Annotated in this window: 49 protein-coding genes and 1 tRNA gene; 20 read left to right on the top strand and 30 right to left on the bottom strand. The window is 31.2% G+C overall.

Features of this window, described 5'->3' with window-relative positions; genetic code table 11:
- Nucleotides 1–241 precede the first annotated feature (241 nt).
- Nucleotides 242–859 (top strand): flavin reductase family protein, encoded by a 618-nt coding sequence (locus Ctaglu_RS18720; RefSeq protein ID WP_125004539.1) that lies wholly within the window; start codon nt 242–244, stop codon nt 857–859.
- A 73-nt stretch (nt 860–932) separates the two neighbouring features.
- On the opposite strand, the gene Ctaglu_RS18715 is transcribed toward Ctaglu_RS18720, so the two are convergent.
- Together Ctaglu_RS18715 and Ctaglu_RS18710 are read right to left on the bottom strand one after the other, a co-directional pair.
- On the bottom strand, nt 933–1,877 hold the full coding sequence (locus Ctaglu_RS18715) for an SPFH domain-containing protein (protein WP_125004536.1): 945 nt from the start codon (nt 1,875–1,877) through the stop codon (nt 933–935).
- A 30-nt stretch (nt 1,878–1,907) separates the two neighbouring features.
- On the bottom strand, nt 1,908–2,336 hold the full coding sequence (locus Ctaglu_RS18710; protein WP_125004534.1) for an NfeD family protein: 429 nt from the start codon (nt 2,334–2,336) through the stop codon (nt 1,908–1,910).
- A 503-nt stretch (nt 2,337–2,839) separates the two neighbouring features.
- Here Ctaglu_RS18710 and Ctaglu_RS18705 point away from each other — a divergent pair.
- Complete coding sequence (locus Ctaglu_RS18705; RefSeq protein ID WP_125004532.1) at nt 2,840–4,750, top strand: NAD(+) synthase; 1,911 nt, start codon at nt 2,840–2,842, stop codon at nt 4,748–4,750.
- A 98-nt stretch (nt 4,751–4,848) separates the two neighbouring features.
- On the opposite strand, the gene Ctaglu_RS18700 is transcribed toward Ctaglu_RS18705, so the two are convergent.
- A complete protein-coding gene (locus tag Ctaglu_RS18700; protein WP_125004530.1) occupies nt 4,849–5,271 on the bottom strand; it encodes a YaaR family protein in 423 nt (140 codons plus the stop codon).
- A 346-nt stretch (nt 5,272–5,617) separates the two neighbouring features.
- Here Ctaglu_RS18700 and Ctaglu_RS18695 point away from each other — a divergent pair, with 346 nt between their 5' ends.
- From Ctaglu_RS18695 to Ctaglu_RS18685, 3 genes are all read left to right on the top strand, one after another.
- Complete coding sequence (locus Ctaglu_RS18695) at nt 5,618–6,154, top strand: chromate transporter (RefSeq protein ID WP_125004528.1); 537 nt, start codon at nt 5,618–5,620, stop codon at nt 6,152–6,154.
- Nucleotides 6,155–6,691, top strand: coding sequence for a chromate transporter (locus Ctaglu_RS18690; RefSeq protein WP_125004526.1), 537 nt, complete (start codon nt 6,155–6,157; stop codon nt 6,689–6,691). It begins immediately after the preceding gene.
- A 111-nt stretch (nt 6,692–6,802) separates the two neighbouring features.
- Nucleotides 6,803–9,466, top strand: a complete 2,664-nt coding sequence (locus Ctaglu_RS18685; protein WP_125004524.1) for a cation-translocating P-type ATPase — start codon at nt 6,803–6,805, stop codon at nt 9,464–9,466.
- 88 nt (nt 9,467–9,554) lie between these two features.
- Here Ctaglu_RS18685 and Ctaglu_RS18680 read toward each other — a convergent pair whose 3' ends face one another.
- From Ctaglu_RS18680 to Ctaglu_RS18670, 3 genes are all read right to left on the bottom strand, one after another.
- Nucleotides 9,555–10,394: a CvfB family protein gene (locus Ctaglu_RS18680; RefSeq protein WP_125004521.1), complete on the bottom strand. Its 840-nt coding sequence runs from the start codon at nt 10,392–10,394 to the stop codon at nt 9,555–9,557.
- Nucleotides 10,395–10,416: 22 nt separating this feature from the next.
- Nucleotides 10,417–10,914 carry a free L-methionine (R)-S-oxide reductase MsrC gene (gene msrC, locus Ctaglu_RS18675; protein WP_125004519.1) on the bottom strand — a complete coding sequence of 166 codons (498 nt, stop codon included), beginning with the start codon at nt 10,912–10,914 and terminating at the stop codon, nt 10,417–10,419.
- A gap of 146 nt (nt 10,915–11,060) precedes the next feature.
- On the bottom strand, nt 11,061–11,567 hold the full coding sequence (locus Ctaglu_RS18670; RefSeq protein WP_125004517.1) for a gamma carbonic anhydrase family protein: 507 nt from the start codon (nt 11,565–11,567) through the stop codon (nt 11,061–11,063).
- A 353-nt stretch (nt 11,568–11,920) separates the two neighbouring features.
- On the opposite strand from Ctaglu_RS18670, the gene Ctaglu_RS18665 reads away from it, so the two are divergent.
- Nucleotides 11,921–14,947 (top strand): vitamin B12-dependent ribonucleotide reductase, encoded by a 3,027-nt coding sequence (locus tag Ctaglu_RS18665; RefSeq protein WP_125004515.1) that lies wholly within the window; start codon nt 11,921–11,923, stop codon nt 14,945–14,947.
- A 291-nt stretch (nt 14,948–15,238) separates the two neighbouring features.
- Here the strand turns inward: Ctaglu_RS18665 and Ctaglu_RS18660 are convergent, their stop codons facing one another.
- Complete coding sequence (locus Ctaglu_RS18660) at nt 15,239–17,095, bottom strand: hypothetical protein (RefSeq protein WP_125004513.1); 1,857 nt, start codon at nt 17,093–17,095, stop codon at nt 15,239–15,241.
- Nucleotides 17,096–17,564: 469 nt separating this feature from the next.
- Entirely contained in the window at nt 17,565–17,936 is a 372-nt protein-coding gene (locus Ctaglu_RS18655) for a hypothetical protein (RefSeq protein WP_125004511.1), read from the bottom strand.
- 348 nt (nt 17,937–18,284) lie between these two features.
- Between Ctaglu_RS18655 and Ctaglu_RS18650 the strand changes: the two genes are divergently transcribed.
- The 5 genes from Ctaglu_RS18650 (at nt 18,285) to Ctaglu_RS18630 (ending at nt 21,604) form a co-directional block, all read left to right on the top strand.
- A complete protein-coding gene (locus Ctaglu_RS18650) occupies nt 18,285–19,139 on the top strand; it encodes a Rossmann-like and DUF2520 domain-containing protein (RefSeq protein ID WP_125004509.1) in 855 nt (284 codons plus the stop codon).
- Nucleotides 19,140–19,967, top strand: a complete 828-nt coding sequence (gene panB, locus Ctaglu_RS18645) for a 3-methyl-2-oxobutanoate hydroxymethyltransferase (protein WP_125004507.1) — start codon at nt 19,140–19,142, stop codon at nt 19,965–19,967. It abuts the gene before it with no gap.
- An 83-nt stretch (nt 19,968–20,050) separates the two neighbouring features.
- Entirely contained in the window at nt 20,051–20,899 is an 849-nt protein-coding gene (panC, locus tag Ctaglu_RS18640) for a pantoate--beta-alanine ligase (protein WP_125004505.1), read from the top strand.
- A gap of 19 nt (nt 20,900–20,918) precedes the next feature.
- Nucleotides 20,919–21,302: an aspartate 1-decarboxylase gene (panD, locus tag Ctaglu_RS18635; RefSeq protein ID WP_125004503.1), complete on the top strand. Its 384-nt coding sequence runs from the start codon at nt 20,919–20,921 to the stop codon at nt 21,300–21,302.
- 80 nt (nt 21,303–21,382) lie between these two features.
- Nucleotides 21,383–21,604, top strand: a complete 222-nt coding sequence (locus Ctaglu_RS18630) for a DUF378 domain-containing protein (protein ID WP_125004501.1) — start codon at nt 21,383–21,385, stop codon at nt 21,602–21,604.
- A gap of 82 nt (nt 21,605–21,686) precedes the next feature.
- On the opposite strand, the gene Ctaglu_RS18625 is transcribed toward Ctaglu_RS18630, so the two are convergent.
- The gene (locus Ctaglu_RS18625; RefSeq protein ID WP_125004499.1) at nt 21,687–22,127 is read right to left on the bottom strand and encodes a hypothetical protein; all 441 of its coding nucleotides are present in this window, start codon (nt 22,125–22,127) and stop codon (nt 21,687–21,689) included.
- A 59-nt stretch (nt 22,128–22,186) separates the two neighbouring features.
- Here Ctaglu_RS18625 and Ctaglu_RS18620 point away from each other — a divergent pair, with 59 nt between their 5' ends.
- Complete coding sequence (locus Ctaglu_RS18620) at nt 22,187–22,495, top strand: hypothetical protein (RefSeq protein ID WP_125004497.1); 309 nt, start codon at nt 22,187–22,189, stop codon at nt 22,493–22,495.
- A 138-nt stretch (nt 22,496–22,633) separates the two neighbouring features.
- Nucleotides 22,634–24,082 (top strand): NADP-dependent glyceraldehyde-3-phosphate dehydrogenase, encoded by a 1,449-nt coding sequence (locus tag Ctaglu_RS18615; RefSeq protein ID WP_125004495.1) that lies wholly within the window; start codon nt 22,634–22,636, stop codon nt 24,080–24,082.
- Nucleotides 24,083–24,122: 40 nt separating this feature from the next.
- Here Ctaglu_RS18615 and Ctaglu_RS18610 read toward each other — a convergent pair whose 3' ends face one another.
- Complete coding sequence (locus tag Ctaglu_RS18610) at nt 24,123–24,851, bottom strand: lysophospholipid acyltransferase family protein (RefSeq protein ID WP_125004493.1); 729 nt, start codon at nt 24,849–24,851, stop codon at nt 24,123–24,125.
- 224 nt (nt 24,852–25,075) lie between these two features.
- Between Ctaglu_RS18610 and Ctaglu_RS18605 the strand changes: the two genes are divergently transcribed.
- Complete coding sequence (locus Ctaglu_RS18605) at nt 25,076–25,948, top strand: ComEC/Rec2 family competence protein (protein ID WP_125004491.1); 873 nt, start codon at nt 25,076–25,078, stop codon at nt 25,946–25,948.
- Nucleotides 25,949–26,087: 139 nt separating this feature from the next.
- On the opposite strand, the gene Ctaglu_RS18600 is transcribed toward Ctaglu_RS18605, so the two are convergent.
- From Ctaglu_RS18600 to Ctaglu_RS18575, 6 genes are all read right to left on the bottom strand, one after another.
- Nucleotides 26,088–26,164: transfer RNA gene (locus Ctaglu_RS18600), tRNA-Ile, on the bottom strand.
- 952 nt (nt 26,165–27,116) lie between these two features.
- Nucleotides 27,117–27,899 carry a serine hydrolase gene (locus Ctaglu_RS18595; RefSeq protein WP_125004489.1) on the bottom strand — a complete coding sequence of 261 codons (783 nt, stop codon included), beginning with the start codon at nt 27,897–27,899 and terminating at the stop codon, nt 27,117–27,119.
- A gap of 538 nt (nt 27,900–28,437) precedes the next feature.
- The gene (locus tag Ctaglu_RS18590) at nt 28,438–29,265 is read right to left on the bottom strand and encodes an undecaprenyl-diphosphate phosphatase (RefSeq protein ID WP_125004487.1); all 828 of its coding nucleotides are present in this window, start codon (nt 29,263–29,265) and stop codon (nt 28,438–28,440) included.
- Between the two features lie 100 nt (nt 29,266–29,365).
- On the bottom strand, nt 29,366–30,478 hold the full coding sequence (locus tag Ctaglu_RS18585) for a hypothetical protein (protein ID WP_125004485.1): 1,113 nt from the start codon (nt 30,476–30,478) through the stop codon (nt 29,366–29,368).
- Nucleotides 30,479–30,641: 163 nt separating this feature from the next.
- Complete coding sequence (pckA, locus tag Ctaglu_RS18580; RefSeq protein ID WP_125004483.1) at nt 30,642–32,219, bottom strand: phosphoenolpyruvate carboxykinase (ATP); 1,578 nt, start codon at nt 32,217–32,219, stop codon at nt 30,642–30,644.
- Nucleotides 32,220–32,700: 481 nt separating this feature from the next.
- Nucleotides 32,701–34,404 carry a tetratricopeptide repeat protein gene (locus Ctaglu_RS18575; protein ID WP_125004481.1) on the bottom strand — a complete coding sequence of 568 codons (1,704 nt, stop codon included), beginning with the start codon at nt 34,402–34,404 and terminating at the stop codon, nt 32,701–32,703.
- Between the two features lie 248 nt (nt 34,405–34,652).
- On the opposite strand from Ctaglu_RS18575, the gene Ctaglu_RS18570 reads away from it, so the two are divergent.
- From Ctaglu_RS18570 to Ctaglu_RS18560, 3 genes are all read left to right on the top strand, one after another.
- Nucleotides 34,653–35,834 (top strand): CapA family protein, encoded by a 1,182-nt coding sequence (locus Ctaglu_RS18570; RefSeq protein ID WP_185732802.1) that lies wholly within the window; start codon nt 34,653–34,655, stop codon nt 35,832–35,834.
- 67 nt (nt 35,835–35,901) lie between these two features.
- Nucleotides 35,902–37,260 carry a Mur ligase family protein gene (locus tag Ctaglu_RS18565; RefSeq protein ID WP_125004477.1) on the top strand — a complete coding sequence of 453 codons (1,359 nt, stop codon included), beginning with the start codon at nt 35,902–35,904 and terminating at the stop codon, nt 37,258–37,260.
- 47 nt (nt 37,261–37,307) lie between these two features.
- A complete protein-coding gene (locus Ctaglu_RS18560) occupies nt 37,308–38,036 on the top strand; it encodes a type 1 glutamine amidotransferase (protein ID WP_125004475.1) in 729 nt (242 codons plus the stop codon).
- Between the two features lie 69 nt (nt 38,037–38,105).
- On the opposite strand, the gene Ctaglu_RS18555 is transcribed toward Ctaglu_RS18560, so the two are convergent.
- The 4 genes from Ctaglu_RS18555 to Ctaglu_RS18540 form a co-directional block, all read right to left on the bottom strand.
- Nucleotides 38,106–39,383, bottom strand: coding sequence for a helix-turn-helix domain-containing protein (locus Ctaglu_RS18555; RefSeq protein ID WP_125004473.1), 1,278 nt, complete (start codon nt 39,381–39,383; stop codon nt 38,106–38,108).
- A 67-nt stretch (nt 39,384–39,450) separates the two neighbouring features.
- Nucleotides 39,451–40,749, bottom strand: a complete 1,299-nt coding sequence (locus tag Ctaglu_RS18550; RefSeq protein ID WP_125004471.1) for a helix-turn-helix domain-containing protein — start codon at nt 40,747–40,749, stop codon at nt 39,451–39,453.
- Between the two features lie 196 nt (nt 40,750–40,945).
- Entirely contained in the window at nt 40,946–41,122 is a 177-nt protein-coding gene (locus Ctaglu_RS18545) for a YtxH domain-containing protein (protein ID WP_125004469.1), read from the bottom strand.
- A gap of 18 nt (nt 41,123–41,140) precedes the next feature.
- Complete coding sequence (locus tag Ctaglu_RS18540) at nt 41,141–42,103, bottom strand: ribonuclease H1 domain-containing protein (RefSeq protein WP_125004467.1); 963 nt, start codon at nt 42,101–42,103, stop codon at nt 41,141–41,143.
- 358 nt (nt 42,104–42,461) lie between these two features.
- On the opposite strand from Ctaglu_RS18540, the gene Ctaglu_RS18535 reads away from it, so the two are divergent.
- Nucleotides 42,462–44,222, top strand: coding sequence for an ATP-dependent metallopeptidase FtsH/Yme1/Tma family protein (locus Ctaglu_RS18535; protein ID WP_125004465.1), 1,761 nt, complete (start codon nt 42,462–42,464; stop codon nt 44,220–44,222).
- A gap of 80 nt (nt 44,223–44,302) precedes the next feature.
- Here the strand turns inward: Ctaglu_RS18535 and Ctaglu_RS18530 are convergent, their stop codons facing one another.
- From Ctaglu_RS18530 to Ctaglu_RS18505, 6 genes are all read right to left on the bottom strand, one after another.
- Complete coding sequence (locus Ctaglu_RS18530) at nt 44,303–45,307, bottom strand: rhomboid family intramembrane serine protease (protein ID WP_125004463.1); 1,005 nt, start codon at nt 45,305–45,307, stop codon at nt 44,303–44,305.
- A 50-nt stretch (nt 45,308–45,357) separates the two neighbouring features.
- Nucleotides 45,358–46,416: an HD-GYP domain-containing protein gene (locus Ctaglu_RS18525; protein WP_125004461.1), complete on the bottom strand. Its 1,059-nt coding sequence runs from the start codon at nt 46,414–46,416 to the stop codon at nt 45,358–45,360.
- A gap of 16 nt (nt 46,417–46,432) precedes the next feature.
- The gene (locus Ctaglu_RS18520; RefSeq protein ID WP_125004459.1) at nt 46,433–46,831 is read right to left on the bottom strand and encodes a DUF6762 family protein; all 399 of its coding nucleotides are present in this window, start codon (nt 46,829–46,831) and stop codon (nt 46,433–46,435) included.
- Nucleotides 46,832–46,846: 15 nt separating this feature from the next.
- Entirely contained in the window at nt 46,847–47,272 is a 426-nt protein-coding gene (locus Ctaglu_RS18515) for a Fur family transcriptional regulator (RefSeq protein ID WP_125004457.1), read from the bottom strand.
- A 191-nt stretch (nt 47,273–47,463) separates the two neighbouring features.
- Nucleotides 47,464–48,924: an aminoacyl-histidine dipeptidase gene (locus Ctaglu_RS18510; RefSeq protein WP_125004455.1), complete on the bottom strand. Its 1,461-nt coding sequence runs from the start codon at nt 48,922–48,924 to the stop codon at nt 47,464–47,466.
- Between the two features lie 17 nt (nt 48,925–48,941).
- Nucleotides 48,942–49,490 carry a manganese efflux pump MntP gene (locus Ctaglu_RS18505; RefSeq protein WP_125004453.1) on the bottom strand — a complete coding sequence of 183 codons (549 nt, stop codon included), beginning with the start codon at nt 49,488–49,490 and terminating at the stop codon, nt 48,942–48,944.
- 261 nt (nt 49,491–49,751) lie between these two features.
- On the opposite strand from Ctaglu_RS18505, the gene Ctaglu_RS18500 reads away from it, so the two are divergent.
- Together Ctaglu_RS18500 and Ctaglu_RS18495 are read left to right on the top strand one after the other, a co-directional pair.
- Nucleotides 49,752–50,687: a magnesium transporter CorA family protein gene (locus Ctaglu_RS18500; RefSeq protein ID WP_125004451.1), complete on the top strand. Its 936-nt coding sequence runs from the start codon at nt 49,752–49,754 to the stop codon at nt 50,685–50,687.
- Nucleotides 50,688–50,817: 130 nt separating this feature from the next.
- Nucleotides 50,818–51,192 (top strand): hypothetical protein, encoded by a 375-nt coding sequence (locus tag Ctaglu_RS18495; protein WP_125004449.1) that lies wholly within the window; start codon nt 50,818–50,820, stop codon nt 51,190–51,192.
- Nucleotides 51,193–51,275: 83 nt separating this feature from the next.
- Here the strand turns inward: Ctaglu_RS18495 and Ctaglu_RS18490 are convergent, their stop codons facing one another.
- The 4 genes from Ctaglu_RS18490 to Ctaglu_RS18475 form a co-directional block, all read right to left on the bottom strand.
- Entirely contained in the window at nt 51,276–51,689 is a 414-nt protein-coding gene (locus tag Ctaglu_RS18490; RefSeq protein WP_125004447.1) for a hypothetical protein, read from the bottom strand.
- 55 nt (nt 51,690–51,744) lie between these two features.
- Nucleotides 51,745–52,329 (bottom strand): hypothetical protein, encoded by a 585-nt coding sequence (locus Ctaglu_RS18485; RefSeq protein WP_125004445.1) that lies wholly within the window; start codon nt 52,327–52,329, stop codon nt 51,745–51,747.
- A gap of 16 nt (nt 52,330–52,345) precedes the next feature.
- Complete coding sequence (locus Ctaglu_RS18480; RefSeq protein ID WP_125004443.1) at nt 52,346–53,176, bottom strand: SLAP domain-containing protein; 831 nt, start codon at nt 53,174–53,176, stop codon at nt 52,346–52,348.
- Nucleotides 53,177–53,534: 358 nt separating this feature from the next.
- Nucleotides 53,535–57,134, bottom strand: coding sequence for a 5'-nucleotidase C-terminal domain-containing protein (locus Ctaglu_RS18475; RefSeq protein WP_125004441.1), 3,600 nt, complete (start codon nt 57,132–57,134; stop codon nt 53,535–53,537).
- Nucleotides 57,135–57,671 lie beyond the last annotated feature (537 nt).

Raw genomic sequence — 57,671 nt, 5'->3', positions numbered from 1 at the left:
CAATATAATGTTTTATTCTTTCATATGAAAATCTATCTTTTGTTGAAAAGTATACTCCCTATAATTCTATTATCATATATATACATTATAGACCCTTACGAATTCAAATTAGTTACATATAAATTACATTTTTTTCTAATTTTATAAATTGTTGTCTCATTTGAATTTGCAACTTTATAAATCTTTTCAGGTATTGTATAATGTATATGTTATAGAAAAAAAGGAATGGGAGTGAAAATATATGACAAAAACTATTTTTAAAGGCAGTGCAATGCTAAATCCTGTTCCCGTAGTATTAATTACCTCAAAAAATAAAGAGGGAAAAATTAATGTTTTTACAGTAGCTTGGATAGGCACAGCTTGTACTAAACCCCCAATGATAACTGTAGCCATAAGGCCTGAAAGGCTTTCCTATGAATATATAAAAGAAAGTGGTGACTTTGTAATAAATTTACCTAATTCTAGAATGGTTAGACAAGTGGATTATTGTGGTGTGCGCTCAGGAAGACAAATAGATAAAATTCACGAAATGAACTTTACTACTGAAGACAGCAAGGATATAGTGGCTCCTTTAATTTCTGAATGCCCCATATCTCTAGAATGCGTTGTTAAAAGCATTACCCCTTTAGGTACCCACGATTTGTTTTTAGCTGAAGTTGTTAATACTCATGTAGATAACCGCTTAATAGATTTAAACGGGAAAATTCATTTTGAAAATGCAGACCTTATTACTTATTCTCACGGTGAATATTTTAGTGTTAATTCTAACCCTCTAGGCAAATTTGGTTATTCAGTTCAGAAAAAAAGCAGCAAGGCACCTGTAAAAAATAACAAGTCAAAGCAAAAAAAGAAAGCCTGATTTCCAGACTTTCTTTTTTTTGCATTAGGCATATTTAAATAACAAGTCAGCTTGTTATTTATTTTCATGTGCACTATTTATTCATTTTTAACATTTCACCTATAGCTGCTATACTACCTAAACTTGACAATGTCTCATTTGGAAGTATAAGCTTATTAGCTGGATTCTTAGCCATTTCTTTAAGAGCTTCTATTTGTTTTAAAGCTATTACTGTTTCATTTGTACCTGACTCTATAATAGCTGTGTTTATTCTTCTTATTGCATCTGCCTCTGCTATTGCAATAGCCTGTATAGCTTTAGCCTTACCTTCTGCTTCAAGAAGTTGAGATTCTTTCATTCCTTCTGCACGTCTAATATTTGCTTCTTTTTCAGCTTCAGCATTTAATATTTGAGCTTGTTTAAATCCTTCTGCTTTTTCAATTTGACTTTGTTTTTCACCCTCTGCTGTAAGAATAAACGCTCTCTTATCTCTCTCTGCTCTCATTTGTTTTTCCATTGCCTGTTGAATTTCAGATGGTGGAATTATATTTTTGATTTCTACAGATAATATTTTTATTCCATAAGCATCTGTAATTTCATCAATTATTTCAAGAAGTCTTAAATTTATTCTATCTCTTCCTGATAATACTTCATCCAATGTCATATCTCCCACAATATTTCTCATATTAGTTATAGTGGAATACACAATACCTGATTTATAATCTTCAATATTGTACACTGCATCTCTTGAACTAATAACCTTATAAAATATAACATTATCAATTGATATATTTACATTATCTTTAGTTATAACATTTTGTGGTTGTATATCTAATATTTGTTGCTTGGTAGAAATTCTTCTGCGAACAAAATCTGCGAAAACAATTGTTAAATGCCAGCCTGGCTCTAGTATCCTATGGAACTGACCAAATCTTTCTACCAAACACACAGATCCAGTATTAACAATTTTAATGGATGATATAATCATGATAACTAATATTAACAATATAAACAAACCTACAAACGATCCTACTCCCATAATAAATGCCTCCTTAAATTTTAATAAAACTTATACCTTAGCTATTAATAACTTATTTCCTTCAATACCAATAATTTGAACAGAGTCACCGCTTTTTAATGGCTTTCCTACATTTTTTACAGTCCAATAAATTCCTTGAAACTTAATATTTGCTTTTATGTCAATATCTTTTGTTATTACAAATTCACTTCCAATATATCCTTCTTCCATAGTCAATGTTTTGGTTACAGTTTTCTTTATAGTTCTCTTAACTATAGGATATCCAACAGATGTACATACTGCACTAACCCCTATGAAAACAATAGCTTGAATAATTACCGGTGCATTAAATGCTATAGAAATTATAGCTGCAATTGCGCCTATAGCAAACCATATAAACATAAAACTACTTGTTATAATATCAATAGCTATTGCCCCTAATGCTACAACTACCCAAAATATCATTGGCTTCCATTCCATGTTGTCCCCCCCCTTTCGAATATCAATTAGCGTTATAACCTTTTAAAGCATTATGATATTACTAATCCTTATTTAAGTATATCTCTTTTTTGTGTTTTATAACACCATTTTGTTGTAATAATATTACAACAAAAATTTGATGTGTTGTTAATATATCATTATATAGTATTTTTTATACATAATAAAGTTTTGTTTTAGCACATTATATGTTATTCAATACTCTATTATGCCCTTGCATAGTTCTATCTTATGTTTGCTTTCATTATCTCATTAATTCACCTTTTTAAAATATAAAATAGTTTGGGGACGGTTAACAACTATTTGAACTATAAATGCCTAAATAGTGGGGGACAGTTAACAATTATTTAAACTAAGGTAAAATAATTGTTAACCGTCCCTACTAATGAATCTAAGATAATGATATAATTTTATTGAACACTGGTTATATAAAGTCAATTTTACAAATACTATATTTAAGAATTAAAGAAAGGTCGTGAATTAGTTTGGATACTTCTTTTATTAGAGTTTCTGCCGCTTGCCCAGTGGTAAATGTGGCAGATATAAAATTCAATTTAAATAACATAGAAAGCTGCATTGAAGAGGCTTTAAAAGAAAAATCAAAATTTATAGTTTTCCCAGAACTTTGCATAACAGCTTATACCTGTGCGGATTTATTTTTACAACAGGAATTACTTGAAAAATCTGAAAGTGCAATTGAATCCCTATGTGAATTTTCTAAAAACAAGGATATACTCATTGCTGTAGGAGCTCCACTACATTTTAATAATTGCCTATATAATTGTGCTTATATAATATTTAAGGGTAACATTTTAGGAATAGTACCAAAAAGCTATATTCCAAATTACTCTGAGTTTTATGAAAAAAGATGGTTTACTGAGGGGCTTGGCATACTAGGCAAAACTGTAAATCTTCCTTTTGCAAAGTCCATCCCTTTTGGAACCAATTTATTGTTCACCTGCAATAATATTAAAATTGGTTTTGAAATTTGTGAGGATCTTTGGGTAACCATCCCCCCTAGCAGCTATTTGGCCCTTCAGGGTGCAAATATAATTGCTAATTTATCTGCATCTAATGAACTCGTTAGCAAAGCTGATTACAGAAAATCCTTAGTTTCATCTCAGAGCGCAAGATGTATGTGTTCTTATTTATATGCATCCTCTGGTGTTTTTGAATCTTCCACAGATTTACTTTTCAGTGGTCATCTTTTAATTAGCGAAAATGGTTTATTATTAAAAGAAAACAATAGATTTCAAAGAGAAAATGAAATTATCACCTCCATTATTGATATAGATAAGTTAAATAGTGAAAGGTTAAAAAATATCAGTTTTAGAAATAGTCCTTCCATATGTCCTTTTGAGGTATGCGAAATTCCTTTTGAATTTTCAAATTTAGAACTTGGAGTTTTTGATAGATATATTGATAAGCATCCTTTTGTTCCTTCTAATGAATATAAGCGTGCGCTACGTTGCAAGGAAATATTTAATATTCAGTCCTCGGCTCTTGCTAAAAGATTCTCTTATACGGGGCTTAATAAAGCTATAGTTGGGATTTCTGGCGGACTTGATTCAACCCTTGCACTGCTCGTTATAGTTAAAACCTTTGATATGTTAAATTTGCCAAGAAAAAATATTATTACTATTACTATGCCTGGTTTTGGAACTACAGATAGAACCTATATGAATGCCGTAAACCTATGTAAACATTTAGGTACAGACTTTAGAGAAATTAATATAGTAGACGCCTGTCTGCAACATTTCAAAGACATAAACCATCCAATAGAAAAACATGATGTAACTTATGAAAATGTTCAGGCAAGAGAAAGAACTCAAATTCTTATGGATGTTGCTAATAAAGAAGGTGGACTATTAATAGGAACAGGAGATTTATCTGAACTGGCTTTAGGTTGGTGCACATATAATGGAGACCATATGTCCATGTATTCTGTAAACTGCTCAATTCCTAAGACTTTGGTGAAATATTTAGTTAAGTATGTATCAGATAAAGAAGCTTCAAAGGAAGCCTCCGAAATACTTTTAGATATCTTGGACACTCCTATAAGTCCAGAACTTCTGCCTAAAGATGTGAATGGTAAAATCGCTCAAAAAACTGAAGACATAGTAGGCCCTTACGAATTACATGACTTTTTCCTTTACTATTTCATGAAGCAAGGCGCCACCAAAAGTAAAATATTATTTTTAGCTAAAGAGGCTTTTAAAGCCGATTATGCCGAAGATGAAATTATTAAATGGTTAGATAAATTTATAAAAAGATTCTTTACTCAACAATTTAAACGTTCAGCCCTGCCAGATGGTCCAAAAGTAGGAACTATAAGTTTATCTCCAAGAGGAGATCTTAGAATGCCATCTGATGCTAGTTTTAATTCTTTCCTTTAAATCGTAATTTGCTATGCTACAATATTAAACCTGAATAAAGTACATGTATTATTTTGTGTAAAGTTAACTTCAAACTTTACGCAATATATGTACTTTTTTCATTTATAAACATCCACAATAAGTCCCGCAATTTCATCAATAGTGTTTGCTATGTCAAGATTTTCTTTTTCGCCACTCAATAACATTTGTGTAAGCTCCTCTAGTTTCAAGTCCACAGTCTCCACCGTTATAAAATATTGTGTTTGCCAAAAACTAATATCCTTCTTAACCTCATACATATGTTTTAAAACAGAATCTAAATATTCTCTAATTAAATTTTTATATGCTTTCACATCTGCAAAGCATTTTGTAATGCTCAATCTATTTCCTTTCTTTTTTATATCATCCATCATTTCCTTAAGTTGTTGTTCTGATTTTTGCTGCCTAGCAAAACTAAAATTTTGTGAAAAATCTTTTTTACTAGATACAGTTTTCTTATCTGATGTAACCGCTGCATTCCTTCTAGCTCTTGATATTTCCATGTTTTTCCACCTCCTGTTTTCAAAATTAATTATTAGAATGTTTTCATATCCTTATATACATTATATCGAATTTTCCGCAAAAAAATATACACAATAGAAAATTAATTCTTGTCACAATAGAAAATTAATTCTTGTCACAATAAAAAAATTAATTTACCCATATATTTAAGAATAATTTCAGCCAAAATCAAATATAAAATCTTTTACTTATAAATTTGCCAATTTTTTTTATATTAGTATAATAATATGGTAAATAATATACATTATAGATATAGGTTTTTGATTTACACTAGAACCAATATTTCTATCCATATAACTAAAAATTAAAATTCTTAGGGGTGGACAAATGAAAAAATTACTAAACATGTTTTGGACTTTCTTTAAAATAGGAGCTTTTACCTTTGGCGGAGGGTATGCCATGATACCTCTCATAGAAATTGAAGTTGTTAATAAAAAAAAGTGGCTTTCTAAAGAAGATTTTTTAGATGTAATTGTTATTTCTCAAACTTTTCCTGGAGCCTTAGCTGTTAATAGTAGCGTATTTATAGGCTATAGAACTTGCGGACTACTTGGAGCTATTATTGGGCTTCTAGGAGTTGTTTTACCCTCATTTTTTATAATATTGTTGGTTGCAGTTTTTTTTATGAAATTCAGGGATTACTATTATGTGGATTTGGTTTTCAAAGGTATTTCTGCTGCGGTACCAATGCTCATACTCATAGCCGTAGTAAGTTTATCCAAATCTTTAAAGAAAAACTATGCAAATCTTATTATAATTTTAATTTCCATGGGGAGTATATTATTCTTTAATGTACACCCTGTTATAGTTATACTTTTATCTGGTTTATACGGGGTAATATTTCTTGGAAAGAAGGTGAAGTAAATGTCAATTTTAATAAAAATTTATCTATCCTTCTTAAAAATAGGTGCCTTTAGCTTTGGTGGAGGATATGCTATGATTCCCCTTATCAAAAGGGAAATTGTAAATAACAATAATTGGATTACCTCCAAAGAGCTTATTGATATTATAGGTATATCCCAGATGACTCCAGGACCTATAGCCATTAATTCAGCAACTTTTGTAGGTTTTAAAGTTGCTGGTATATTAGGCAGTATTTCGGCAACTTTAGGCGTAATTTCCTTTTCATTTATCTTAGTTTCTATAGCTAATCACTATATTGTTAAATTCAAAGAATCCTACATAATGAAGGCAGCTCTCGCAGGTATGAGGCCTGCGCTAATTGGCCTTATAGTCTCTGTATTCTTATCCATGGGAAGTGACTCTTATAAAGACATTAAAAGTGTAGTAATTGGAATCATAATTTTAGGACTGCTGATTACAAATAAAATTCATCCAATTTTAATAATAATGATTTCAGGGCTATTGGGTATTCTTTTTTATGGTCTAATACCTATTTAATTGCTTCTCTTTATTTGCAACATATTTGTATTTTATATTTTGGCATAATATTTTTCTTCTTTTAAATAAATTAAGCTATAATAACAAATACTATAAGTTGAGGTGATGTTAATGTTTTTCAACAAAACTATTGAGCAAGTTTTAGAAGAATTTGGTTCTAATCCAATAACAGGACTTTCTCAAAATCAAAGCGAGGTAAAAAGAGAAAAATTTGGACTAAACCAATTAACAACTAAAAAACCAAAAACTCTAATAGCCATGTTTTTTGCCCAGCTAAATGATATTTTAATTTATATTTTAATTGCGGCTGCAGTGATTTCTGCCCTCCTTGGTGAAACCAGTGACGCAATAATAATTGCTATTGTAATTATTATTAATGCTACAGTTGGAATTATTCAAGAATCTAAAGCAGAAAAAGCACTTGATGCACTAAAAAAATTATCCACGCCTAAAGCTATAGTTAAAAGAGATGGGCAGTTAAACGAAATTCCATCAGAGGAAGTTGTACCTGGAGATATTATTATTATTGATGCAGGAAGATATGTACCCTGTGATTTGAGACTTATTGAAGCTGCAAATTTAAAAATAGAAGAATCCACACTTACGGGAGAATCTGTGCCTGTGGATAAAGACGCTTCTCTAGTTCTGCCGGGCGAGGATATACCCCTAGGTGATCAAAAAAACATGCTCTTCATGTCAACCCTTGCAACCTATGGTAGAGGTGTGGGCATAGCTGTATCTACTGGAATGGATACTCAAATAGGTAAAATTGCTAAAATGCTAGATGAAAAAGTAGACGATGAGACCCCACTTCAAAAGAAACTAGCGCAACTTGGCAAGTACCTGGGAATAGGTGCCCTATTCATATGTGCTCTTATGTTTATAGTGGGTGTTCTTCAAAAGAGAGATCTTTTTGAAATGCTGCTTGTTTCCATAAGTTTAGCTGTTGCAGCTATTCCTGAAGGTCTTCCTGCTATAGTAACTATAGTTCTTGCTATGGGAGTTCAAAAGATGATAAAGGAAAATGCTATTGTAAGAAAATTACCTGCTGTTGAAACTTTAGGTTCAGTAAATATTATTTGTTCAGATAAGACGGGCACTTTAACTCAAAATAAAATGACAGTAACAAAATTCTATGCTGATGGTAAGTTAGGAGCTATAGACAGTCTGAACATTAATCATACTGAGCATAAGCTCTTACTAGAAAATCTTATTTTATGCAATGATGCCACTTACTCGGAAAATTCAAAAACTGGCGACCCCACAGAGATTGCTCTATTACAAGCTGGGGTAGACTATAGCATATTTAAAGACGATTTAGAGAAAACTCATAAAAGAATTGATGAGATTCCTTTTGATTCAGATAGAAAATTGATGACTACTGTAAATAAATATGATAATGACTATTATGTAATGACAAAAGGTGCTATTGATAATCTATTAAATCTATGCACAAAGGCATATATTAAAGGCAATATAATAGAAATTACGCCAAATATAAAAAAAGACATATTAGCTGCCTCAAATAATATGTCTGACAATGCACTAAGAGTTCTAGGTGCCGCTTATAAAATTCTTCCTAGCTCTCATGTAGAGATTGATTCACTAGAGCGTGATTTAATACTCATTGGCCTAGTAGGTATGATAGATCCTCCTAGGCTAGAGGTTAAGGATTCTATTTCCCTATGCATGAAGTCTGGAATAAAAACTGTAATGATAACTGGTGACCACCAAAACACAGCTTTTGCTATAGCTAAAGATTTAAATATTACCAATGATTCTTCTGAGGTTATATCTGGCACCGAGCTTGATAAAATGTCTGATGTCGAACTAAATAATAGAATTGAGAGTATAAGGGTATTCGCAAGAGTGTCACCTGAACATAAAGTGAAGATTGTACGCGCTCTTAAATCAAAAGGAAACATTGTATCAATGACTGGCGACGGAGTAAATGATGCACCCTCTCTTAAAATGGCAGACATAGGAGTAGCCATGGGTATAACAGGTACTGATGTTGCTAAAGGTGCTGCTGATATGATACTTATAGATGATAATTTTTCAACTATTGTTGCTGCTATAAAAGAAGGACGAAACATCTTCACAAATATTAAGAAAACTATAATATTTCTTCTATCCTGTAATATAGGAGAAATTATAGCACTATTTCTTGCCATACTTTTAGGCTGGGCTACGCCCCTTCGCCCTATCCATATATTATGGGTTAACCTAATCACCGATACACTACCAGCATTGGCTTTAGGTGTAGATCCTGGTGACCCTGATGTAATGAAATATAAACCTAGAAACCCAAAAGATAGTTTATTTAAAGGTGAATCTTTAAATTTACTTCTTAACGGACTTCTAATAGGTATCTTAACCCTAGCTGCATTTGTAATAGGTGCAAAATATTATAGTGGAGACACTAACTTATTCCCACTATTCCCGGGAAATCTTTCAGAAGATGCACTAAAACATGCACAAACCATGGCCTTTGTAGTACTTAGTGTCTCTCAATTAGTACACTCTTTAAATATGAGAAATGAGAAGAAATCCATATTCCAAATAGGTTTATTTTCAAACAAATATTTAATTGGAGCTATAGTTTTTGGTATACTACTACAAGATTTTATAATAACTGTGCCATTTCTAGCAAATGTTTTTAGTGTTCATTCCTTAAGTTTAATGGATTGGAGTTTTGTTACTATTCTATCCCTTATGCCACTACTCCTTAATGAAATAGTAAAAATATTCAAGCGCAGTTCTTCCATAATATAAGAAAGTAGATAACAAATAAAAAAGTAAGAGCCTGATGATTAACTCATAAGGCTCTTACTTTTTTTTGTTAAATACGGAGGTTAAGAATTTATTTTAATCTAGTACCCTCTTCATTTTGAAGGATTAGGTCACTTTTCATAAGGCCACCTAATGCTCTTTTAAATGCATTTTTGCTAGTTTTAAAAACTTTTTTTATATCATCTGGAGAACTTTTATCATTGTATGGCATAGATCCATCGGAATTTTTAAGATATTCTAATATTTGCTCTTCAACTACATCTCTTTCCTCTAGTCTTGGTTTTCTTACTGTTAAATCCATTTTACCATCTTCATAATATTTTTTAACTCTTGCTTTTAATCTATCTCCAGGAGTTATATTCATATAATTCTCATTTCTTAGAATAACCCCTCTATAAATATCATCAATAGCTACCATTACAGTACCATTAGTCTGGATTCCGTATACTGTGCCTTCCACTTCATCATCAATATTATATGAATCTGTATCGTATAAATATTTATCCACAAAAGTAGTGGCTGCAATTCTTCCAGTCTTATCTAGATATATATAAAAAAGATATTTTCTGCCTGTTTCTAAACTGTAATTTTCCTCCTTAAAAGGAACCAATACATCTCTTTCTAGACCAATTTCTACAAAACTACCTATTGTAGTCATATCAACAACCTTAAGATAAGCTAAATCCCCCACCTTTGCAAGTGGTTTTTTTAAAGTTGAAATTAACCTATCACTTGAATCTCTGTACACAAAGGCTTCAACTTCATCATCAATATTAAGTGCCCTACCTAAAGTACTTTTCATTGGAAGTAGTACGTCATCACTAGTATTTCCTGTGCCAGCGTCTAAATAGTACCCAAATTCTGCTCGCCTTACTACTTTTAAATTATTTAAATCTCCTATGTTTATCATTTATTATCTCCTACCTTTTATTTTAAACTTTTGGCCAATCTATGTATTTGTTAAGTTTACAAACAAATTCAACTAAATATTTTTCTTCAAGCTCTGTAAACCTTCCTACTTCTGGACTATCTATATCCAAAACTCCATAAACTACATCGTCTTTTATTATAGGTATAACAATTTCTGAATTCGTTGCAGAGTCACAAGCAATATGTCCTGGAAATTCATTCACATTTTCTATACGCTGAAGTTTTTTTGTGGCAACTGCTGTTCCACATACGCCCTTACCTATTTGTATTCTGTTACAAGCGGGCATTCCTTGAAACATTCCCAGCACCAATGTATTTTCGCGTACAATGTAAAACCCTGCCCAATTTAATCTATTCATAACTGCTTTAATAATTGCAGCAGCATTTGATAAATTTGCTAGGTCATTTTTTTCTGAACTGAGCTGTCCTTCTAAAAGAATAAGCATATACTTATATTTCTGCTCATTTGTCATCTTTTCTATTCCATTTAATTTTATCATTTTTCCCACTCCTTAAAAAAACAATAATTCCCTACCTTCTATTGTAGTTAAAAAACGTCGAAAATAAAAGCTATTTTTAAAAATAAAAGACAGTTAACAACTCAATTGTTCAAATAGTTGTTAACCGTCCCCATTTACCTAGACTTTTATTTTATAATATATTTCATAGAAAGCTCTGCATAATTCTCCGCAGATTTTTTTAAGGCTTCTTTTTCTTCTATAGTCAGTTCTCGAATAACCCTTGCCGGCACTCCCATGCAAAGAACGCCGGTCGGTATTTTCTTCCCCTGCGTAACCAAGCTACCAGCACCAATTATAGTATACTCTCCTATTTCAGCTCCATTTAGTATAGTGCTTCCCATACCAATTAAAGTATTACTTGAAATTTTACAACCATGTATTATAGAATTATGTCCTATAGTTACATAATCCCCAATATATACTGGAAAATCCTCATCATTGTGCACAGTGCAATTGTCTTGAACATTTGTATAAGCACCTATAGATATATAATTCATATCCCCTCTTAATACAGCTCCAAACCAAATATTACTGTACTCTCCTATAGATACATTTCCTATAACGTCTGCACTAATAGCAATAAAAGATTGTTTGTGTACCTTAGGTATTTGTCCATCAAATTGATGTATCATAAGTTGCTAATCACCTCTTCCAAAAAATAAATACTAATCTATTATACAATATAATAATATTTATTACACTGCAATATTATATAAATTGTCCTATTATTCACAATATTATTACATAATAATCTGTATTGATTTTTATATAATTTCATTATATAATACCATATATAGTTATGAATTCCTTTGTGATTACTACATATAGTGTGTTATACTATTTTAGCATATGAGATTAAACTAAATAATTGTGAAAATTTTTAGTGTAGTAACATCAACACGCATAAATATAATTTTAGAATTAATTTATATATTAAGAAAATAATAGGAGGTGAATATACTAGCTTTTTTAGGCTAGTATACTTATGGCGGAGATAAAAAGTTTAATTAAAAGATTTTATACAAGTGCATTAGAAAAAGATAAAAATATTACTGTTTTTGATTTGTTTAATTGGAAAAAGGTAGATGTTTTTCTAAAGGACCATAAAACAAACAAAGTACTTTTAGATATGAAGGATTTAGAATTTCCGGAGCATTACTCTCAAAATTCTTGCGATATTATAGCTTCAAAATATTTCAGAAAATCCGGTGTTCCTACTAAGCAAGGCTACGAGAATAGTATGAAAATGGTAGCTCATAGGCTTGTTAATTTTTGGTGTGAATCCTTAACTGACGAAACAATTATTAAAACTGATGAGGAAAAAAGCATTGTTTATGATGAATTAGTATATGCATTTTTAAATCAAATGTTTGCTCCAAATTCTCCTCAATGGTTTAATACTGGGCTTAACCTCTCTTATGGTATAAAAGGTGGAACCCTAGATAATTTTTATTATGATGAAAGTAAAAAAATGATTGTTAAAAGCGAGGATGCTTATACAAGAACTCAGGCTTCTGCTTGTTTCATTCTCTCAATTGAAGATAAATTACTTGGCAAACACTCAATATCTGAGCAGTATGTAACAGAAACTAAATTATTCAAAGGCGGTTCAGGTACCGGAACAAACTTCTCTAGCATAAGAGGTCGTGGCGAAAGGTTATCTAGTGGTGGAGTTTCTTCAGGTCTAATGAGTTTTTTAAAAGGCCTTGATAGAAATGCAGGAGCAATAAAATCTGGCGGAACTACAAGACGTGCTGCTAAAATGCTATGTCTTGATATTGACCATCCGGAAATAATGGAATTTATGACTTGGAAAGCTAAAGAAGAAGATAAGGTACGCGCTCTTACTAAAATGGGTTATGATGGCAGCTTTGAAGGAGAAGCTTACGAGACCGTATCTGGCCAAAACGGAAACAATTCCATAAGATTTTCAGATGAATTCATGATGAAGGTGGATGACCTTTCAAAAAATCCTAAGCAGACTATTACTCTTAAAGGAAGAGCTGACAACTCAGTTAATAAAGATATCCCTGTTAAGAAGCTATGGGATACCTTTAATAAAGCTGCTTTTCTATGCGCAGATCCAGCTCCCCAGTTTGATGATACCTTTAATGCATGGCACACTTGCCCAGCTGGAGAAGATGGCGCAGTTAATGCAAAGCACAATAGAATTAATTCAACTAATCCTTGTGGAGAATATGCATTTTTAGATGATACTTCCTGTAATTTAGCCTCTATTAATATTTATAAATTCTATGACAGTAAAACTAAAAAATTAGATATAGATGGATATGTTCATTTAATAGGACTTACTCAATTAATCCTTGAAGCTTCCATACATTGGGGCCAATTTCCTACAGAAGATATAGCAAGAAAAACCCACTTATTTAGAAGCACAGGACTTGGAATTGCAAACCTCTCTTCACTACTTATGGTAATGGGGTACGCCTATGACTCAGAAGATGCTAGAAATTTAGCTTCCTCGCTAACTGGAATAATGACAGCTCAGTCTTATTATGTTTCATCACTTATGGCAAAAGAGTTAGCTCCTTTTGAAAAATATGAAATTAACAAAACATATATGCAACTAGTTATAAGAAATCATGCTAGAGCAGCTGGAGCTCTAAATACTGAATTTGAAAATTTAAACTATGAGCCTGTAAAAGTTAATCACAATCTTTTAAAGAGCAACTCTCTAGGTTATATAAGTGAAACCTTAAAAAATTGCTTCACAAAAGCATTAAATAGTGGTGAAAAATACGGTTTTAGAAATGCCCAGGTTACAGTTATAGCTCCTACTGGTACTATTTCCTTTGCTATGGATTGTGGCGCAACCTCTATAGAACCATATTTCAGCCATTTTATTTATAAAAAATTATCTGGTGGCGGTTATATGACCATGGTTAACCCAGTAATTAAAGCTTCCTTAACTAACCTGGGATATTCTCAAATCCAAACAAATGATATTTTAGATTATATTCTAAGAAAAGAAAAAGTTGATGAAAATGGATTCCAATACGAAAAAATTATTGATGGAAAAATAGAGGGCGCTCCACATTTAAAGTCTGAACATTTGGCTATATTCGACACAGCAAACAAATGCGGTAGTGGAAAAAGATACATTCCATTTATGGGACATGTTCTCATGATGGCAGCAATAACTCCGATGATATCAGGTTCTATATCAAAAACTGTAAATTTACCTAAAAATGCCACTATAGAAGATTTTAAAGAAGTAATACTTAATTCTTGGAAATTAGGTGTAAAAGGCATAGCCTTATATAGAGATGGTTCAAAGGCAAGTCAACCTTTAAACACCACCTTATCTCAAGATAAAGAACTATCCCTTGAAGATTTATCCTATGCGGATCTTTTAAAGAAAGCAAAGACGCAAGAGGAAATTTCCAATCATTCTACAAGAGAAAAACCAATTGGAATCCGTTATGGCACTACTCATCCTGCTCAAATTGATGATGTAAAAGTCTATACTACTGTAAATAGACGTTCAAATGGAGAGATTTCTGAAATATATATAACAACAGATAGAGAAGGTACTATTATTACTGGATTACTCAATTCTCTTTCAAAATCAATTTCAGTAATGCTTCAGTATCACGTACCTGCAGAAGATATATCTAAAATGCTTCGGGGACAAAAATTCGAACCTTATGGTTTTGTGCAAAAACATCCTTATATTAAATCTGTTTCTTCTATATCTGATTTAATTAGCAAGATAATCGATATAGAACTAGGAGACTATACAAGATGTCAAATTAAACCTGAAAATTACGGAAATACTGATATACCTAAAAACCCACTTATGCCAGATGAAAATGAAATTTCAGCTAGCATAGTAGAAAATGAAAATGTATCTACCTTCAAAAACATTGAAAAGCCTAAAGGAGAAAGATTATACTCTGAAACATGCTCTCATTGTTCAAGTACTAAACTTGTTAAAAGCGGTACTTGCAAGGTTTGTCTCGACTGCGGAACAACTACGGGATGTAGTTAACCACTGGGGACAGTTAAGAACTAATAGTTATATATCTACTCTAATAGTAGAAATACAACTTTGAACTTTGCTGATACAACTATGAGGTTTACTACAAAATGAATATTTATTCATAAGTAATCAATAAAACCTACTAAACTGATTTTTATCAATTTAGTAGGTTTTATTAAATTCTTTGGCCTTTCTGTATGAACAGAAAAATAGAACCGCCATCTAAATGACGATTCTCTCTTTGCTTATCTTTTTGAACTTCCATATTCACCCAGGGGTCTGACCCCTTTAATGTAATGCTTATTGTAGTTGTAAGCTAGGTGGATTGGTTTGCCCTTCTGCGCCATATGGTACTGCCTTTGATTTCTCACTTTCGCGTTTAGCCTTGGTTGTTACTGATATATATATACTTCCGCCTTCTGGTTTTGGAAGTGTAATACTTAATGTTGCTGTTGCTGTAGGTATTGCATCTTTTGCTAGTTTTGCACCTTTTGCTAGTTTGTCTGCTTTTGCTATTGCCGTTCCTATTGGTACTGCGCCTTTTTTACTTTCTTCGTATATTGTAACTACATCTCCTAATTTTAAATCTTTAACTGTTATTGTATCTAGTTCTAATGCATTATTGACAACTGTCACTATTGATGATGGCATATCCGTAACCTTTTCTGCTCCATAGTCTTTTGGTCCTATTTTATAACTTTCAAGCTTAGTTTTTTTTGTTACTGTTACATATATTTTTCTATTTGTATTTGCCTTGTTTCCCTCGTCCTCGTAAAGTTGTGGAATGCTTATTGTTGCTGTTGCTGTTTTTGTTGCTTTATCTACTTTTGCTGTTGCTGTTCCAATTGGTGCTTTAAGAAATGCCCCTTCAAAAATAGTTGTCGCTTCTGCAAGGTTACTTAGTACTGGTGATGCTTTTTCTACTGCCACTGTTGCTGCTGTGTCTAAATCTGCTACTGTTTTTGTTGGGGTATTTGATAAATTTTCGTAATAAGGAGATAATGCTACTTGTGCTGCTACGGTTGCTAAATTTGATTCTTTAATTGCTAGATCTGCTGCTATATTTGCTGCTTCGGATGTATCTCTTGCTACTTGTACTTTGTATGTTCCTGGTGTTGCTGCATCCCATGCTGCTTGTATTGCTGCATCCAATGCTGCTTGTGCTGCTACTTTTGCTGCTTGTGCTGCTACTTGTGCTGCGTCTGCTTTTACTTTTGCTGATGCTTTTGTTGCTTTATTTACTGCTATGTCTGCTTGTTTTACTAATTCGCCATTGGGATTATTGTTAGCTACATTTATAGCCTCTTGAAATTTCTTCCTTGCTTCCAGCTGGTATTCATTTTTTCCTTCCACTTCACACCTCTCTGCATAGTCGCATTTTGCCTGTGCTTCTTTTATCGCATTCGTAAGTTGCTCTCTTATTGTAACTAGAAATATATATGTTTGCGTTTTTGTTGTTGTTTGTGTTGCTACTTGTTCTCCACTTATTGATTCTGAGTATACTTTAACTATATCTCCTACTTCTAAACCCGCAACTGTTACCGTATCTGGCATTCCTGCATTATTTTCAACAGTAACATTTCCTATTGGATCAGTTCGCTGTTCTGGGTCATATGTTACCTTTTGTGCAATACTTTCAAGCAGCCCCTTTCTTTTTACTGTTACGTATATACATCCTCCAAGTGGCTTCTCAAATAAACCTCCCATTACCGGAAATTCTGTACTTACTATTGCTGATGCTGTTGGTATTGCACTTTTAGCGCCTTTTGTTGCTTTGTCTGCCTTTGCTATAGCATTTCCTATTTCTGTTACTATTATTTCTGTTACTGTTACTGTTCCATTCACATCTATTGAAGTTAACGGTGGTGTTGATAACTTAACTTGTTCTTGCATTTCTTTTGGTGTTTGAATGGTTTTAACTATTTTTCCATCTTTTGTTATTGATGATGATGATTGTACTATTGAATATACTTTAACTATATCTCCTACCACTAAACCTGTAACTGTTAATGTATCTGGCATTCCCGCATTGTTTTTAGCAGTTATTATGGTTCCTGTAACTTGACCCACAGTTTCTGCAAAAACTGTTCCTGTTGATGGTAAAATCATTGTTATAAATACTACTACACTTAGTGCTTTTGATAATATCTTCTTCATTAATTTTATCTCCCCTTACTTTTTTATTATTTAGTCATATAAAAATAAATAACAAGTTAAAGATGCTGGTATATTTTATGTCAAACAAAAAGCAATTTTCGTAGCTAGTATCACTATCCACGGGCTCTACTGACTCAAAATAGACTAGAATACTAACTTGTTATTTATTTTCACATTCCTTTACTACGATTGTTCTTTGTTTTAAAAAGATTTTAACTTGATTTATGAAAAAAATCATATGGATAGGAAAATCATATGTATATATATTATCGGGTAATTATACTTACACTTTATACTTATTAATTAAATAGTAAATTTAATATTTTTTCACAATAAAATTTTTAGAGTTGCTTTACGAATAATTGCCGCTATTCATACAATTATTCTTAGCACAGGTGTAATATATTCTAATGTACCTAAAACGAAAAAAGGAATATAAATTTCATATAGAAATTTATATTCCTTTTTTTTATTTTTTATTGTTTTTAACTCTATTTGGCTTAGCCTTAGGCCTCATTACTATGTCGTCTTTCTTATCTTTTTTTGAATTAGTATTTGTATAATTTGTTTTAGAAACACTTCTCTTTTTAATAAATCCCGACAAATCCATAAACCACAAAAATAAAATAACAAATATTCCTGGTATTATATTGTTAGCTACATATTTTGGCATATTGGGCCACATTATCGTAGGAAGCACAAATGATGCCATAGCTATTCCAAGTACTACCCACTTGTTAATCTTTATCTTATATAGTACATAAGTTTTTAAAACATTATATAACACAAGCGAAAGAAGTGAAACTGCCACAATGCTAAGTATTGTTATAAACATATTCATTTTATCCCTCTTTTCTATAGTTCACATTAAAATAAACCTATACTATACATTATCAAACATTTTTTAATATATATCAATAGCTTATGCATTAATTAATTTATATATTTATATTTGTATTAAGAAAAATATTATGCTAAAATATTTGTGGGTAGTATCGAACACGAACTGCACCTAATTGTTTAACATATTATTAATAGTGGTTTAATCCATTTTAATGGCTTAATCCATTAAAATTGCTTAATTTGTTTTTTTCTGCTCATATCTTTATGAATGAGACAGCTATACAGGAGTCTTCCACCCTCAGATGCTTGAGGTGCTTTTACTTTGTATTACATTGGAGGCGATATTATGGTTATCGGCTTTATTGGATGTGGAAAGGTAGGTTTTTCCCTTGGAAAGTATTTTTCATTAAAAGGAATAACGTTATCTGGCTACTATAGTAAATTTTATAAAGATGCTAAAGAAGCATCTAAGTTTACTAACTCAAAAGCTTATGAAAACATTAATGATTTGGCACGGGATAGTTCAATAATTTTTATTACTACTCCTGATGATTCCATTCATGAAGTTTTGCAGAGATTATCAAATTTTGACTTAACTAATAAAATAATATGTCATACTAGTGGTTCCTTAACCTCTAGCATTTTTTTAGATATAAACAATTCAGATGCATTCGCATATTCAATTCACCCTATTTTCCCATTTTCTGATAAATATAACTCCTATAAAACCTTACAAAATGCTAGTTTTTCTATTGAAGGACCCGAAGAGCATATACCTGTGCTTAAAGATTTTATTGGGTCTTTAGGTAACAAATCCTTTACTATTAACAAAGAGGATAAGGCACTTTATCACCTAGCTAGCGTCACAGTATCAAATTTAGTACTATCTTTAATTAATACTGGGTGCAGTTACCTAAGTCAATGTGGGATTAGTGAAAATGATGCGCTACAAGCATTACTACCCTTGATCCAAAATAATATTGATAATATAAAAACCAAAGGCTTTATAAGTTCTTTAACTGGTCCTATTGAAAGAAATGATTTGAATACAGTAAAACAACATATAGGGGCCGTGCCTACAGTAGATGTGAAAACATATAAAAATTTATCATTAAAGCTACTATCTTTATCACAGGAGAAGCATAGTAATAAAGACTATAGCAAACTTAAAGAATTTTTAAAAATGCAGGAGGATAACTAAGTGAAAAATTCTATTTCAACCTTTATATCCGCAAAACACAACCGTGAAAAATTAACAATGCTCACAGCTTATGATTACTCCATGGCAAAACTAATTGATGAATGTGGTGTTAATGGGATTTTAGTTGGAGATTCTTTGGGCATGGTCTGTCTTGGCTACAAGGACACCTTAAGCGTCACTATGGAAGACATGTTACATCATACTAAGGCTGTCTCTCGCGGTACCAAAAATGCTCTTGTAGTTTCTGATATGCCTTTTATGTCCTATCAAACTTCACTATATGATGCAGTTAAAAATGCAGGAAGATTTGTACAAGAAGCTGGAGCAGAGGCAATAAAACTGGAGGGCGGTGCTGTAGTTTGCCCACAAATTCAAGCTATAGTGAATGCTCAGATCCCTGTAATGGGTCATATAGGGCTAACTCCTCAATCTGTTAATATGTTTGGAGGCTTTAAAGTCCAAGGTAAAAATATTGTTGATGCAAAAAAACTTATTGAAGATGCAAAAAAAATAGAGGCATCAGGCGCATTTGCTATTGTACTTGAATGTATCCCCTCTAAACTTGCAGATATTATATCAAAGGAAATATCTATACCAACTATTGGCATAGGTGCTGGTGGTGGCTGTGACGGACAAATTTTAGTATATCAAGATATGCTTAATATGTTCTCAGATTTTAAACCCAAATTTGTGAAAACCTTTGCAAATATTGGAGACCTTATGCGCGATGGTTTTAAATCATATATTAAAGAGGTTTCCGAAGGAACTTTCCCAAACGATGAACACTGTTTTAAAATAGATGATGAAATTTTAAGCAAATTATACTAATCTTAATTTATTTTTATTTAGGAAGGAAGTGAAGCGGACATTAATAGTGCGTGTAAAATTACACCTTATTTTGTCCACCAAAAATGAAGACTGTAAAAACTATTTTGGAAGTTAGAAATCAAGTACAAGCTTGGAAAAAAGAAGGCTACAGCATTGCCTTAGTTCCTACTATGGGATATTTACATGAAGGTCATGCAAGTCTTATAAAACGTGCTGCAAGTGAAAATGAAAAAGTTGTAGTAAGCATATTTGTGAACCCTATTCAGTTTGGTCCAGGGGAAGATCTAGATTCTTATCCAAGGGATTTAGATAGAGATACAATTTTATGTGAAAATGCTGGAGCCAATTTAATTTTCACTCCAGAAGTTTCAGAAATGTATTATGTAGATGCTCTAACAACTGTCTCAGTAAATGGCCTTACAAATGGCTTATGTGGTGCTAAAAGGCCTGGCCATTTTGACGGCGTATGCACTGTAGTTTCAAAGCTATTTAATATAGTTTTACCTGATAAAGCTTATTTTGGAGAAAAGGATGCGCAGCAATTAGCTGTAATTAAACGAATGGCTCACGATTTAAATTTCCCTATAGAAATTATTGGCTGCCCTATTGTACGTGAAGAAGACGGTCTTGCAAAAAGTTCACGTAATAATTATTTATCCTCAAAAGAAAGACAGGCAGCTTTAATTTTACATAAAAGCTTAACTAAAGGTAAAGAGTTGTTATCTGCTGGTGAAAAATCTGCTAAACTTTTAAAACAAATCATAAAAAATGAACTTGAAAGCGAAGTTTTGGCTAAAATAGATTATATCGAAGTTGTAGATGCGCTGTCCCTCACTACTATAGATATCGTTGACAAACCTATTCTTGTCGCCATAGCAGTATATATTGGCAAAACAAGACTAATAGATAATTTTATATGGGAATCAAAATAAAAAAAGGGAGGGTCAACAATTGATAATAACTATGTTAAAATCTAAAATACACAGAGCCACTATTACAGAAGCTAAATTAAATTATGTGGGAAGTATAACTATAGATAAAACCCTAATGGACAATGCAAATATCCTAGAATATGAAAAAGTTCAAATAGTTGATATCGACAATGGAGAAAGATTTGAGACTTATGCCATCGCTGGAGAGCCTGGTAGTGGAGTTATTTGTATAAATGGTGCCGCTGCAAGATGTGTTCAGCCTGGAGATAAAATAATAATTATGACTTATTGCCTAATTAATGAAGAAAAAGCTAGGAAATTCAAACCTCTAGTAGTATTTATTGAAGGCACCAATGTGATAAAAGAAGTCACTCACTATGAAATACATGGCGAAATAAAATAATTTTTTTATAATGAAGTAATAATTTTTAAAAAATTGCAAACACTAGTACTGAAAACTATATTAAAAAGGAGATGTATACGTTGAAAGCATTAGATACTACTGCACTCGTATTAGTTATTATAGGAGCTGTAAATTGGGGACTAATTGGATTTTTCCGATTTGACCTAGTATCAAGCTTATTTGGTACTGGTACTGCATTCACTAGAATTATATTTGCTCTAGTAGGTATAGCTGGTCTTTATTCCCTATCCTTATTAGGAAGAGGCAGAGATACAGACAGAGACAGAACTGAAGTTAAATAAATGTCCTAAACATAATAAAAAAGAAGTTGAAGTTTAAAATTCAGCTTCTTTTTTATTAAAATAAATTTTACTTTAAAAACTTTCAAATAAACCTTAACTGAACTAAAGCAGTTTTATCCCTAACTCTTATTACAATTAAGCTATAGGAATCTTTTTTGTCTATCTCTTGTATAATTGTTAAAAATTTTTCATCTATCATCATTAATCTAATGCCTGTTTTACTTTGAAGTTCATAACCCTTTGAACCTTTTACTATAAATAGATTATCCCAAGGCTTAGGAATATAATCACTAAAATTTATCTCGAAAATTAACCCTTCTTTCTGAAGTAACCTTATTAGACTATTATATTCATCATGTAATACATCATTTGTACACTTTAATTTCTGCATTACAGAATTATTATGCGCCAGCAAATTATTTTGCTGCACTATTTCTAATTCGTATTGGGTCTTTTTAAGCTCTAGCTTTCTCGTCTTGTTTTTAATTGTTTCTAAATAATAATTATTGTCATTGTTATCCATTAACTTTACCTTGCCTTTCCTAGTATTCTTTAGGTAGAATATAATTGAGGTGATTATGTATGAATAAATTTATAGATTGGATTGTTTCCAATCTAAAATATATAGGTGAAAAAAATAAATTATTTCTAATACAATTTTATAATAAAATAAACTTTTTAATCAATAAAAATCTTACTCTAAACAAAATGTATCAACCAATTATTAAAGAACAAATGGATACAAACAAAAATTTACAGAAAACTTTAAAAATTCTAGAAAACAAAAATAATCAAGTTCAAAATAATATATTAAAACTAGAAAATCAAAATTCATTACTAGAATCTAAAATATCTATAATCCAAAATTTAATAACCAAGCGTCATGACTAATCATCACTTTGGTGCTGTAATCATCACTCTGACGCTGAGATAATCACATACATTGCCAATCAATAATATACTTATCTTTGGTAAATACTATAATGAGACGCAACCAAACCTAACAATTTTAAAGTGAGGTGTTTCATATTGTTCAATAGTATTGTCAAAGATAAAAATTATAAAAATTTATTTAATGGTGATTGGGTTACATCTAATAATACCATAGATATTATCTCTCCTGTAGATAACAGTTTAGTAGGTACAATACCTGCTATGAGCAAAGACGAAGCTAATATAGTTATTCAAAATTCAAAAGCTTCTCAAAAAAATTGGGCTAATATGGCCATTAGCTCCCGTGCGGAAGTTTTGCACAAAGCGGCTGCCTTACTGGATGAAAATGTTGATTACTTGTCCCAGCTCATGCAAGTGGAAATTGCTAAAGATAAGCACTCCTGCATTGCTGAGATAAAAAGAACTGCGGATTTTATTAGATTTACTGCTGATGCTGGCAAACACTTAGAAGGTGAAACTATAGGTGCAGATAATTTTCCTGGTTTTAAGAAAAACAAAATATCCTTTGTCACCAAAGTACCAGTAGGCGTTGTCCTTGCTATTTCGCCTTTTAACTATCCCATTAATCTTTCTGCATCTAAAATTGCGCCAGCCCTTATTGGTGGGAATAGCGTAATTTTAAAGCCTTCCACTCAAGGAGCTATTAGTGCACTCCATTTGGTTGCAATTTTTCATGAAGCCGGAGTTCCCCATGGAGTAATAAACACAATAACAGGTAGAGGCTGCGAAATAGGTGATTATTTAGTAACCCACAACGATATTGATTTTATCAACTTTACTGGAAGTACGCAGGTAGGAAAACATATAGCTGTAATTGCTGGTATGGTGCCTATGATTATGGAGCTTGGTGGCAAAGATGCAGCTATAGTACTTTGCGATGCCGATATCGAAAGTGCTGGCAGAGATATCGTTACTGGGGCCTTTAGCTATTCTGGTCAAAGATGCACCGCAGTTAAAAGGGTTTTAGTTATAAATGATGTTGCAGATAGCCTTATTTACGAATTAATGAAAAATATTAAATTGCTGAAAATTGGGAATCCAGAAGATGATTGTGATATAACTCCACTCATAGATAATAAAGCTGCAGACTACGTTCAAGAACTCATAGATGATGCCCTAGGTCATGGAGCTACGCTATTATGTGGAAATAAACGAAATGCTAATTTATTTTACCCAACCTTATTTGATAATGTAACTACAGATATGAGGCTGGCTTGGGAAGAACCCTTTGGCCCATTGCTACCAGTGATTAGAGTTAAAAATATTAAGGAAGCTATAGATATAGCTAACAGATCTGTTTATGGTCTTCAAACTTCTGTTTATACTAAAAATATAGATGATGCCTTTAATATTGCCAATAAACTCGAGGTAGGTACCGTTCAAATTAATAATAAACCTGAAAGAGGGCCTGACCATTTTCCTTTCTCAGGAACAAAATCCTCTGGTATGGGCACTCAAGGCATAAGATATAGCATTGAAGCTATGACTAGATTAAAATCTACAGTTTTACTCATAAATCCATAGCGAAATTTAAAGAAGCAGCTTTTATAAACTGCTTCTTTCTTTATTTTATTTTATTTTCCATATTTATATTTGTTTGAATTATATTTTTTACAACTTCTGATATCTCAGCTTTTTCTTCCTTTGACATTTTATCCATATATATAGGTTTATCAAATATAAGCTTAGCATTTGCCTTTTTAACTTTTCCATTATTACCTTCCATAGCTTTATGAGTATCATAAAAGGTTATAGGAACAATGGGAACCCCAGCTTTTATTGCCAGTCTCATACTACCTTTTTTAAATTCCCCTATATTATTACTTCTACTTCTAGTACCTTCTGGAAAAATAATCATAGAATATCCATTCTTTAGATTTTCAACACCTTCTGAAATTGATTTTAAAGCCTCTCTTGGATTTTCTCTATCCATAAATACAGAATGGATTTGCCTCATCCAATAACTCATTACTGGTATTTTTTCCATCTCTTTTTTAGCAACTGCACCAGTAAGGCTATTCATATTAGCTAATATCACTGGTATATCAAGATTACTTTGGTGATTTCCCACAAAAACACAAGGCTCCTTTGGTATGTTTTCTTTCCCTATAACGGTTAAATTTAAACCTGCAATCCTAATTACAAAATTAGACCAATCCCTAACTACCTTAGCTAAATAAGCATCCACCTCTTCTGTGGTTTTATGCTTTTTTATACTATTAAGTTGTATTTTCTTAAAAGCTTTCCCAATCAAATCAATAATAAAACATAAATAAAAATATACCGTTCTCATATCTCTCTGTTCCTTTCATTTTAAGATTAAATCATCATCTGAAATGTCGTTAAACTATAACTATAATTATACTATTTAATAGGCCTTATTTCAAATTTTTCCACTAGAGCATAAGTAAATTGCAATTTGGAGCATCTTTTTTCTTAGATTTTGATATTTTTTTATTTAAATGGATAAAATTATTTATGTAATGTACTTGAAATATAATATAGGAGATTAATCATATGCCAAAGAAACCCTGGTTAAAATACGCCTTAGTTTGCACTATACTAGTTTTTGTAAGTATAGCTGTGGCTGTAGTTTATAAATATAATTTAAAAACTAACATAAACCTTAAAAACAATATGGTCACTCATTTTATTGATGTAGGACAGGGTGATTGTATCCTTATTCAAGTAAATAATAAAAATTTATTAATTGATAGTGGTACCAGCGATTCGAGGAGAAAAGTAATTAGGTATCTAAAAAAAAATAAAATTACTAAACTAGACTATGTAATTGCAACTCATCCCCATGAAGATCATATAGGGGGTATGGCTAGTGTAATTAAAACTTTTAATGTGGATGAATTTTATGCCCCTAAAGTTGCATCTGACACACAAGCATTTATTGATATGATTAGAGCTTTAAAAAATAAAGGTCTTAAAATAAAAATAGCTAAACCTAATATAACTTTAGATTTAGGTCCGAGTGCCACCTGTCTTATGCTATCGCCTAACAAAACCACCTACGAAGATACTAATAATTACTCTTGCGCGGTAAAAATATCTTATAAAAATTCCACTTATTTATTTACCGGTGATATTGAAAAGCTAAGTGAAGATGAGATATTAGATAAAGGTTACGATTTAACTGCTGAAGTTCTCAAAGTAGCTCATCACGGTAGTAATTCCTCAACCACGCAAGAATTTTTAAATAGAGTTTCTCCAAAAATTGCAGTAATAAGTTGTGGTACATACAATAGTTATGGTCATCCAAATAGTGAAACCCTAGATAAACTTAAAAAGTTAAATTGTATTATCTATAGAACTGATTTAGAGCAAAATATTGTACTCATAAGCGATGGTATAACCACAAGTAGATTGGTTGTAAAGTGAGCCTATTTTAAAATAGTACCTTCCACTTTAGACTATATAAGCTAATAAACTCTTTTTAATTTTATGCATAAAAAAAATAACTAGCACAATAGCTAATTATTTTTTCAAAATTCCTTTTAATTTAATCCAAAAATAACAATGGTGGGTCTAAATGGACTCGAACCATCGACCTCACGCTTATCAGGCGTGCGCTCTAACCAGCTGAGCTATAGACCCATAATACCCTTATCAAACTGTGACTTTATAAGTATAATATCTATTTTTTACTTTGTCAACACCCTTCTATATTCTTATGATTCGTATATGATTCGTTTATGATAATGTCTTACTATACCACATTTGATTATGTCCCAAATATGAAAACATTGTATAATAAACCTCATAACTAGAAATGAGGTGCTGATAATAAGAAAGGTGAATTTAGCTATGGAAGAAATGGATTTTCATCCATTAGCTACGCTAATATACATACACATTTTCAAAAATGACCTTTAAGATTTAATATACACCCAATTATAAGCCTACGGCTAAAAGATATTTAGTATTCTAGATATTATCTGTTGTTAACCATGTTGTAAGACTTTTTAAAAATTTGTGACGTTTCTGATATGTCATCTTAGTTTTGATACACTTAAAAGCTCACAGGCTGCCGCCTAAAAGAACTATGGAAAAGATATAATAAAATTCAAAATATAATTAAAAGCAAATGCAAGGGTTTTTAAATCTATTATGCGGAGTATGATTTCTAATTCAGGTATTTTTTCTTATATTATGCTAACAAAAGTATATATTGCGTAGAATGCTTTGAACAAGCCTTAGTAATTCTTAATTTACTTTAGTGAAAGCTACATTAAGAAAAATGCATACTTGAGCGTCATTACAAACTGCTCTAAGCAACTCAGGATTCTCTGTTAAAATAGCAAGTATGAAATTCCTCCGACGTGACTTGCAATAAAGAAACGACAAAACTATTGAAATTTCATTTAGAAATTCTTCTTTTGCGAATATAAAATTCACGTAAGCCTGCCAGGACGGCAGGCTAGCGAAACCGAGGCAGGACGCCGAGTTTGAGCGCTAGAGAATTTTATATTCGCAAAAGATTAGAATTTCTTAATGGAATTTCCAGTTTGGAGTTCTTTTTGCAAGGCACGCCGGAGCCCTTCATATCCTATTTCCAATCTTTATCTATAATATCCCACATCATCTTTCCAACCCTAGATATAGTAGTTATTCCATAAACATTGTTAGGTAAGTTGTTAGCCATTACTGTAAAAAGGAAATTTCCTTTTTCAATCATCATTAAAGTTGTATCATTTTCAACAGTTTCAAGGCTACCCCCTTTATTAGCAATATTCTCTTGGATCTGCTTTGGTGCATAGAAAGGTAATTTATTTGTAACCTGTTGTTTCTTTAATATTCTTATAAGCAAATCACTATTTTCTTCATTTAAGTATTGCTTTAGATATAATAGTTTAAAACACTTGCTTAAGTCAAAGCTACTAGTAGTATTCTCCAACTCGTCTTGTTCCAATTTAATGTCTGTTGTAATCCTTTTCAATTTTGTGTTTTTAAGTCCCATATCTTTAAATAATTCGTCTATTCGCTGCATGCCCAAAACTTCAATTATTTTATTTGCTGCAGTATTATCACTTTGTATAAGCATTGCTATTAATAAATCAACTATTGAATATTCTTTTCCTGAAAATTCATGTATAATTCCATTTGAGCCATGAATTTTATCCCCTGATTCTATTTTAATTTTAGATTGTAAATCTATTTTTCCATTTTGCACTTCTTTAAGCAAACTCATGGCTAGTGGTAACTTTATACATCCAGCTGATACCATTTCTTTATCCTCATTAAGACCATATAGATATCCACTATTTATTTCTTCAAAATAAAAACTATAATTACCTTCTCTTGTTTCTAAATATTTTTTTATTACTTTCATAATATCCTCCTGGTTTTTGTCTAGAGTATAGCAATAATCAATTGTTATCCTCAATATTTTAATTGCACTACTAAAAATCTCCAAATTAAATTCCAATACTTCTAGCTACTTTAACTAATTCACCGCTGTGACCTACATTTTTGGTATCCCCCATAATATTTTATTTCCTGTAAGACAATCCCTATTGCCAAATTTTGCACTGTTAACTAAATCCACAGCCATCAGTCAATATTCCTACTATTTTCATTTTTTGTACCATATACATTCCCCCAAACTCTATTTGACTTATTATACACCTTAAATCAGAAAATATAAATGATACCTAGCTATTAGTTAAATATTCTCAACTTTTCACAAATAGCATAGCTTAATAAGAAAAACATCATGTTATATGAATATTATAGGCTATAAAAGGCGATAATTTAAATATTACTAGAATATGGTGTAGCACATTAAATCTTTAATTATCATATTACTGTAATTACTGACTAAAGCTAAAGAAATTATCCATCAGCTTTAGTCCTTAAAATATTATTATTTATAATGAAATATTCGCAAATTTAATTATAAATAGCAATGTTATACCAACAATTATTCTATAGATGGCGAAAACCTTCATAGGTTTATTTTTTAAATAAGAAACAAATTTTTCAACCACAATTAATGCGACTAAAAAAGCAGTTACAAATCCAACACCCAAAGTAATAATTTCCCCATTACTAAAATTCATTCCACTTTTATATAGTGTTAATCCTGTGGCTCCTACCATAGTTGGTATGGCTAAAAAGAATGAAAACTCAGTTGCAGCAACTGTAGAAACACCACTAATCCACCCTCCCATTATAGTAGATGCAGACCTAGACATACCTGGCCATAGCGCAAAACATTGAAATAATCCTATTTTTATTGACTGTTTAATTGTTATTTGCTCTATACTTTTTGTTGTATCCTTTGATCTAAATTTCTTTTCTATAATAATCATTAGAATTCCACCAACCACTAAAGCCAAGGCTACAGTTGCTGGATTAAAAAGATATTCATCTATTTTATCATTTAGAAGAAACCCAAAGAATGCAGCGGGAATAAATGCAACTATTATATTAGTCCAAAACTTAATTCCTGAAGGTCTCCCCTTAAAAAACTCCAAAACCGAAGTCCATATTTTATTCCAATATAAAACTATAATTGCAAGAATAGCCCCCAATTGAATGACTACTTCAAATGAATTTGCAAATTCACCTTTGAAATTTATCATATTTCCCACAATGATCATATGACCCGTGGAAGAAATAGGTATAAACTCTGTTATTCCTTCTACTATAGCTATTATTATAGCTTTTAACACCAATATAATGTTTAAATCCATGTATTATCCGCTCCTTACAACAATAATTTATAAAATCTTTTTCATTATACTATATTCAAGCAGTTAATATAGTTAGAATTATATTTTATTGTTTAAATGTTTATTTCTCTATTATAATTTCTTTCTGCATCGTCTTACCATCTAGTGATAATTTAATAGAATTTATTCCTTTGACAATTTGTAAATCAAAAAAAGTATCTATCTTTATGTAATCACCGCCATTAATACTTATGAAATATTTTTTAAGCATATAACTATTGATAAAAGCTCCCAGAGTAAATTTTTGTCCTTCTTTTGTGTCGTTTTTCAAATCTCTCTTTGCAAGTATTAAAGTTGGAATTTTCTCCACACCTTTATTTACATATTGTATTTTCGGAGATATATTAAAAACTTTGGGGTTATTAACAAAGATAGTAGGTTGAATAAACCCTTCCTTTGTTTCTATCTCTGGAAGCTTACCTTGTTTCAAGAAAGTAAGTTTAGAATTGCTCTTCAGCTCCCCATATTTGTTATTATCCACAGATATAGTATAACTTTCATAGTAGCTGCCCATACTTTTAATATACTTCTTACTATCTTTTAAAAGATGGATTTTAACTTTTCCTATTCCCTTGCTTATTATTTCAATGGCACTTAGTGGAATCTCTTCATCTGTCATATACGTTCCATTGACACCATCTATCATTATCCATTTATTGTATTTATTACTCCATATTTCACATACATTAAAATATGATTTTCCACTAATTTTTTTATCAGTACTTCTTAATACTCCAGGACGTACATTAATTCCAATAGAAGCTAAGCACTCCTCATAAATAGTTGCATAATCACTGTCTGATATTTTATTTCCAGAAGTAGCTACCTCCATTATTTCTAAAGCACTTTTATCACTAGTCATGGAGTTACTTTGAGCTTTTACTTTTCCATTAATAAATTCCATAATTTTTATGGAGTTATCAAATTGGTCCTTCTTTCCATCTATAAGTTTATCTAGTCCATAGTTTTTCTTAAGTTTTAATAAATTTTCATTTTGGGGATTTAAGTAGTAAAAATGAATATTATCTCCAGTATAAAAATTTTCCCATTTAGTAACTCTTAACCCTTCTTCCTTATTATTTAAATCAGCTCTAGATTTAAAACTCAAAAAAATTATAGCCGCTGTTATGATAATAAAAAATAAAATTCTATAAAGAATGCTATTTTTTTTCATAATTCCTCCTTAAGTGTTCTTATTGTTAATAAGAATAATTTATAAATTGTTATCTACGCTACAGTAGATTCACATTTATTTAATGAGTATATCATATTTATAGCAAAATTTACATAAAAAATCCCAACGGATTTTAAAGCTTTTTAGCCGTTGGGGTTTTGTATTATATACTTATAGGACCAGCTTCTCTTATACTTTCTGGAACTCCTTTAAATTTACTGAAGTTAAGCGTAAATTTAGAAGCGAGCTCACTAGCTTTTAACTTATACTCCTTTTTATCTACCCATGTATTTTCTGGATTTAGTATTTCTGACGGAACATTTGGCACAGCAATGGGCACGGCTATTTTAAATATTGGATGCTGTGTATATTCTATTTCCTTAAGCTTGCCTTCAAGAGCCGCTTTTACCATGGCTCTTGTATAAGAAAGTTTCATTCTAGAGCCTACACCATATCCTCCACCACTCCAACCTGTGTTTATTAAAAATACCTCAGTATCATGTTTATCTATTCTCTCACCTAAAAGCTTTGCATAAACTGATGGTTTCATTAGCATAAACGGTTCTCCAAAGCAAGATGAAAAAGTGGCTTTTGGTTTTGTAATTCCTCGTTCTGTACCTGCAAGCTTACTTGTGTATCCTGAGATGAAATGATACATAGCAGCTTCTTTCGAAAGCTTTGAAATTGGTGGAATAACTCCAAACGCATCTGCTGTTAAAAATATTATGGTACTTGGATGTCCACCAATTCCACTTAATTCTGCATTTGGGATGTATTCAAGTGGATATGCCCCCCGAGTATTCTCTGTTAAGGTACCATCATCATAATTTGGCATCTTATCATCATCAAGTACAACATTTTCAAGCAAGGCACCAAATTTTAATGCGGAGTAAATTTCACTTTCTTTATCTTTATCTAGTTTTATAGTTTTAGCGTAGCATCCTCCTTCAAAATTAAAAACTCCACTATCACACCAACCATGTTCATCATCGCCAATAAGCTTTCTTTCTGGATCTGCTGACAATGTAGTTTTTCCTGTACCAGACAAGCCAAAAAATACTGCTGTCTCGCCATCTTTACCAATATTTGCAGAACAATGCATTGGGAATACACCTCTTAGTGGCAATAAAAAATTCATTATTGAAAAAATAGATTTTTTAATTTCTCCTGCATATTGTGTTCCACCAATTAACACAATTTTCTTATCAAAATTAACTATAATAAAAGCTTCTGAGTTTATTCCGTCAATTGCTCCTTTTGCCTTAAATCCAGGTGCTGCAATAACTGTGAATTCAGCCTTGTGATGCTCAAGCATTGCTTTATCTGGTCTTCTAAATAGTTGATTAGAGAGCAATGCCTCTGAGGCAAGCTCATTTACCACTCTAATAGGTAGTTTATATTCTTCCATAGCACCTACGTAACCATCAAACACAAATAATTCTTTATCGCTTAAATATTTACAAACCTGCTTATACAGCTCATCAAAAACGTTTTCTTCTATAGGTAAATTTACCTCTCCCCAATTTATTAATTTCACAACACTTTCTTGTGAAACTATAAATCTATCTTTAGGTGATCTTCCTGTATACTTTCCTGTTTTTACAGCTAATGCACCACTTTCTGTTAGAGTACCTTCTTCTCTTAGTAATGCAAACCTTACTAAGTCAGATACCGGCAAATTCCTATATATTTTTTTTGATGTTGCTATGTTTAAATAATCTAAGTTTTCTAAACAATCCACAATATTACCCCCCAGTTACTATATTTACACGCTTATTAATTTTAGTTATTATACTAATATATTACAACATTTTAATAAAAATGCAAGAAAAAAATTATAAAAATATTAATTTAGTGTTTTTATGAATATGTTCCTTCATTATGCTGAATTATTGCTATTATAGCATATTCTTTTTATGTTCTATGATGCACTAATATACATTCTAAATATAGTACCCTTATTGTGGCTATAAGCTACCTCCAAGTACATATAAAAATTTTAATTCCAAATATATCCACTTTCATTCTGCTGCTTCTAGGTTATTTTCTAGAGTAAATGCATTATTTAATCTTTATCAAAATGAATGATATTAGTTTTTAAAAATCACGCAATAAAAAAATATATATTAAATCAAATAAGTTTGATTTAATATATACTTCACCCTAGATGATATTTAATTCCACACCATAGTAAATTTTTTTCATAAATTATATGTTATAGTTTAATAAAATAGTGCAAACTCAGGAATCTTTAATTCTTGATTATCTTTGCCCTTAACATAACTTTCTTTAAGTTTGTGAGCCTTATCATAATTTTCAACAATGATTTTTTTAGTGTAATCATCATAAGAGTCATTTAAACCCTTATAGGCTTTGCTTATATTGTAAAAGCCTTTTTCTAAATCCTGCTGAAAAGTGATATAATAACATCCAGCATTATTTAAAGTCAAAATATCTTTTTCATCTCCTTGAGATGCACTATCAATTTCCGCTTTTGCTTCCACTGCCTTATTTTTAGTCATGTATATAGTTGCTAAGGTTCTATGATACTTAGGCACTACTTCATTTAATTTACTACATATTTTTAAGATTTTTATAGCATCCTCCAGTTTTCCTTCAGTCAGCTTTATTAGTGCCATATTGTATTTTATCTCTGCATCCTGTGGTTTTATAATTGATGCTAAATTAAAATATTCTAGGGCTTTTACACTATTACCAGTCTTGTACCAATAATAGTTTGCTAGATTAAGCATTATATTATAATTATAAGGCTCTTTAGTTAATGCGGTTCGAAAATAAGGCTCCACTGCGAGTTTTGCGGACTCTTCTTTCAATATTTCTGGCATTAAAAACCCATAGTTATCTGGGTATTCGCGATTAAGCTGAATAGATTTATTACAGTATTCTTTAGCCTTTTTGTAATCTTTCTTGTAAAGATAATAAAAGCCTGCACTATGATAGGCTCCGTAATCATCTGGATGCTTCGAAATTACATTTTGCATTAATTTATCAGACTTTTCTAGCTCATTCATATTTTTGTACACATTAGCTTTTATTAATTCGATTTGCATACTGCCTACATTTTTACTAGAGAGTTCACTAATTAATTTATTTGCTTCATCCACAGTATCTACGCTAAGGGAATATATCTTAGCTAACCACATTTTATATGATAGATCATTAGGGTACTTTTTTGAAAGAGCAGTTATATTTTGCAACAGAGAATCCTTATTATATAATGCTACTTGGGCTAAAACATCATATATCTTGCATTCCTCTTTATTTAATTTCCATGCATTTTTTAATTGAATATAGCCTTCTTCCCATTTCCCCAAAAGCATTAACATTCTAGAGTATTCTGCGGTATCGTAGGAAGACTTTGTATCCACAGGATATCTTGCCATAAGTTCATTTGCAATCTGGATCTTCTTATTTCCCATGTAAACAGTAAACATAGTTTTTATTAAATTTTTGTCTTTAGGGTATTTACTTAATGCAAGCTCCCCATCTTTTCGTGCCGCACCATATTCTCCATTTATAAATTCCGTAAAAATAATGGAATTATAGCTCTCACCATCAATTGATTTATATTTCTTTGAGATATCAATATATTTTAATGAGTTCTTAAAATCATTTTTAACAGAATAAATCTCAGCTATTTTAATATTCCATTTTGGTGACCTCACATCTTTTTTTGCAAGTTCAATATATTTCCCCCTAGCCAAATCATATTCCTGTTCGAAAAAATGGGTTTCGGCCTCTGTAACTAATTTACTTAACGCTAACCTTTTATGTGTTATAGTTATAAATATAATGCTTATAGCCGTAACACATAAAACAACTAAATAAAGAGCTATTTTTTTAACTCCTAACTCTTTTAGTTTACTGCTGCATAATAAAGACTTTAGTTTATCTATTTTCACCATAACTCCACCTCTTTATAAATTTGGCAGGATTTTAATATATTACTAAGATCCTTTATAATTAAATTTTCTTTAAATATACACTATAGTAATATTCTAACAAATGAATAAGTAAAAAGCTAGAGTATTTAATAAAAGGTTACATTAATAAGTTAGACAAATATACAATAATGTTATAAAATTATATTGACTTGAATGTAGACTTATTTATTGTAAAGCAGAGTGCACTTATATAAAATGGGGGTGTGTTTTTGAAAAAATCACGCAAGAGAAAATTAAACAAAAAAAAGGCAATAAGAAATATATCTTTATTACTATTTGTTTCTGTAATTTTAACCACAGTTGTGGTTAAAACTGTTTCTTTTTCTTTGAAGAAGTTTAATTGGAGCCATGCTACTTCTAAGGAGGAAAAAAACAAGCCTAGTGATAAAGATACTTCTAATAATGAAACTGCGAAAGCAACCACAGTAGAGAAAAATACTGAAGTACTCCTCTCTGCTGTTGGAGACTGTACTATAGGAACTGATAGTAAATTTGATTATGCTACTAGTCTTCCGGCTATGGTAACGAATTCCAACAAGGATTTTTCCTATTATTTTAAAAATGTACATAGTATTTTTAGTCGCGACGATGTTACCATTGCTAATTTAGAAACAACCTTTACAGACTCAAATGATAAAGAAGAAAAGCAATATAATTTCAAGGCCACCAGTGATTTTGCTAAAAGTTTAACTCTAGGTTCTATTGAAGGCGTGAATCTCTCTAACAACCATATTTATGATTATAAAGAAAAGGGATTTCAAGATACAAAACTTGCCCTTGAAAAAGAAAAGGTTAACTTTTTTGGAGAAAAAGCCAAATGGATAACCAAAATAAAAGAGCAGCCCTTTGGCTTTTTAGGTTACAGAGGTTGGTCCACAGACCAAAGTTTCCTTGATAAATTAAAGCAAGATATTCTTGAATTAAAAAAGACTAACTCAGTTATAGTTATAAACTTTCACTGGGGAAACGAAAAAGAGTATTATCCAATAGATGCACAAAAAACACTTGCTCGCTTTGCTATTGATAACGGAGCAGATATAATCCTGGGACATCACCCCCATGTAATTCAAGGCATTGAACAATATAAGAATAGAATTATTGCATATAGCTTGGGGAATTTTTGCTTTGGTGGCAACTCTAACCCTAGTGATAAGAGAACCTTTATTTTTCAAAGTAATTTAAAGTTCACGAGTAACAATTTAACAGCTATAGGTGTAAGGGTTATCCCTTGTAGTATATCTTCCGTGGATTATAAAAATGACTATTGCCCGACGCCACTTTCCGGTGATGCTAAACTAAACTTACTAAGTAACTTAAACAAACTCTCACCAAATTCTGGCTTTAAAATAAGTGATGAATTTTCCTATATTAATGTCAATAATAATAACTAATTCAGTAATCTATAATGGAATAATTACAAATAAATAACGCTTAAGTCAATAAGTACAATTAAAGGATGTGTTGGAAATTAAAATTCAGTCATTGGTCAGTATACTCGCTTCAAAATTTATTATGAAATTATCAAAGGTTTTATTTAAAGGTGGCACAAATTTCCCAGGAAAAATCGCCTTAAAGCTTGATCCTCATATTTTGAAAACCATAGCGGCGGATTATGAGGTTATTCTTGTAACGGGTACAAATGGAAAAACCACCACCACAAGCATGATTTACAGCATTATAAAAGATAGCAACAGACTAGTAATTACTAACAACACTGGTGCAAATATGTATACAGGAATAGTTGCTTGTTTTATCTCCAATTTCTCTTTTAAAAAATCTTCTGAGAAAAAAATTGCTGTTATAGAAGTAGATGAAGCCAATGTTAAATTTGTAACTGATTATATCTCTCCAAGTATCATTACTATTACAAATCTATTTAGAGATCAACTAGACAGATATGGGGAAGTCTATACAACTCTTAAGAAGATTCTGGAGGGCGTAGAAAAAACGACCAGTTCCACCCTTATTCTTAATGGAGATGAATCGCTACTTGGAAATTTAAACCTTAAAAATCCTATAGAATACTATGGTTTTGCTACTAAGGTTAATGAAAATAAAATTGTAGATATAAATGCAGACGCTAAGTTTTGCACAATCTGCAAGGCTCCTTATGAATATAACTTTATTACCTATAACCATCTAGGTGATTTCTATTGCAGCAAATGCGGATATAAAAGGCCAGCACTTACATATTCCATAAATAAAATTCTTGAACTTTCCACCAGTGGTTCTACTGTTCATATAAATAATAATGAATATTATATAAACCAGCCAGGTACTTATAATATTTATAATGCCCTATGTGCATATTCTGTAGCTAAGGTACTAGGCATTCCGGATAAAATTATAGAGCATTCTCTTAAAACTGTAGCCAGTAGCTTTGGTAGACAAGAAACATTAACGATTGAGGGGAAAGAAGTTAAAATAATATTGGTTAAAAATCCTGCAGGCTATGATGAAGCTGTAAATACTATTAATTTGGACACACGAAAAATAAATTTAGCTCTTTTACTAAATGACAATTATGCAGATGGAAAAGATGTTTCTTGGATTTGGGATGTTAATTTTGAACGTTTAACTTCACTTAATATTAACAAAATTATGATATCTGGAATACGCCTGTACGATATGGCAATTAGACTTAAAGTTGCAGGTTTTGAGGCAGACTCCTTCCTCTTATGCAACCATGATGAAGACCTGCTAAATCAAATTAAATCTTGTGATGGCGAAATAGTTTATATACTAGCTACCTATACCGCCATGATAGACCTAAGAAAATTTTTATACGCTAAAGGCTACATAGATAAAATTTGGTAATATATCAAAATTCAAAGATTTAAAAATTCAAATAGAAGGTGAATAATATGGAAATTAATATTTGTCACTTATATCCTGATTTATTAAATGTATATGGGGATGTAGGAAACATTTTAATATTGAAGCACAGAGCAGAAAAGAGAGCTATAAAAATAAATATTGTTAATATATCAATGGGCGATATTTTTAATGCAGAGGATTATGATATTGTATTTTTTGGCGGAGGACAAGATTATGAGCAAGCCATAGTTTCCCCAGACTTAATAGAATTTAAAAAATCTGCTATTGATGACTATATACAAAGTGGAAAAGTTTTTTTAGCCATTTGTGGAGGATATCAATTGCTTGGGAAATATTATACTACTCCAGACGGCGAAAAGCTTAATGGTCTTGGTATTTTAGATATTTATACCGAAGGCGGAGATAAGCGTTTTATAGGAAACACAGTTATTCATAATGAGGCTTTTGATGAAACCTATGTAGGTTTTGAAAATCATTCTGGAAGAACTTATATTAATGACTTAAAACCACTTGGCAAAGTTCTAGTAGGATATGGTAACAACGGAGAAGATGGTTATGAGGGCTGCGTTTATAAAAACACCTATTGTACTTATTTTCATGGCTCCCTTTTATCTAAAAATCCGGAACTTGCGGACAGGATACTTACACTAGCACTAAACAATAAGTATAATGAGGTAGCACTAACAACCCTTGACGATAGTTTAGAACTTAAAGCTAAAGAATTTATAATAAATAGGGAAACCTCAAATAAATAGAATTTTTTTCAGTAAATTTATACTGATATTTAAAATAAAAAAAGATGGGGACTTAAGAAAATCTTAAATCTACATCTTTTTTTCTAATTGCAAGGCTAAACTAAAATACTTTATAGACTCAGCTACACTATCAAGTTTATGGTACATACTTCCCATTTCTAAGTAGCGCATATATATCTCTTGCTTTCCACCAAATTTCAATAGGGAATCTAAAGATAAATTCATATACATCTCTGCACTAGATGACTGTCCTTGTCTATCAAGAATAATAGCTTTGTAATAATAAGCTTTTTCAATAAATTTAATATCATCTAAATTTATTGCATAATTTAGAACTTCATCAGAAATAGTCTTTGCTAGTTCCAATACATCATTTTCAATGAGCTCATTAACACAATCAAGCATAAAGCTAACAAGCCCTATCATATTATCCTTAGGATAGCAGGCGAGTCCCTTATTTACATATTCAATCCCTTTATCTTTCATATTACAGTCAAACATTGTAGAACCATAATTGTAAATAGCTGTTGCCCTACTAGAATCTTTATCTTTGTATAACTCATATGACTTCTTTTCATATTCCCCAAACTTACCATTTTTCATTCTTATAGATAACATAGCCAACATATGATATATTTCTGCTGCTTTAAATTCAGTATCAACATACTCTACCAAATCTAATAATTTTATTCCTACTTCATAAGCCTTTTCATAATTTTTCAACATAATATTACAAGCCGCTTCATTATAAGTGACTACAATTAATTTTTTATAATTAGGAATTTCACTATCGCTTAACCTTATCCTAACATTACAATAGTAGCTAGATGCTTGAAGGTATTCTTCTTTTATATATAAATGCCTTGCCATATCTATATAGTAAGTCAGCTGGTTATCCTCTATAGTTGTTTTTAAATATAAATCGTAATACTCTGAAGTAATTGCTTGAGTCTTCTCAAAGTCTCTTTTATCCAAGTAAAAATTAAACAACATGTGTACTAGTTCAATAGCTAATTCATAGTAATTATACTTATGCGCAAATTCCAAATTGTAGCATGCTTTAGTTTCAAACTCATCATTTTTAGAATCCTGTCCACTCTCTACCCATTCTCTCAATGCCTTAATATTTTCATCCACTTGTTCCCTTACATTTTCATTTAAATATGCAATATCTATGTCTAATTTTTTGCTAATCAATTCTAAAATCCAAGGTTCTGCCATAACCTTGTTGTTTTCTATACAACTCATTTTAGATACTGAAATTTTGTCATCGCACATCTCTCTTAATGTATACCCCTTATATATTCTAGTTCTTTTTATCTTTTCTCCCGTTGATAATATCTCCATCCTCATCACCTATCTACAGATTAAATAACTATTCTATGAAACAAAACATAAAATAGTTTCATTAAATTTATTTAATTATTCCTAATTTGTTAAATAATTGAACACCTTCATTTAGATATTTAGCTGCATCCTTATCTCTTCCACCATCAATATAGAACTTTCCAAGCATTATATATATCTCAGCCGCTTCCTTTACCTTCTCTTGCTCTCTTACAAAATTTAGTGCCAATAATAAAGTGTTTTCTGCTTCATTCATATTTCCTTCTAATAAATCAATTCTATATTTTAATAAATAATATTGTTGTAATGCTTTATAATTGCCCTCTTCTACATATTCTAAAATTTGCTCAAGTGCTACCTTGGCTTTATTTACATCCTTAAGCTTAATATAATTTTCACATATATTAGCTAATGTGTCTATTAACTTTGAGTCATTGCTTTTTTTTCTAATTTCTTTTGCTTTATTTAAGTGTATAAAAGATTGTTCCACGTTTTCAAACTCATAAAATAATCTGCCTAAATTATTCTCAATTTCAGAAATATATTTTAAATTATTAATTTCATAGAATACTTTTAAAGTAGCCTTTGAATATTTTATAGCATTTTTAATGTCGCTTTTTTCATTATATTCATTCGCAAGTAATAAAAGTGAATTAGCATATTCTTTCTTACTATCTATTTGCTTAAACTTTTCTTGAGCTAAATATGAATATTTTATAGCGCTGTCCACATTTTCTAATTTAAAATAAGTGTAACCTATATAGTAGTATATTTCACCGAGTAGAAAATCATTTCCCATTTCGTTGTCTGCAAAAACCTTTTCAGCTTGTTGGAAATAGCTTGAAGCAGACTGATACCCCTTAAGTTCAAGCGCTATTTTCCCAAGTTTTAGAAAAGTTTTAATTATCTCTTCATAAGAATTATTTTTGATGAAAATAACATTTGAGGAAAGAAAAACTTGTTGAGCTAATGCAATTTCTTGCCTAGCCATGTATATATCTCCTCTTAAGGATAAGTTTCTTGCTTTTCTATATTCCAATTTGTATTTTTCAGAATAATATAGTGATTTTTCAATGTTTTGCTCAGCTTGCACTAAATCGCTATTTAAAATAAGCGCTTCAGCGATATTTTCATAATACAAACATATTTTTTCGGCTTGAGTTTCTTCTGACTCCATTAGATATTCCACAGTTGTACTTAGTGCATTTGCTAAATATTCTAATAAATCCATGCTAGGATTAGATTTGCTAGACTCAACAAGACTAATTTGTCCTGGAGTTATTCGATCTCCTGCAAGGTCTTTTAATGTCATATTAAGATCTTTTCTTTTTCGCTTTATTTTTTCACCTAAAGACAATATTTCCATAATCACTCTTCCTTTACTGGATAGTAATCTACATACTATTAATATTTAAACCATTCTTAGACAATTTTAATTCAATTATAACATAGTTTCTATTTAAACTGCAAAATTTTTGAATAAAATATGGAATTTTTAACTACAAAATTAAAGACTCCAAACCACACATTTTTCAATATGGTTTGGAGTCCTTTAGTTATGTTTATAAAATATAATCCTTCACACTATCATACATATCTTCTGCCATGTTTTTTACCATTTTACCAGTTTTTCTAACTCTCCTTTTTGTACTTCTATCCATATTAGGAACAATCATTGCACTTGCAACTACACCAATTATAGCACCTGTTGTAATTGTTGATATAAGTTTACCACGCATAAGTAACACATCCTTTCTTTATTTATTATTTATAGCATGTGCATTTTTAAAATAATTAGTCTGTTTATTGCCCTCTAATAAAAAAATAATAAACTCTGATTTTTCTTTGCTAGTAAAATTATCTATTAAATTCTTAGCATATTCCGGGTTTGTATTATACACGCTGGCAATCTCATCATATCCATATATTTTAGTTTTATCAGTATTCTTTTCATCATAATTAGAATTTATAACATTTATATTTTTTTCTCCCATTGGAGCTATTTTCAAAATTTCGCTCTTTACCTCATCACATGCTACATTTATAATGTTTTTTGATAGCCATTTTTCTACAGTCTTGTCTGAATTTATCTCTAATTTTTCTTTACATTTTTCATCAACAAGTTCATTAAATAAATCTCCCGTGTGACTATCTACCTTTACAAATATGATTTCTAATCCACTGCTCATGAGTTCTTGCATTTTCTTATAATATTCCTTTGAAGATTCCTCGCGCCTTTCCCAAAGGCCTGTAGCATGGTAACATATGCCTACATAATCATGGAATATTACTACCTTGCTTTCACCTCTCTCCCGGGCATACTGAGCCCCTTTTATTGCTCCTTCTAGTTCCCCTGCTATTTGTCTTATATTTTTTTCTGAATCACTTTTCCCAGCTCCACTCTCTATATGTAAAACTACATCCTTTTGCACAGCCACCATTCCATAGGAATACTCCTGTGTTGAAGCATTATAGCTTCCATCCACATAAACATGAAGACAATCTTTTGGATAAGTGTTATCTGCTTTTGCACTTGAGTTTCCTGCATCACTTAAAAACTTTTTAGCTTCATTTACATCCTCAAAACTCTTATATTTAGCTCCTTTTACACCTTTTACATATTTTAAGCACTCTGCCCAAGTGTTAACTATTTTATTTTCTATTTTTTCATTGGTAATAGAATTAAAGCCTTCTTTTATTGCATAAACTTTCTTTCCCATTTTATCATTTCTCCTTATTTTAAATCTATCATAAATAAATTATACAACAAATCATCAATTTATCAATTGCAATTTTTACAATATTTACATTTCCAAATTCTATGAGTATCGTTGGACAAGTCTTTATAAAAATATTATAATAACCCTTATAGTCCACATGGATTTTTAGTACAGACTATATCACTTCAATATATTTTTGGTACAGTTTATAACATTCATAAACTAATATCAACAACAAATATAAAAGTATACCCAATAAATCAGTAAAAATAATGTAAGATATATTACGCGAAAGGATGGTGAATGAAGCGACGCAAAAGCTATATTAAAGCTATAGTGTTTTTCTCGCTTCGAGCTTATGAATAAAATTAAAAACAAGTATATTTTATTTCCTGTTATCACTGCAATTTTTTCCTTAGTATTTCTCGTTTTTGTGAGTAATACCTTTAAACTATCTAAAGATAAATTGTATGTGGATTTTCTTAAAGATACCACCTCAAATAATATATCCAGCGTATACGTAACTACATCTCCTAAAATTCAAGTTAAACTTAAAGATGGTACTATTTATCAAACTGATAATCCAAGAACAAATAATTTCAAAGAAAATTTATTAAAAAGTGGTATAAATGTTTCTGAGCAAACTCTAACTAATCCTGCTGAAATAGCTTCTATTGCAGTTTTTGTAATATCACTTATAGTTCTTGGAATTATGGCCTTCAAATCTTCAAAGATAAAAACAAAAAGTATGTTCTCAGCTACAAATCTTGATGTAGCCGCGGTAAAAGATATAGGTTTTAATTTTGAAAATGTAGCCGGCAACGAAGAAGCTAAAGATAGTGTACAGGATGTAGTAGATTTCCTTAAAAACCCTGAAAAATATTCTGCTTATGGCGCTAGAATGCCAAAAGGAATAATTTTATATGGCGATCCAGGAACCGGTAAAACCCTACTTGCAAAAGCTGTAGCTGGAGAAGCAAATGTACCTTTTTATGCGGTCTCGGGTTCTGATTTCATACAAGTATATGTAGGGGTAGGTGCTGGCAGAATTAGAAGCTTATTTAAGAAAGCAAGAGGTCACGGCCGCGCAGTTATATTTATTGATGAGATCGATGCTATTGGTAAGAAAAGAGATAATGGAAGTGGTGGTGGTTCTGACGAAAAAGATCAAACACTTAACGCTCTTTTAACAGAGATGTCTGGTTTTAATGAAACAGAAGGCATAGTTATAATTGCAGCAACTAATAGGCTTGATATGCTAGATCCCGCTCTACTGCGCCCTGGCCGTTTTGATAGGCATATTGAGGTTACCTTACCTGATGTATCTGCCAGAGAGAAAATTTTAAAACTTCATCTTGAAAATAAACCTATTAAGGATATAGATTATGGGCAGTGGGCACACAAAACTTCATATTTTTCAGGTGCAAAACTAGAGAACTTAACCAATGAAGCTGCTATTATTGCTTGCAAGGAGAATGCTTCATTTATTAAAAATGAACATTTAGATAAAGCTTATTCAATAATGCTAGCTGGTTATGAAAAAGTTGACAGGGGTTATATTAAAGCTGAAGATAGAAAAATTACTGCCTTCCATGAAGCAGGACATGCTTTAATTTCACTTAAAATGCTACCAAATGATAAAGTATCTAAAGTTACTATAATTCCGACTACCAAAGGTGCAGGCGGTTATACTTTAAGTATTCCTGAAGATAGATTATATCAGAACAAGGAACATTTAAAGAAAAAAATAATGGTACTTTTAGGTGGTAGAGCTGCTGAAGAGATTATTTTCGGACAGGACTGCGTAACCACAGGTGCTTGCAATGACCTTCAAAGAAGTACCCAGCTTATAACAAACATGGTAACAGAATATGGTATGGGTGAATCATTAGGACTCCTCACTATGGATAAACTAAGTGATTCAGGTCTTACAAATCAAGAAGCAGTATTTTCAGAATGTAAAAACTTAATCTCTGAATTATATGAAGAGGTTAAAAATATTCTAATGGATGGGAAAGAATCGTTAGAAGCTGTGACAGATTTATTAATCCAAAAAGAAACTATATATTACGAAGATCTAATTAATATTATTGGAGATAAAAGCCATAATGTTGCATAAAGCTATTCAGCCCCCCAAGATAAATCTCTGGGGGGCCTATTTATTATATTTTCAAATCATAATTAGAGGGTAAGCCCTCATTACTCTTCTGCTTTAAAACTAACTAAAAAGGCTATAAGCATTCCACCAATAAGTCCACCTATATGAGCAAAATTATCAATATTTGGTAGCGTCACTCCAATAAATATATTTATAAATATAACTGATAAAATACTTCTTATAAACCCTTTTCCAGTTTTACCTTTAGCCTTAATTGCAAAAACAAGTACTGCACCCAGGAGTCCAAAGATTGCACCGGAGGCTCCAATGGAAACACTTGTTGAAAAAATATAACTAAATATAGATGCGCATATGCCGGAAGTAAAATAAATAGCACTATACTTTGCCTTTCCATAAACCTTTTCAACCATCGGACCAATAGAATAAAGTGAATACATATTCACACCTAAATGCACAATACCACCATGTAAAAACATACAAGAAATAAATCTATAATACTGTCCCTTTGCGATTAGCTCATTAACTTTAGCACCAAGTAGAACTAAAACATTAATATCACTATTAAACATGCTCCCTTTTGCATAAACATAGCTCAAATAAGCTGTAACTAAGTACATTATAACATTTATAGCTATAATACCTATAGTAACCCAAGGTTTATCCGCTAAACTTATTTTTTCACTATTGCTTTGCAAATTGTTATTGCTCATTACGCTTGCCAGTTCCTGTACCACTTGCAAATTTACATTTTCGCAGTAGTTCACTTTTTTATCTTTTATCTCTACTCTAATCAATGGTTTTTCTAATAAATTATTTATTGAAAGAGCTTTTGTGTCACTTTCCATACTGAATTCATCCTCAGAGAATAATATATATATATTATTTTTATCCTCTGGAATATCATATTGTTTTAATCCATCTAAGCTTTGCGAACTAATAAATATTAATCGATAGGAATCCCCATTAATATCTTTGCTCACTGTCCATAGATCAGATTTATCATCCCTACTTCTAATATCCTCTAATAAATATCCATATTGCTGGGTAATTCCCTTTATAACAATTTTTATAGTCTTTTCATTCATATTTTACTCCTATAGGACGTCACCCACGTGGCAAGTGGATGGCACCCATATCATATTATTGACTTTACTACAATATTCTTGTTTTGTAGCAAATCTATTTCATAAAATTTAATAGGTTTCCTAGTCTCAGTTTCATAAAGCACCCTTATTACAGGCCTATCAGGAAAATTTTTATTTTGCCTAATTACATACCCTTCAACTCCGTTAGATAACCTTAAACAAATACCTAATGGAAATACTGAAAATGTTTCTTTGAATCTTCGCACTATTTCTTCATCAAAAGCATTTCCAGATCCTGCTAAAATTAACTCGTAAGCATCGCTAGGATTAAATTTTTCTCTATAAGTTCTATCATTACTTACAGCATCATAAACATCACAAACACAAATTATTTTTGCGAACTTAGAAATTTCATTGCTAATAAGTCCAAAGGGATATCCCTTTCCATCAACTCTTTCATGGTGATGTTCCACCGCTTTTAAAACTTCAGTAGATATGGACAAATTCTTTTCTAAAATATTCCTTCCATAAGTAGGATGCTTCTTAATTTCTTCAAACTCTTCAACTGTTAACTCGCCTGCTTTAGTTACTATCTCTTTAGGAACTTTAGTTTTACCTATGTCATGAAGGATTGCGCCTATGCTTAGTTCTTTTAATTCACTTTCCTTAAGATTCATTGACATTCCAAGAAAAATTGCCATAATTCCAGTATCTATAGAGTGGAGATAAGTGTAATTGTCATAAGTTTGAACATCGAACAAACTTTTATTTACATCACCCAACTGAATAATGTAATTAACTAAATCTTCCACTATTGCTAAGGATTCCTTAGTACCTTCCTTATCTCCCCCAGTTACATTTTTCATTATTTTAGACATATTTTTCATTGTTGTTGATTTTAAGTTACTTAATTTTTCATCTTCTATGGATATATCATCTAATCTAGCATCTTGCACATATACATAAAAAACACCTAATTGTTTAAGTTTTTGGATATATTGCTGCGTCAACTTAACTCCTGTTCGTAGTAGGATACTTCCGTCATTTGTAAGTATATTTCGCCCTAGAATTTCATCAACCTTTATACTATTAATAAATTCGAGTCTCATGGCCACTCCTATACATCTATTTGTATTCTTCCTCTTTTCCTTTGATCTTTTCAAAAACTTCTCTAAGTTCCTGCTTTATTAATTCACATATTTCAATTATAGCTTCATTAACAACCATATGTTCTTTTGAATACTCGAATCTAACTACCCATGTTGGATTATATTCATCATCCACAGCCTCAATAGAATATCCTTTATTTCTAAATGCTTCTTCATTAAAATAATCATAAATTGCTGTAAATTGCCACTCTTCCACATCATTATGAGTGTCAAAAAATAAATTTATTGATTCTCCATAATAATTTAATTTTGTAACAAATTCCGCACCTTCAGAAGCTTCATAGCTTCCAAGTTCCTTAACAAATTGATTAGTCTCTTTATCTATTTCCATTAAAACTAACGAAGAAAATTGCATAAAACTCATCCTCTCTTATTTATTACATTTATTACATTCTTTACATTCCCTACAAATTCCTTTTAAATAAACATGACTTTCTGTAAGCGTTATTCCTGTCTTTGCTTTTATTTGTTCTTCTATTTGAGGTATTGGGCAATCTATAACCATTTCCTTATGACATAAATCACATTGAATTATATGTTTGTGAGCATTTGTAATCAGGGTATAGTTATACATATTGTTTCCCAAATCAAATTTATTTAAAATCTTTTTACTTTCAAGCAAATCTAAAGTCCTATATACCGTGGACAAGTCTATTTTTATGTTGTCCTTTGTAAGTATAGAGTATATGAGATTTGCATTTATAGCCTCACTACTTGCAAGTATAATTTCCAATATGCTTTTTCTTGGTTTAGTAACCTTAATATTATTGTCTTTTAAATATGAAATTACATCCATCTACATCACCTTACTACATTATTATAACAATTATAATATACCTCAATCCGCTCACCAATACAAGCAGTGCTTTAAATATTGCATTAAATTTTATTTTTAATTATGGCCCCTATCTTACAAAAAGGCTCCTACAAAAGTAGAAGCCTTTCTAAATAAACTAAAATGTGTTTATCCACAATAATTGATTTTGATTATTTTACTTCCGCAAGTATTGCTACTAAAAAACTCCACATTCTATCTGTTGAAGAGATACTTAGGTGTTCTTTAGGAGTGTGTACATCGTATATATTAGGTCCGAAAGATATTTGATCAATCTTGCCTCCAAATTTTTCACTAATTAATCCACACTCAAGGCCTGCATGTATAGCTGCTATTTCAGGTTTGTTACCATTTATATCATTATATACTTTCTCTAGTATAGTTCTTATCTGTGATTTGGGATTATATTGCCATTCTGGGTAATCAGATTGAAATTCTATAGTTGCTCCTGTCATTTCTGCAAGTACTATAGTTTCATCACATATAGCTTTCTTTAATGTCCTTACGGAACTTCTTACTGCAGAATCAAACACTACCTCTTTACCAGAAGTTGTAAGAACTCCTATGTTGGTTGAACTTTGTACCAAGCCTTCAATTGCCATACTCATATTTTTAACTCCATTTGGAATAAGGAAAAGTATTTGAAGTGCTTTTGTTGCAGTGTCATCAGAAAAGGTTCTTTTTACTTTATTGTCCATTATTTCCATTGATAAATTAACTTCTGGGTCAGTTACAGTTAGTTCGTCTTTCAATATATCATTCCACTGTGCTATCTTTTCGTTAACTATTCCTTTATCATTTTCTCTAAACAATATAATAGCATCAGCTTCACGAGGAATTGCGTTATTTTTAGCTCCTCCATTTATGCTGTTTATTTTGAAGTCAATAGCTGATTTTAAATCCATTAAAAAACGTCCCATAAGCTTTATAGCATTTCCTCGCTCTTTATTGATTTCCATTCCAGAGTGTCCACCATTTAAACCTATTAATTTTACTTCACAGTTTATAAAGTTTTTATCTGCTTCTTCCCAAGTTATTGGAAGCACTATTTTTTCTCTTACTCCGCCTGCACAACTTACTAAAAGTTTGCCTTCTTCTTCTGAATCTATATTTATTAATATTCTTCCATCTAAATTTTTAGGGTCTATAGCCTGAGCTCCACCCATACCTGTTTCTTCTTCAGTAGTCACTAATAATTCTAGTGCTGGATGAGCAATATCAGTAGCTGCAAGTACTGCAAGACCAAATGCCACTGCAATACCATTATCTGCACCTAAAGTAGTTCCATTCGCTCTTAAAAAATCTTCTTCTACAATAAACTCAATAGGATCTTTTTCAAAATCATGCACTACTTCTGTGTTTTTTTCACAAACCATGTCCATATGACCTTGAATTATTATAATTGGAGCTTTCTCATAGCCTTTTGTAGCAGGTTTTTTAATTATTACATTTAATGCACTATCTTGTATTACATTTAAATTATGCTTTTTAGCAAAGCTTACTAACCAATCGCTTATTGCTTTCTCATTACCAGAACCTCTTGGAACCTCATTCATCTCTTTGAAATATTTAAATGCCTCATATGAATTTAAACCTTTTAATTTTTCTAACATTTTTATCATCCTTTCTTTTAAAAAAACATCATTTTTAGCCCGAAAATTATTAGGATCGTTCCCCCAATATAATCTGCATATTTGCCTACAACTTCTATCTTTTTTAAATACCTAGAAATTATAAAGGCTAGTGTAGACATTATAAGGGTTATTCCCCCAATAAACAATGTATCTTTAAATAATACAACCTTTGTTATATTATTTAATACCGTAAAGCCTACCACCATTGCATCTATACTTACAGACATTCCCAAAATAAGATACATCTTAGGTTTAAGTAGTGGACACTTGCCTTCATTTTTAAAACCTTCCACAATCATAAGTACTCCAACCAAAGATATAATCATACCGCCAATTATGATTGGCAAGGTTGCTACGTATGTGTTAAAAAGGAATCCAACATAAGCCCCTATATATGAAAATAAAAATTGAAATAACCCAAATGAAATAATAAAGCCTATCTTATTTACTGATTTAGTTTGGTTGTTTAAGCCTATACATAAAGCTACTCCAAAAGCATCTAAAGATAGTGCTAAAGCAATTGTAAATAATGGGTATAACTCCATAGTTTTCCCTCCCAAAGTAATCCTCTTCAATATATTTAGTCCAATTTCACTATTATTATTCCAATTTTCTGATTCATCATGTATAGCTTTTCATATATCATTATGGATTATTATGTCTTTCTTGTCAACTGTCATTTAACGACAGTCGACAAGGAAATTCACCCATTTATGCATTCTAATGCCATGTGTTTTAATTATTAGTTGTGCATACTGCCTCTTATGAACTATAATATAAAAGGACTTATACTAGGAGGTGCTAATATGCTTTCAATATATAGCAGTGCAGAAAATAGACAGTTAACTAAGCTTGAAAATATAGAGCCCGGTTGTTGGATTAATATGATAGATCCCTCAGATGAAGAATTAATATTCGTATCTAAAAAGACAAATGTGCCTATGGATTTTTTAAAGGCCGCCTTAGATGAGGAAGAAACCTCTCGTATTGACATAGAAGATTGCACATTAATTATACTGGATATCCCTTTTACAGATATGGATGATAATTCCTTAACCTATGATACTTATCCTTTAGCTATGATCCATACTGATAAAGTTATAATCACAGTATGTTTGAAAAATAGCAAAATATTATCAGATTTTACTGAAAGAAAGGTTGGCTCCTTCTTTACTTTTAAACGTTCAAGATTCATGCTACAAATTTTATATAGAATTGCTAATTATTATTTAATATACTTAAGACAAATTGATAAGAAAAGCTCTATAGTAGAAAAACAGTTACATAAATCTCTAAAGAATAAAGAGCTTCTTCAATTATTAGCCCTGGAAAAATCTCTTGTGTATTTTTCTACTTCTTTAAAAGGAAACGAACTCACCTTAGAAAAAATGCTTAAACTGGATATTCTTGAAAAATATGAAGACGATAGTGATGTATTAGAGGATGTTATTATTGAAAACAGACAGGCTATAGAGATGTGTACTATTTATAGTAATATTTTAAGTGGAACTATGGGTGCCTACGCTTCTGTTATATCAAATAATCTTAATATAGTAATGAAATTACTAGCTGCCATTACTATAGTTATGGCTGTACCCAATATGGTTTCTGGATTATATGGTATGAATGTAGTTGGGATACCCTTCGCTACAAACCCTTTAGGCTTTTGGTATGTGGTTGCGCTAATTGGAATTATTGGTGTTTTTGCTATTTATTACTTGAATAAAAAAGATATGTTTTAAAATAATTGAAACTAAATTGCTTTTTAAAGCGTAATATACTATGGTATGATTAACTTACATATGAACTCATATTATTCACAGATAATACATTTGTGAATTTAAAATTTATAAATGAAAAGGGGATATACTTATGAGAAGAAAAAAAATTCTATGTGCAACTCTTATTATAGCAGGACTTTCTACTATGTTTGCACTGAAAACTTATGCAGCTGAAGCTTCAATGCCAAACGGTACTGTAGTTATTGGGGCTAAAGCCTTTGATTTGGCCTATGCTAATGACCCTAAAAACCTAGATGAAATTAAAGCAGCATTAGTGGTTGGTGGCAGTGTATATGTTAAAGATTTTACTGCAGTTTGGATTGACAATACTAGCGCTAAAACTGTAAGCGCTACATCTATTCCTAGTGTAATTTATAAAGGACCAACTGGTACTTTAAGCAATTATGCAGTTGGAGATATATTAAACGATACTACAACTTCATTAGAAGTAATTAGTATAGAGTAATATCTTTATAAATAGAAGAGGAGAGATAGTTTTTAAAACTATCTCTCCTCTTCTATTTATAAAGATGATTTGTGACCTTGATTTTATTTCACATCAGTTCCCTTTTGCAGATTTAACTCTACTGAACCTACCTCTTTATCATCTGCTTTTATAAGCTTAATTTCTACTTTGTCCTTTTCTTTTCTAACTGGGAAAGCTGTGGTAGCTTTACCTATCACTTGTTTTTGTGTTATAGGTTTCTTGTCATAATAAACCTGATATTTTGTAGCACCCTTATACTGTTTTTTCCCTGCATCTGAAAGATTTACATTTACTATAGATCCAAAAGAAGCCTTTCCTACAGTAGCAGTAATAAGTCCACTAACATCAGTTTTAGCTTTTGCATCATTCGAGCTAGCCTGATGATTTTTATTTATGTAAACCATACCTACAACTGCTACCATAATTAATACAATAACCGATATAATAACAACTTTTTTATTCACGTTCTTTTTCATTTATTTCTTCACTCCTATATTTCTCATGTATACTATGATACATTGATTTACTTTATTATTTATCATTTAATATTATTTTTAATTCCTTAATAACTTTCTTGTTTTCACCCAATAGCTTTAGCACTACTTCATTTCCAGCCTTTTGCTCTGGAAAGATGGTTGTCTCATTTTTTGTAATACTTACAATATTTGATATTGGCTTATTTCCCAGGAAAAATTGATAGTATTTATAACTAGTATTATCATTAGTACTATCCATAAGAATTTCTGCTGTAGAGCCAAAGTTCCCAGCCTTTACAAAAACAGAAAATCCCTCTTTTTTATTGGTAACTTTTGTGGCTTTGTCCTTCTGTCCCTCTGTGGCTACTACTTTTTTTCCTTCTTTTGTATCCTTATTAGTTTCACTTGTAACCTTTTCTCCAGCTTTCTCTTCATTGGTTGTAGCCTTCCCTTTAGCTGCTTCTCCATCCTTCTTTTTTGACTCTTCAGTGTTTATAGCGCTTTTAGTGCTTTTTTCTTTGTTATCACTATTAACTTTATTATCTTTAGATTTGTTGAAAAAGAAAAATAAAATTATTACCAATATAATAACTACTAATGAAATTACTATTTTTTTATAATTTTTTTTATCAACTTTCATATTTTGTCCTCCTATACTATGCTTTAAAATATACTTTACAGTTACTTATATCGTAATCCTTGTTAACAATATACTCTTCTGTTATAGTAAAATCATAAATTTTCGCTTTATGAGGATTTACATTTATATTTTCAATATCAAATATTCCTTTAGCCACTACTTCCCCTTGTTCATCCACAATTAATATTGGAAGTCGCTCTAATTTTACAATTTTATCGTAACCATTAAGAATTAGAAAAACTACAGAAATAGAATTATCCATGCACCTTAAAGTTTTAAACACCTCAATATTAACATCTCCAGATCTTATTAAGGGTAATTTATTTAAGAACTTTATAAGGCTATTTTTCAAATCACGGTCCATATTTTTTGGCATCTCGTCAAGTTCAACCTTTACGGTTTTTATAGCACTAATAGATTTTTCAAATTGTATTTTCCAATCATCCATTGGAATTGTATCAACAAATACATTTATCTTATCAAAATAAACTTTATATGGTCTTGCAGAAAAAGGAGGCAATATTCCAAAATCATGCATGTCCATAATTTGTTTTGCGAGTACCTCACCCTTTTGGTTTATAATTACTAACGGAACTTTGTGAAAATTAATTTGATTTGCCAGTCCATTTCTTAAATAAACACTAACCTCAATTTTATCTCCCATATCAAAGGTATATACACCATTGATAGATACTTGTCCATCTTCCAGTGGTGGCATACCAGCTAATTCTTCACTTAAAAAGTCCTTTTGAAAATCAGACATAACCCCTTTATCATATTCATTAAGATGCAGATTTATATTTACTGCCTCTTTTTCTGATATTATTACAGTATCAGTGTTTTTCATACTAAATTCCTCCTAATAGGTTCAATCCTAATATTTATCGTCAAAGATTACAGTTCATTATATCATATACTTTTGAATTAAATAATAAACTTTCGTTTTACTTGCCCATTATAAACTACGTTAAAACTTGCAAATAGTTGCACTTAATTTTTAACGAGATGATATTTTACCCTTAGCGTCAATTTTATCTTATCAAGGAGTTTCAGTTTTTGCTCTTAAACTGTATTACATTAAATCATCACCTGCAGTGCTGCAATATCATTAACTCAATTAAAAATGCCAAGTGACATACACTTGGCATTTTTAATTTATTATTTTTTTCCATTGATATCAATAACTTTGCAGATTGTTTACTGTATTACTTTGGCATTGCTGATAATCCTGTACGATTGTCTATCCAATTACCTGTAAAATCTTTAATATAAATTGCACCACCACTCACTATTGCACTATTGATTTCTAAAGCATGTAATGGATTATTAGCATAATTTAAAGTAAATGCTTTAGTTCCTATTAATACAGTTCCATTAACCATTGCATCAAAATCAGTTTGAGAAAGATTCGTATTTTGAGTCACAAAATAATCACTACAATAATTTATTTTAATAGTAATATACCCATCAGAATCAATTGAACCTGTTGTAATTGTTTCATAGGTGTTCTTTTCTTCAAAGTATTTAAAAACAGTTGCAGATTTCCCTGCCCAGTCCTTGCTTATATAAATTTTCACAGTTGCAATACCTGGTAAATTACCATTATAATTAAAAGAAAATGGGATTAATAATTGATCCTTTCCTGTAACTTGATAAACCTTTGTAGCTTCCTTATTCCTTAAAACATCTGACACCGTCTTTAATGATAAATCTATATCATAATTTGCAACTGAAGTAATGTCTTTTCCATTAAATGTCCAGCTTATTCCATTTTTTTCAAAAGTAATATTTTTATCTTGACCTTTAATAGTATTAAATATACTTTTGCTTACCACTGAATTAAGTGTTAAGTCAAATTTAATGTTTGAACCAATTGCTGCAGAATTAATCCTATTGATTATTGAAGGGACAACTTTATTCTTATTACTACCCCCATTATGTTCTCTTTTCCGTTCAGAAATACCACCAGTTTTAACTACATCTGCTGCACTACCAACTGCTAATTGTAAGTCAGTGTTATATTTGGATACTACTGCTGTTATATCAGCGGTGTCATTTACTGCCAATCCAGCTACTACTGGCATTGCATATACATTTATACTTCCTGTAGAATCTTTTATCCTAGATGTCTTTACATTATCTATACTTGTGAATGTTACATTTTTAATTTTAACCAATTGTCCTTGTAAAGAGTCATTAATAGCACCTAGAGTAACTTCTTTAGGTGTAACTGCATTACCTGTACTTACTGTTACTACACCAGCCGCAGAAGTTGGCGTTACTTCTAATAAACCGTTATATATTGATAAGTTTCCTGTCACTGTAATTTTATCGCCTTTCTTAGCTGTAAAAGTAGTCCCCGCTTTGTTAAATACACAAATCCCGGCTATAGCATCTTGCATAAATACATTATTACCAGTTACTGCGGAAACTGTTCCTGTAAGTGTAACTGCTGTTTTAAGTGTGGTTCTAGCTTCTAATATAGTCATTACTACAGGGTTTTCAACTACCATTTGATTATCTATTCTATTATTCATTACAACTGTCATTTTGCCTTTTGCTCTAACATCAGCATTTAAAGCATCACGTACAGTCTCATGTGAATCTACTAAGCTAGCTACTATCTCTGGTGCTAAGAACCCTGTAAAAGTGTCTCCCCCAGTTGCAATAAAATCGGGTGCATTTACTTTTAGTATATCAGTATCCTTAACTATTGTACCGTTACTTTCTCTAATTATGCTTTTCACTCTTTGTCCCGGTACTTCTGGTTTATATGATGGTTTTGACGAATCATATATAAATTTAACTCCAGAAATTTGTATTCCTTTACCATTAGTTTGAACCGCTTGTTCAAAAATCAATTTTAGCTGTGCCCCTGTCATGGTTGTTGTACAAATTGTATTGTCAAAAGGCATAATATTAAATATTGTTCCAACAGTTATATCTCCTGCTGCAATTGGACTTAATCTAATTCCACCATTGTTCACCATCCCTACATCTGCTGGTGATTTGGGATAGTTCTTTACAACATCTGCCATCCAGTTTCCAAGTTGTGATTCACCATAAGGTGCCTCAACTTGGTCTTTATTTAAAGCAGTAGAATTTGTTCCAATTTTTTCATTAAATATTGGTAACAATGTGTTACTAGCATCATCAACAATTTTCTTACAATCAGGATCTATTGACGATGATATTTCGGTTGTAAGTACATTCCAGTTTGAACCTTTAGGTGAGAAACCTATTATTTTATTTGCTTGGTCTACAGTAATCTTTAAATTAATAAAACCTTTACCTGTAGAAGCTGCATTTACTGTAGGAACATCTTTACCGTCGGCATCCTTGTTTACAACATCACCGCTAGTATGTGTGTGTCCACCAAACACTGCATCTACTCCATGTAACTTATTAACTATAGTATTAAGTGATGAACCACCATCATGTATGTCTGCTAATACTATATCAGCCAAATGATTAGTTCTTAAATCTACAGCTACCTTATTAACTTCTGTGGCTACATCCTTAAAATCGTAAGGTGATGTCATAGCTGGCATAATTATAGATGGTGCTTCTTGAAGTATACCTCCAATAACTGCTATTTTCACTCCATCTTTAGTAATTATTTTGTATGGTGCATATGGCCTAGTATCTTTACCTTTGTTATACATGTTAGCACATACAATGCTGTAATTTGCATCTTTCATTGTCTCAGTATTAATTACATTAAGTCCCCAATCAAATTCATGATTTCCTAAAGCTGTAACTTCCATTCCTATCTTAGACAATACCTTTTGAACTGGAACCCCATGTAACACATTAGATATTGGTGTCCCTTGATATAAATCTCCTCCACCAATTATCAATGTTCTATTTGGATTTGCAACTTTTACATCCTTAACTACTTTTGCAAGTGCCGCTCCTACAGGTTTTGTATTAGTGGAATCTAAAAGTTGTCCATGAAAATCTGTAATTTCTATTATATTAAATACTTTGTTTTTGGGTGGTGCGTTTGCAGTAACTGTAACTACGCATAATGATGTCTTAGCTCCATCTCCTGTTGTTACTCTTATGGTTGCAGTGCCTTCAGTAACTCCTGTAACTACTCCATTAGCTACTGTTGCTACAGCTGAATTATTTGAAGACCAAGTAAGGTTTTTATTTGTAGCATTAGACGGTGCTATTGTAGCCACTAAAGGTGATGTTTTTCCAACACCTAATGATAATGTAGCTTTATCCAACGTCGCTGTGGTAACGCTTACATTTTCAACAGGATTTGCATCTTGTAGGATTTTAACATCGTCTATAGCCACATTTCCTACTACCTTATTAAGTGTAAATCTAACTTGCTTTATATTACTATCTAATTTATAAGTTTGTATTCCCTTTGTTTCTGCAGTTAACTGGATATCTTTTACAATACTCCAAGTAACACCATCACTTTGCTCAACTAATACCTTTGAAGTACAAACAGATGGTGTACCACCACCTTGACCTTTAATCCAAAAGGAGAGTGTTGCTTTTGCTGCTAAACTAAAACTAGAAGTTACAACTTGATCCCCTGTAACCTTTAGTGCTATAGAGGGTGCTTTCAGACCGAAGTCATTGGCATAATATGATGTAATACCTTTAAAAGTCCAATCTACTGGTACAGGAGTACCATTTGGGCTTACATTATCAAACCCTTCACTTAAAACAGTAATTACGTCTGCCTTTACAACTTGAGCTCCAATAAGCCCATTAAAATTAAATAACATTAACGTTAATGTCATTATCAAACTTAGTATCTTTTTCTGTTTCTTTTTAAACATCTAATTACCCCCAATTTGAGATTTTGATCCTTTTAAATTAGCCTCAAAATAATGATAATCTGATTCTATTCACACCTCCTCAAGCAGATTTCTAATATTTAATTTCGGCACTTAATTATAACTTATTTGTTAACTTTTTACAATGAAAGCATTAGAAAATATACTTTATTTAAATCGTTATTTATAATCATTTCCATCACTATTTCGCTCCTCATCATTAGCCTGCAAGATAGTTTATAGTAATTAATATTCTATAAATATTATTAAAAGAAATACAAAAAGATAAGGACAACTGTCCTTATCTTTTTATTCATTATTTTTCACTGCTATATCTTAAGCCTAAGTTTTTTTATCAAGAACCTCAAGGTTCAATATCCATATTTACCCAAGGGCCTGACCCCTTCTTAATGACATATTTACCCAGGGGCCTGACCCCTTCTTAATAAATGTCAACTATCTTACCATCGACACCTAAAACTAAGGTTTTAAAATCTTTAATATTAACATTAGTTAAAAAATTCTCTATACTGCCATCAT

It is taken from the genome of Clostridium tagluense, from assembly GCF_003865095.1.
Lineage (GTDB): Bacteria > Bacillota > Clostridia > Clostridiales > Clostridiaceae > Clostridium_AD > Clostridium_AD tagluense.
This window is presented reverse-complemented; position numbering and strand designations above follow the sequence as displayed.

What these genes read in the sequence shown, in the direction of transcription:
- Ctaglu_RS18720 (WP_125004539.1), top strand. Translation starts at nt 242, where the DNA reads ATGACAAAAACTATTTTTAAAGGCAGTGCAATGCTAAATCCTGTTCCC.
- Ctaglu_RS18715 (WP_125004536.1), bottom strand. Translation starts at nt 1,877, where the DNA reads ATGGGAGTAGGATCGTTTGTAGGTTTGTTTATATTGTTAATATTAGTT.
- Ctaglu_RS18710 (WP_125004534.1), bottom strand. Translation starts at nt 2,336, where the DNA reads ATGGAATGGAAGCCAATGATATTTTGGGTAGTTGTAGCATTAGGGGCA.
- Ctaglu_RS18700 (WP_125004530.1), bottom strand. Translation starts at nt 5,271, where the DNA reads ATGGAAATATCAAGAGCTAGAAGGAATGCAGCGGTTACATCAGATAAG.
- Ctaglu_RS18695 (WP_125004528.1), top strand. Translation starts at nt 5,618, where the DNA reads ATGAAAAAATTACTAAACATGTTTTGGACTTTCTTTAAAATAGGAGCT.
- Ctaglu_RS18690 (WP_125004526.1), top strand. Translation starts at nt 6,155, where the DNA reads ATGTCAATTTTAATAAAAATTTATCTATCCTTCTTAAAAATAGGTGCC.
- Ctaglu_RS18685 (WP_125004524.1), top strand. Translation starts at nt 6,803, where the DNA reads ATGTTTTTCAACAAAACTATTGAGCAAGTTTTAGAAGAATTTGGTTCT.
- Ctaglu_RS18680 (WP_125004521.1), bottom strand. Translation starts at nt 10,394, where the DNA reads ATGATAAACATAGGAGATTTAAATAATTTAAAAGTAGTAAGGCGAGCA.
- msrC (WP_125004519.1), bottom strand. Translation starts at nt 10,914, where the DNA reads ATGATAAAATTAAATGGAATAGAAAAGATGACAAATGAGCAGAAATAT.
- Ctaglu_RS18670 (WP_125004517.1), bottom strand. Translation starts at nt 11,567, where the DNA reads ATGATACATCAATTTGATGGACAAATACCTAAGGTACACAAACAATCT.
- Ctaglu_RS18665 (WP_125004515.1), top strand. Translation starts at nt 11,921, where the DNA reads ATGGCGGAGATAAAAAGTTTAATTAAAAGATTTTATACAAGTGCATTA.
- Ctaglu_RS18660 (WP_125004513.1), bottom strand. Translation starts at nt 17,095, where the DNA reads ATGAAGAAGATATTATCAAAAGCACTAAGTGTAGTAGTATTTATAACA.
- Ctaglu_RS18655 (WP_125004511.1), bottom strand. Translation starts at nt 17,936, where the DNA reads ATGAATATGTTTATAACAATACTTAGCATTGTGGCAGTTTCACTTCTT.
- Ctaglu_RS18650 (WP_125004509.1), top strand. Translation starts at nt 18,285, where the DNA reads ATGGTTATCGGCTTTATTGGATGTGGAAAGGTAGGTTTTTCCCTTGGA.
- panC (WP_125004505.1), top strand. Translation starts at nt 20,051, where the DNA reads ATGAAGACTGTAAAAACTATTTTGGAAGTTAGAAATCAAGTACAAGCT.
- Ctaglu_RS18625 (WP_125004499.1), bottom strand. Translation starts at nt 22,127, where the DNA reads ATGGATAACAATGACAATAATTATTATTTAGAAACAATTAAAAACAAG.
- Ctaglu_RS18620 (WP_125004497.1), top strand. Translation starts at nt 22,187, where the DNA reads ATGAATAAATTTATAGATTGGATTGTTTCCAATCTAAAATATATAGGT.
- Ctaglu_RS18610 (WP_125004493.1), bottom strand. Translation starts at nt 24,851, where the DNA reads ATGAGAACGGTATATTTTTATTTATGTTTTATTATTGATTTGATTGGG.
- Ctaglu_RS18605 (WP_125004491.1), top strand. Translation starts at nt 25,076, where the DNA reads ATGCCAAAGAAACCCTGGTTAAAATACGCCTTAGTTTGCACTATACTA.
- Ctaglu_RS18595 (WP_125004489.1), bottom strand. Translation starts at nt 27,899, where the DNA reads ATGAAAGTAATAAAAAAATATTTAGAAACAAGAGAAGGTAATTATAGT.
- Ctaglu_RS18590 (WP_125004487.1), bottom strand. Translation starts at nt 29,265, where the DNA reads ATGGATTTAAACATTATATTGGTGTTAAAAGCTATAATAATAGCTATA.
- Ctaglu_RS18585 (WP_125004485.1), bottom strand. Translation starts at nt 30,478, where the DNA reads ATGAAAAAAAATAGCATTCTTTATAGAATTTTATTTTTTATTATCATA.
- Ctaglu_RS18575 (WP_125004481.1), bottom strand. Translation starts at nt 34,404, where the DNA reads ATGGTGAAAATAGATAAACTAAAGTCTTTATTATGCAGCAGTAAACTA.
- Ctaglu_RS18560 (WP_125004475.1), top strand. Translation starts at nt 37,308, where the DNA reads ATGGAAATTAATATTTGTCACTTATATCCTGATTTATTAAATGTATAT.
- Ctaglu_RS18555 (WP_125004473.1), bottom strand. Translation starts at nt 39,383, where the DNA reads ATGGAGATATTATCAACGGGAGAAAAGATAAAAAGAACTAGAATATAT.
- Ctaglu_RS18550 (WP_125004471.1), bottom strand. Translation starts at nt 40,749, where the DNA reads ATGGAAATATTGTCTTTAGGTGAAAAAATAAAGCGAAAAAGAAAAGAT.
- Ctaglu_RS18545 (WP_125004469.1), bottom strand. Translation starts at nt 41,122, where the DNA reads ATGCGTGGTAAACTTATATCAACAATTACAACAGGTGCTATAATTGGT.
- Ctaglu_RS18540 (WP_125004467.1), bottom strand. Translation starts at nt 42,103, where the DNA reads ATGGGAAAGAAAGTTTATGCAATAAAAGAAGGCTTTAATTCTATTACC.
- Ctaglu_RS18535 (WP_125004465.1), top strand. Translation starts at nt 42,462, where the DNA reads ATGAATAAAATTAAAAACAAGTATATTTTATTTCCTGTTATCACTGCA.
- Ctaglu_RS18530 (WP_125004463.1), bottom strand. Translation starts at nt 45,307, where the DNA reads ATGAATGAAAAGACTATAAAAATTGTTATAAAGGGAATTACCCAGCAA.
- Ctaglu_RS18525 (WP_125004461.1), bottom strand. Translation starts at nt 46,416, where the DNA reads ATGAGACTCGAATTTATTAATAGTATAAAGGTTGATGAAATTCTAGGG.
- Ctaglu_RS18520 (WP_125004459.1), bottom strand. Translation starts at nt 46,831, where the DNA reads ATGCAATTTTCTTCGTTAGTTTTAATGGAAATAGATAAAGAGACTAAT.
- Ctaglu_RS18515 (WP_125004457.1), bottom strand. Translation starts at nt 47,272, where the DNA reads ATGGATGTAATTTCATATTTAAAAGACAATAATATTAAGGTTACTAAA.
- Ctaglu_RS18510 (WP_125004455.1), bottom strand. Translation starts at nt 48,924, where the DNA reads ATGTTAGAAAAATTAAAAGGTTTAAATTCATATGAGGCATTTAAATAT.
- Ctaglu_RS18505 (WP_125004453.1), bottom strand. Translation starts at nt 49,490, where the DNA reads ATGGAGTTATACCCATTATTTACAATTGCTTTAGCACTATCTTTAGAT.
- Ctaglu_RS18500 (WP_125004451.1), top strand. Translation starts at nt 49,752, where the DNA reads ATGCTTTCAATATATAGCAGTGCAGAAAATAGACAGTTAACTAAGCTT.
- Ctaglu_RS18495 (WP_125004449.1), top strand. Translation starts at nt 50,818, where the DNA reads ATGAGAAGAAAAAAAATTCTATGTGCAACTCTTATTATAGCAGGACTT.
- Ctaglu_RS18490 (WP_125004447.1), bottom strand. Translation starts at nt 51,689, where the DNA reads ATGAAAAAGAACGTGAATAAAAAAGTTGTTATTATATCGGTTATTGTA.
- Ctaglu_RS18485 (WP_125004445.1), bottom strand. Translation starts at nt 52,329, where the DNA reads ATGAAAGTTGATAAAAAAAATTATAAAAAAATAGTAATTTCATTAGTA.
- Ctaglu_RS18480 (WP_125004443.1), bottom strand. Translation starts at nt 53,176, where the DNA reads ATGAAAAACACTGATACTGTAATAATATCAGAAAAAGAGGCAGTAAAT.
- Ctaglu_RS18475 (WP_125004441.1), bottom strand. Translation starts at nt 57,134, where the DNA reads ATGTTTAAAAAGAAACAGAAAAAGATACTAAGTTTGATAATGACATTA.